Annotated in this window: 54 protein-coding genes, 1 tRNA gene and 1 pseudogene (1 of these 56 cut by a window edge); 19 read left to right on the top strand and 37 right to left on the bottom strand. The window is 67.5% G+C overall.

Translation table 11 applies throughout. The features are described 5' to 3' along the window. Positions 1-2,486 carry the 3' portion of a TonB-dependent receptor gene (locus G524_RS0110540; RefSeq protein ID WP_245561352.1) on the top strand. It extends 73 nt beyond the left edge of the window, so 2,486 of the gene's 2,559 nt are visible here — the last part of the coding sequence; its start codon lies off the left edge, out of view; the stop codon is at positions 2,484-2,486. A gap of 224 nt (positions 2,487-2,710) precedes the next feature. On the opposite strand, the gene G524_RS0110535 is transcribed toward G524_RS0110540, so the two are convergent. Continuing rightward, positions 2,711-3,874: an acyl-CoA dehydrogenase family protein gene (locus tag G524_RS0110535; protein ID WP_027443688.1), complete on the bottom strand. Its 1,164-nt coding sequence runs from the start codon at positions 3,872-3,874 to the stop codon at positions 2,711-2,713. Between the two features lie 109 nt (positions 3,875-3,983). After that, the gene (locus G524_RS0110530; protein WP_027443687.1) at positions 3,984-4,757 is read right to left on the bottom strand and encodes a crotonase/enoyl-CoA hydratase family protein; all 774 of its coding nucleotides are present in this window, start codon (positions 4,755-4,757) and stop codon (positions 3,984-3,986) included. Between the two features lie 127 nt (positions 4,758-4,884). Between G524_RS0110530 and G524_RS0110525 the strand changes: the two genes are divergently transcribed. Together G524_RS0110525 and G524_RS0110520 are read left to right on the top strand one after the other, a co-directional pair. Beyond that, a complete protein-coding gene (locus G524_RS0110525; protein WP_027443686.1) occupies positions 4,885-6,153 on the top strand; it encodes an acetyl-CoA C-acetyltransferase in 1,269 nt (422 codons plus the stop codon). After that, on the top strand, positions 6,137-7,681 hold the full coding sequence (locus G524_RS0110520; protein ID WP_027443685.1) for an acetyl-CoA acetyltransferase: 1,545 nt from the start codon (positions 6,137-6,139) through the stop codon (positions 7,679-7,681). Before G524_RS0110525 ends, G524_RS0110520 begins: the two co-directional genes overlap by 17 nt. Before the next feature lie 35 nt (positions 7,682-7,716). Here the strand turns inward: G524_RS0110520 and G524_RS0110515 are convergent, their stop codons facing one another. Continuing rightward, the gene (locus tag G524_RS0110515) at positions 7,717-8,358 is read right to left on the bottom strand and encodes a carboxymuconolactone decarboxylase family protein (protein WP_027443684.1); all 642 of its coding nucleotides are present in this window, start codon (positions 8,356-8,358) and stop codon (positions 7,717-7,719) included. Beyond that, positions 8,358-8,900: a VOC family protein gene (locus G524_RS15645; RefSeq protein WP_036857772.1), complete on the bottom strand. Its 543-nt coding sequence runs from the start codon at positions 8,898-8,900 to the stop codon at positions 8,358-8,360. The genes G524_RS0110515 and G524_RS15645 overlap by 1 nt, the downstream gene beginning before the upstream one ends. A gap of 156 nt (positions 8,901-9,056) precedes the next feature. Between G524_RS15645 and hppD the strand changes: the two genes are divergently transcribed. The 5 genes from hppD (at position 9,057) to bchJ (ending at position 12,861) form a co-directional block, all read left to right on the top strand. After that, complete coding sequence (gene hppD, locus G524_RS0110505; RefSeq protein ID WP_027443683.1) at positions 9,057-10,187, top strand: 4-hydroxyphenylpyruvate dioxygenase; 1,131 nt, start codon at positions 9,057-9,059, stop codon at positions 10,185-10,187. Beyond that, positions 10,184-10,753, top strand: a complete 570-nt coding sequence (locus G524_RS0110500; RefSeq protein WP_027443682.1) for a VOC family protein — start codon at positions 10,184-10,186, stop codon at positions 10,751-10,753. The genes hppD and G524_RS0110500 overlap by 4 nt, the downstream gene beginning before the upstream one ends. Positions 10,754-11,097: 344 nt before the next feature. Then, entirely contained in the window at positions 11,098-11,808 is a 711-nt protein-coding gene (locus G524_RS17100; protein WP_211219322.1) for a radical SAM protein, read from the top strand. After that, on the top strand, positions 11,757-12,266 hold the full coding sequence (locus G524_RS17095) for a hypothetical protein (RefSeq protein WP_211219320.1): 510 nt from the start codon (positions 11,757-11,759) through the stop codon (positions 12,264-12,266). The genes G524_RS17100 and G524_RS17095 overlap by 52 nt, the downstream gene beginning before the upstream one ends. Continuing rightward, the gene (bchJ, locus tag G524_RS15635; protein WP_051221132.1) at positions 12,256-12,861 is read left to right on the top strand and encodes a bacteriochlorophyll 4-vinyl reductase; all 606 of its coding nucleotides are present in this window, start codon (positions 12,256-12,258) and stop codon (positions 12,859-12,861) included. The genes G524_RS17095 and bchJ overlap by 11 nt, the downstream gene beginning before the upstream one ends. Here bchJ and G524_RS0110485 read toward each other — a convergent pair. From G524_RS0110485 to aroC, 9 genes are all read right to left on the bottom strand, one after another. After that, a complete protein-coding gene (locus G524_RS0110485) occupies positions 12,858-13,829 on the bottom strand; it encodes a hypothetical protein (RefSeq protein WP_027443681.1) in 972 nt (323 codons plus the stop codon). The genes bchJ and G524_RS0110485 overlap by 4 nt on opposite strands. Positions 13,830-13,859: 30 nt before the next feature. Next, complete coding sequence (locus G524_RS0110480) at positions 13,860-14,198, bottom strand: hypothetical protein (RefSeq protein WP_156894073.1); 339 nt, start codon at positions 14,196-14,198, stop codon at positions 13,860-13,862. Positions 14,199-14,208: 10 nt separating this feature from the next. Further along, the gene (locus G524_RS0110475) at positions 14,209-14,406 is read right to left on the bottom strand and encodes a type II toxin-antitoxin system antitoxin (protein WP_027443679.1); all 198 of its coding nucleotides are present in this window, start codon (positions 14,404-14,406) and stop codon (positions 14,209-14,211) included. A gap of 10 nt (positions 14,407-14,416) precedes the next feature. Further along, positions 14,417-15,319, bottom strand: coding sequence for an SPFH domain-containing protein (locus G524_RS0110470; protein ID WP_027443678.1), 903 nt, complete (start codon positions 15,317-15,319; stop codon positions 14,417-14,419). A 93-nt stretch (positions 15,320-15,412) separates the two neighbouring features. Next, complete coding sequence (locus G524_RS0110465) at positions 15,413-16,249, bottom strand: hypothetical protein (protein ID WP_027443677.1); 837 nt, start codon at positions 16,247-16,249, stop codon at positions 15,413-15,415. A gap of 169 nt (positions 16,250-16,418) precedes the next feature. Further along, on the bottom strand, positions 16,419-18,623 hold the full coding sequence (gene katG / locus G524_RS0110460) for a catalase/peroxidase HPI (protein ID WP_027443676.1): 2,205 nt from the start codon (positions 18,621-18,623) through the stop codon (positions 16,419-16,421). Positions 18,624-18,835: 212 nt separating this feature from the next. Then, positions 18,836-20,428: an alkyl hydroperoxide reductase subunit F gene (gene ahpF / locus G524_RS0110455; protein WP_027443675.1), complete on the bottom strand. Its 1,593-nt coding sequence runs from the start codon at positions 20,426-20,428 to the stop codon at positions 18,836-18,838. A 218-nt stretch (positions 20,429-20,646) separates the two neighbouring features. Continuing rightward, positions 20,647-21,213 (bottom strand): alkyl hydroperoxide reductase subunit C, encoded by a 567-nt coding sequence (gene ahpC, locus G524_RS0110450; RefSeq protein WP_027443674.1) that lies wholly within the window; start codon positions 21,211-21,213, stop codon positions 20,647-20,649. Positions 21,214-21,392: 179 nt separating this feature from the next. Next, complete coding sequence (aroC, locus tag G524_RS0110445; RefSeq protein WP_027443673.1) at positions 21,393-22,463, bottom strand: chorismate synthase; 1,071 nt, start codon at positions 22,461-22,463, stop codon at positions 21,393-21,395. A gap of 137 nt (positions 22,464-22,600) precedes the next feature. Between aroC and ruvA the strand changes: the two genes are divergently transcribed. The 5 genes from ruvA to ruvB all read left to right on the top strand — a co-directional run bounded on the left by ruvA (position 22,601) and on the right by ruvB (position 26,689). Next, positions 22,601-23,218: a Holliday junction branch migration protein RuvA gene (gene ruvA, locus G524_RS0110440; protein ID WP_027443672.1), complete on the top strand. Its 618-nt coding sequence runs from the start codon at positions 22,601-22,603 to the stop codon at positions 23,216-23,218. After that, positions 23,215-23,982 carry a hypothetical protein gene (locus G524_RS16865; protein WP_156894072.1) on the top strand — a complete coding sequence of 256 codons (768 nt, stop codon included), beginning with the start codon at positions 23,215-23,217 and terminating at the stop codon, positions 23,980-23,982. Before ruvA ends, G524_RS16865 begins: the two co-directional genes overlap by 4 nt. After that, complete coding sequence (locus G524_RS17225) at positions 23,964-24,173, top strand: hypothetical protein (RefSeq protein ID WP_245561351.1); 210 nt, start codon at positions 23,964-23,966, stop codon at positions 24,171-24,173. The genes G524_RS16865 and G524_RS17225 overlap by 19 nt, the downstream gene beginning before the upstream one ends. A 143-nt stretch (positions 24,174-24,316) precedes the next feature. After that, positions 24,317-25,555 carry an endo-1,4-beta-xylanase gene (locus tag G524_RS0110425; protein ID WP_027443670.1) on the top strand — a complete coding sequence of 413 codons (1,239 nt, stop codon included), beginning with the start codon at positions 24,317-24,319 and terminating at the stop codon, positions 25,553-25,555. A gap of 84 nt (positions 25,556-25,639) precedes the next feature. After that, positions 25,640-26,689 (top strand): Holliday junction branch migration DNA helicase RuvB, encoded by a 1,050-nt coding sequence (gene ruvB / locus G524_RS0110420; protein ID WP_027443669.1) that lies wholly within the window; start codon positions 25,640-25,642, stop codon positions 26,687-26,689. Between the two features lie 584 nt (positions 26,690-27,273). Here ruvB and G524_RS0110410 read toward each other — a convergent pair. From G524_RS0110410 to G524_RS0110390, 5 genes are all read right to left on the bottom strand, one after another. Beyond that, positions 27,274-27,540 carry a hypothetical protein gene (locus G524_RS0110410; RefSeq protein WP_156894071.1) on the bottom strand — a complete coding sequence of 89 codons (267 nt, stop codon included), beginning with the start codon at positions 27,538-27,540 and terminating at the stop codon, positions 27,274-27,276. Positions 27,541-27,573: 33 nt separating this feature from the next. Next, positions 27,574-28,386, bottom strand: a complete 813-nt coding sequence (locus G524_RS17000) for a hypothetical protein (protein WP_051221130.1) — start codon at positions 28,384-28,386, stop codon at positions 27,574-27,576. A gap of 117 nt (positions 28,387-28,503) precedes the next feature. Further along, positions 28,504-28,995 carry a rhodanese-like domain-containing protein gene (locus G524_RS16340; RefSeq protein ID WP_027443666.1) on the bottom strand — a complete coding sequence of 164 codons (492 nt, stop codon included), beginning with the start codon at positions 28,993-28,995 and terminating at the stop codon, positions 28,504-28,506. A 10-nt stretch (positions 28,996-29,005) separates the two neighbouring features. Next, a complete protein-coding gene (gene acnA, locus G524_RS0110395; protein ID WP_027443665.1) occupies positions 29,006-31,678 on the bottom strand; it encodes an aconitate hydratase AcnA in 2,673 nt (890 codons plus the stop codon). 121 nt (positions 31,679-31,799) lie between these two features. Then, positions 31,800-32,690, bottom strand: a complete 891-nt coding sequence (locus G524_RS0110390; RefSeq protein WP_027443664.1) for a DMT family transporter — start codon at positions 32,688-32,690, stop codon at positions 31,800-31,802. 218 nt (positions 32,691-32,908) lie between these two features. Between G524_RS0110390 and G524_RS0110385 the strand changes: the two genes are divergently transcribed. Then, positions 32,909-34,282, top strand: coding sequence for a L,D-transpeptidase family protein (locus G524_RS0110385; RefSeq protein WP_036857771.1), 1,374 nt, complete (start codon positions 32,909-32,911; stop codon positions 34,280-34,282). 10 nt (positions 34,283-34,292) lie between these two features. On the opposite strand, the gene G524_RS0110380 is transcribed toward G524_RS0110385, so the two are convergent. Next, positions 34,293-34,994 (bottom strand): murein L,D-transpeptidase catalytic domain-containing protein, encoded by a 702-nt coding sequence (locus tag G524_RS0110380; RefSeq protein WP_027443662.1) that lies wholly within the window; start codon positions 34,992-34,994, stop codon positions 34,293-34,295. Positions 34,995-35,153: 159 nt separating this feature from the next. Between G524_RS0110380 and G524_RS15615 the strand changes: the two genes are divergently transcribed. After that, the gene (locus G524_RS15615; RefSeq protein ID WP_211219318.1) at positions 35,154-35,675 is read left to right on the top strand and encodes a hypothetical protein; all 522 of its coding nucleotides are present in this window, start codon (positions 35,154-35,156) and stop codon (positions 35,673-35,675) included. Here G524_RS15615 and G524_RS0110370 read toward each other — a convergent pair. The 4 genes from G524_RS0110370 to ispG are packed head-to-tail and all read right to left on the bottom strand — an operon-like array spanning position 35,666 to position 38,790. Next, on the bottom strand, positions 35,666-36,577 hold the full coding sequence (locus G524_RS0110370) for a histone deacetylase family protein (protein WP_027443661.1): 912 nt from the start codon (positions 36,575-36,577) through the stop codon (positions 35,666-35,668). The genes G524_RS15615 and G524_RS0110370 overlap by 10 nt on opposite strands. Before the next feature lie 9 nt (positions 36,578-36,586). Continuing rightward, a complete protein-coding gene (locus tag G524_RS0110365; RefSeq protein ID WP_027443660.1) occupies positions 36,587-37,138 on the bottom strand; it encodes a manganese efflux pump MntP in 552 nt (183 codons plus the stop codon). A 6-nt stretch (positions 37,139-37,144) separates the two neighbouring features. Then, positions 37,145-37,636, bottom strand: a complete 492-nt coding sequence (locus tag G524_RS0110360) for a thioredoxin family protein (protein ID WP_027443659.1) — start codon at positions 37,634-37,636, stop codon at positions 37,145-37,147. Then, on the bottom strand, positions 37,633-38,790 hold the full coding sequence (ispG, locus tag G524_RS0110355) for a flavodoxin-dependent (E)-4-hydroxy-3-methylbut-2-enyl-diphosphate synthase (protein WP_027443658.1): 1,158 nt from the start codon (positions 38,788-38,790) through the stop codon (positions 37,633-37,635). The genes G524_RS0110360 and ispG overlap by 4 nt, the downstream gene beginning before the upstream one ends. Positions 38,791-38,825: 35 nt before the next feature. On the opposite strand from ispG, the gene G524_RS0110350 reads away from it, so the two are divergent. Further along, positions 38,826-39,833 carry an alpha/beta hydrolase gene (locus G524_RS0110350; protein WP_245561350.1) on the top strand — a complete coding sequence of 336 codons (1,008 nt, stop codon included), beginning with the start codon at positions 38,826-38,828 and terminating at the stop codon, positions 39,831-39,833. Here G524_RS0110350 and G524_RS0110345 read toward each other — a convergent pair. Beyond that, the gene (locus G524_RS0110345; protein ID WP_027443656.1) at positions 39,821-40,771 is read right to left on the bottom strand and encodes an SDR family NAD(P)-dependent oxidoreductase; all 951 of its coding nucleotides are present in this window, start codon (positions 40,769-40,771) and stop codon (positions 39,821-39,823) included. The two genes, G524_RS0110350 and G524_RS0110345, sit on opposite strands and share 13 nt — an antisense overlap. 23 nt (positions 40,772-40,794) lie before the next feature. Further along, a complete protein-coding gene (locus G524_RS0110340; protein ID WP_027443655.1) occupies positions 40,795-41,307 on the bottom strand; it encodes a GNAT family N-acetyltransferase in 513 nt (170 codons plus the stop codon). Between the two features lie 75 nt (positions 41,308-41,382). On the opposite strand from G524_RS0110340, the gene G524_RS0110335 reads away from it, so the two are divergent. Next, a complete protein-coding gene (locus tag G524_RS0110335; protein WP_084625147.1) occupies positions 41,383-42,447 on the top strand; it encodes an isoaspartyl peptidase/L-asparaginase family protein in 1,065 nt (354 codons plus the stop codon). 99 nt (positions 42,448-42,546) lie between these two features. Here the strand turns inward: G524_RS0110335 and bla are convergent, their stop codons facing one another. The 8 genes from bla to G524_RS0110295 all read right to left on the bottom strand — a co-directional run bounded on the left by bla (position 42,547) and on the right by G524_RS0110295 (position 50,739). Next, on the bottom strand, positions 42,547-43,482 hold the full coding sequence (bla, locus tag G524_RS0110330; protein WP_027443653.1) for a class A beta-lactamase: 936 nt from the start codon (positions 43,480-43,482) through the stop codon (positions 42,547-42,549). Then, positions 43,479-44,402, bottom strand: coding sequence for an RDD family protein (locus G524_RS0110325; protein WP_027443652.1), 924 nt, complete (start codon positions 44,400-44,402; stop codon positions 43,479-43,481). The genes bla and G524_RS0110325 overlap by 4 nt, the downstream gene beginning before the upstream one ends. Then, positions 44,399-45,466, bottom strand: a complete 1,068-nt coding sequence (locus G524_RS0110320; protein WP_027443651.1) for a stage II sporulation protein M — start codon at positions 45,464-45,466, stop codon at positions 44,399-44,401. Before G524_RS0110320 ends, G524_RS0110325 begins: the two co-directional genes overlap by 4 nt. Then, positions 45,463-46,836 carry a DUF58 domain-containing protein gene (locus G524_RS0110315; RefSeq protein ID WP_051221128.1) on the bottom strand — a complete coding sequence of 458 codons (1,374 nt, stop codon included), beginning with the start codon at positions 46,834-46,836 and terminating at the stop codon, positions 45,463-45,465. The genes G524_RS0110320 and G524_RS0110315 overlap by 4 nt, the downstream gene beginning before the upstream one ends. 4 nt (positions 46,837-46,840) lie before the next feature. Beyond that, positions 46,841-47,797 carry an AAA family ATPase gene (locus G524_RS0110310; RefSeq protein WP_027443649.1) on the bottom strand — a complete coding sequence of 319 codons (957 nt, stop codon included), beginning with the start codon at positions 47,795-47,797 and terminating at the stop codon, positions 46,841-46,843. Between the two features lie 2 nt (positions 47,798-47,799). Further along, complete coding sequence (locus tag G524_RS0110305; protein ID WP_027443648.1) at positions 47,800-49,065, bottom strand: DUF4350 domain-containing protein; 1,266 nt, start codon at positions 49,063-49,065, stop codon at positions 47,800-47,802. Beyond that, positions 49,062-49,736 (bottom strand): hypothetical protein, encoded by a 675-nt coding sequence (locus G524_RS0110300; RefSeq protein WP_051221126.1) that lies wholly within the window; start codon positions 49,734-49,736, stop codon positions 49,062-49,064. Before G524_RS0110300 ends, G524_RS0110305 begins: the two co-directional genes overlap by 4 nt. Positions 49,737-49,839: 103 nt before the next feature. Beyond that, on the bottom strand, positions 49,840-50,739 hold the full coding sequence (locus tag G524_RS0110295) for a prephenate dehydratase (RefSeq protein WP_027443646.1): 900 nt from the start codon (positions 50,737-50,739) through the stop codon (positions 49,840-49,842). A gap of 119 nt (positions 50,740-50,858) precedes the next feature. Between G524_RS0110295 and G524_RS0110290 the strand changes: the two genes are divergently transcribed. Next, a complete protein-coding gene (locus tag G524_RS0110290) occupies positions 50,859-51,545 on the top strand; it encodes a c-type cytochrome (RefSeq protein WP_051221124.1) in 687 nt (228 codons plus the stop codon). A gap of 88 nt (positions 51,546-51,633) precedes the next feature. On the opposite strand, the gene G524_RS0110285 is transcribed toward G524_RS0110290, so the two are convergent. Both G524_RS0110285 and G524_RS0110280 read right to left on the bottom strand, forming a co-directional pair. Next, positions 51,634-52,296: an RlmE family RNA methyltransferase gene (locus G524_RS0110285; protein ID WP_027443644.1), complete on the bottom strand. Its 663-nt coding sequence runs from the start codon at positions 52,294-52,296 to the stop codon at positions 51,634-51,636. Further along, positions 52,293-53,534 carry a Ppx/GppA phosphatase family protein gene (locus G524_RS0110280; protein ID WP_027443643.1) on the bottom strand — a complete coding sequence of 414 codons (1,242 nt, stop codon included), beginning with the start codon at positions 53,532-53,534 and terminating at the stop codon, positions 52,293-52,295. Before G524_RS0110280 ends, G524_RS0110285 begins: the two co-directional genes overlap by 4 nt. A gap of 187 nt (positions 53,535-53,721) precedes the next feature. Between G524_RS0110280 and G524_RS0110275 the strand changes: the two genes are divergently transcribed. Next, positions 53,722-53,795: transfer RNA gene (locus tag G524_RS0110275), tRNA-Gln, on the top strand. A 109-nt stretch (positions 53,796-53,904) separates the two neighbouring features. On the opposite strand, the pseudogene G524_RS16630 reads toward G524_RS0110275, so the two are convergent. Next, positions 53,905-55,419 (bottom strand): annotated as a pseudogene (locus G524_RS16630) (AlwI family type II restriction endonuclease); the annotation flags it as partial. Positions 55,420-55,454: 35 nt separating this feature from the next. Next, positions 55,455-55,795, bottom strand: a 341-nt coding sequence (locus G524_RS0110260; RefSeq protein ID WP_027443640.1) for an IS5/IS1182 family transposase, incomplete at its 5' end; no start/stop codon positions are given.

The following is a 55,795-nucleotide window of genomic DNA, read 5'->3' as shown; positions in this document are numbered from 1 at the left end:
AGGGGCAGGCCGATGAGGCGCCCACCATGCGCGATGACAACGTGATCATTGTCACCGCCACCCGCCGCGCCCAGGACGTGCAGGACATTCCGCTGGCGGTTACCGCGATCGCGCCGCAGCAGCTCGAGGCGCAGCGCGTGGTCGATATCCGCCAGGTGGCAACGCTCGCGCCCTCTTTTACCGCCAGCCAGGCGCAGCTTGCCTCGGGTTCGGTGGTGCTGCGCGTGCGCGGTGTGGGGACGACTTCGAACAATATCGGCTTTGAGAGCGCAGTCGGCATCTTCGTCGATGGCGCCTACCAGTCGCGCCCCGGCGTGGCGCTGGCTGAATTCGTCGATGTCGAGCGGGTCGAGGTGCTGCGCGGCCCGCAGGGCACGCTGTTCGGCCGCAACACCTCAGCGGGCGCGCTCAACATCACCAATGTGCGCCCCGATGTCAGCGAGTTCGGCGGCTTCGTGAATGCCGAATACGGCAATTTCGATGAAAAGAGCCTGCAAGGCGCGATCAACGTGCCGCTGGTCAAGGATACGCTGGCGCTGCGCTTGACCGGGGCCTGGCGCGAGCGCGACGGTTTTCTTGACGTGGTCAACCGCAACGGGGTGAAGGTCGGCGAGACCAATGATGTCGATCAGTGGCTGGTGCGCGGCCAGATCGGCTGGGACACCGATAGCGGGCTGCGCGGGCGCATCATCGCCGACTATTCCAAGAGCAAGTCGAGCTGCTGCGGCGCGATCGAGCTTTACCAGTCGCCGCTGGTGACCGGCGGGGCCTATGCTGCGGTGGGGCTCGGGCTCAACGGCGGCAATGGCCAGCCGGTGGTGGCCACCACGCCGCGCGACCAGCGCACTTTCGAGCGGGCGATGGACAACCGCATCGTCTCGGCCAACTTCGCCCCGCGTGCCGATATCGACAACTACGGCATCACCGGCGAAATCGAGGTGCCGGTGGGCGAGAATGCCGATCTCATCTTCATCGGCTCGTGGCGCAAGTACGAGAGCTTCGAGGCCTACGATTCCGATTTCACCGGGCTCGATATCTTCAACGTTACCGGCCTCAACCTCGACCTCGAGACCTGGACTGCGGAACTGCGCCTGCAGGGCGAGACCTTGGGCGGCAGGCTCAATTACATGATCGGCGGGTTCTATTCCGACGAGACGATCGACCAGTCGGTCAGCTTCGCGCTGGGCCAGGATTACGGCGAAAACGTCGGCGCGCTGCTGTTCGTGCCGACCGGCGGGGCGCTCGGCCCCAACCCGCTCACCCTGTTCACCGGGCGCGACCCGGCGGGCACCACCAACACCAACCGCTTCCAGCAGGATGCCAAGAGCTACGCGATCTTCACCCATAATACCCTCGAGATCACCGATGGCCTCGAACTGACGCTGGGTGCGCGCTATTCGTGGGAAGAAAAGTCGGGCGGCTTCAGCCAGACCGCGGTCAACAACCAGATCTGCCCGGCGACGCTGGGTGCGCTGGGGGTGATTCCGGCGGCGCTGCGGCCTTCGTTCATCGGCCTCGGCTGCTTCGGCTTCACCGCGCCGGCCGATCTGCCGCAGGCGGCTGTGCTGCCGCTGGTGCGCACCTTCCAGACCGATTTCGACGACGAAGAGCTGATCTACACCGTCAAGCTGGGCTATGAATTCAGCTCCTCGGTGAATGCCTATGCCAGCTTCACCCACGGGTACAAGGCGGGCGGTATCAACCTCGATACCACCGCTGCGGTGAACGGCGCCGATCCGCGCTTCCTGTCGGAAGAGGTCGATGCCTATGAAATCGGCCTCAAGGCGAAGATGCTCGACGACAAGGTCACGCTCAACCTCGCGGGCTTCTACGAGGAGTTCACCAATTTCCAGGTGCTCGAGTTCACCGGGACCGCTTTCACCACCTTCAACGTCCCCGTGGCCGAGACCAAGGGCGTCGAAATCGAAGGCCTGATCCGTCCCAATGACGAGCTGACCTTCAACGTCGGTGCCACCATCCTCGAGGCCAGCTATCCCGATGATTGCGACAAGGGCCAGGAAACCGTGGTCACGGTCGCCTCGCTGTGCGGCAACGACCTGACCAACGCGCCGCAGCTCATCGCGCTGTTCGGCGGGATGTGGGAAAAGCCGATCACCGATTCGATGGAGTTCTTCCTCTCGGGCCAGGTCCGCATCGAGGGCGACCAGCGCACCTCGACCCAGGCGATCGTGCCGCCCACCGTGCCGGCCGGGGCAACAGCCGAACAGGTGCAGGCCGCGATTGATGCCGCGCCGCGGATCATTGCCGACATCCAGGACGGCAAGGCCTTCGTGAACCTGCGCGCGGGCCTGCGCTTCGGCGATGGCCGTTACGCGCTCGAAGGCTGGGTCAACAACCTGACCGACGAAGTGGTGCGCGGGGTGACCTTCAACACCACCCTGCGTGGTTCGGGCGCGGCCAATTCAATCTCGGCCTTCACCCTGCCGCCGCGGCAATACGGGGTGACGCTGCGCGCCAAGTTCTGACGGCCAAGCACGGCTTGTGCCGCCAGCCCATGTGGGAGAGGGGGGGCGGCCCGTGATCGGCGGGCCGCCCTTTTCGCTTGCGCAGCGTTGCGGCGCGGCAAAGGCAATCCGCGCCAGCGGCACGAACGTGCGACACGAAAAAGGCGGCCCGGGTTGCCCGAGCCGCCCTCCAATCTCGATCCTCGCGCTTGATCGGCCCCCCGGGGCCGCGAGCGCCGGGCCGCTTACATCGAGCGCGCGATCAGCATCTTCATGATCTCGTTCGAGCCGCCATAGATGCGGGCGATGCGGGTGTCGCGATACATCCGGGCGATGGCGTAATCATTGATATAGCCCGCCCCGCCGTGGAATTGCAGGCACTTGTCCACCACTTCCGATTGCAGTTCGGTCACCCAGTATTTCGCCATGCTGGCGGTGGCGACATCGAGCTTGCCCTCGAGCAGCTTGGCGATGCAGTCGTTGACGAACACCCGCGCCGCGGTGCCGCGGGCCTTGAGATCGGCGAGGGTGAACTGGGTGTTCTGGAAATCCCAGATGGTCTTGCCGAAGGCCTTGCGGTTCTTGACGTATTCGACCGTCACCTCGAGCGCCTTTTCGATCCCGATCATCGCTCCCATGGCGATCACCAGGCGCTCCTGCGGCAGCTCACCCATGAGCTGATAAAAGCCGCGCCCCTCGATCCCGCCGAGGAGGTTGTCGGCCGGCACGAAGACATTGTCGAAGAACAGCTCGGAGGTATCCTGCGCGTCAAGGCCGATCTTGTCGAGCTTGCGCCCGCGCTTGAAGCCTTCGGCCCCTTCCGTCTCGAGCAGCAGCAGCGAGATGCCCTTGGCCCCTTCGTTGGGATCGGTCTTGGCCACGACGATGATGAAATCGGCGAGCTGCCCGTTCGAGATCCAGGTCTTGGAGCCGTTGAGGCGGTAGCCGTTGCCGTCCTTGAGGGCGGTGGTCTTGATGTTCTGGAGGTCAGAGCCGGCATCCGGCTCGCTCATCGCGATGGCGCTGACGAGATCGCCGGTGACGAGGCGGGGGAGATATTTCTTCTTCTGCTCCTCGGTGCCGTGGCGCACCAGATAAGGCAGGATGATGGTGTTGTGGAGGCTCGCGGCAAAGCCATCCACGCCGTGCTTGGCCTGCTGGTCGATCACCACCATGTCGTGGCGGAAATCCCCGCCATGCCCGCCATATTCGCTCGGCACCGACACGCCCAGCAGCCCGGCCGCACCGGCCTCGCGCCAGAATTCGCGCTCCACCTGGCCATCCTCGCGCCACTTGCGGACGCGCTTTTCCGGGGCGTGCTGCTGAAAGAACTTGCCGACCGCATCGGCAAAGATGGCGATCTCCTCGTCCTGCATGAAGGCGGGTGGGGGCACGTCGATGACGGGCATTTCTCTCTCTCCTGAAGCTCGGCCCGGGCCGGGATGTTTCACGTGAAACATTGGCCCGGGGGATGAATGAAATTGACGGGGCAGGCCCGCGGGCGGCCCCGCGCTGTTGTTACTTGCCGGTCCAGTTGGGCTTGCGCTTCTCGGCGAAGGCGGCGGCGCCCTCGCGCGCGTCATGACTGGTGAACACCGGGGCGATCAGCCTGGCCTGGCGCTCGTAGCGTTCTTCCATGGGCCAGCCGCGCGATTCCTTCATCACCTGCTTCGATACCCGCACCGCCAGCGGCCCGTTGGCAGCGATGCGCTGGGCGAGCGCCTTGGCCGCCGCGAGCGCGGGGCCATCGGTCACCTGGTTGATGAGGCCGATCTGATAGGCGCGCTGCGCATCGATGAAATCGCCGGTCAGCGCCAGTTCCATGGCGATGCGCTGCGGGATCTGGTCGGGCAGCAGCATCACCCCGCCCGCCGCGGCAACAAGGCCGCGCTTGACTTCGGGGATGCCGAACTTGGCATCCTGGTGCGCCACCACCAGGTCGCAGGCGATCATCAGTTCAAGGCCCCCGGCCAGCGCATAGCCCTCGACCGCGGCGATCAGCGGCTTCTTGGGCGGGGCCTGCACCACCCCGCCAAAGCCGCGCCCCTCCACGGTGGGCGATTCGCCGCGCAGGAAGCCCTTGAGGTCCATCCCTGAGCAGAAGGTGCCCCCCGCCCCGGTGAGAATGCCGACCCTCAAGTCATCCTCGGCATCGAGCCGATCCATCGCCGCGGCGATACCCTCGGCGGCGGCCTTGGTCATGGCGTTCTTGGCTTCGGGGCGGTTGATGGTGACGATCAGGATGCCATCCTCAACCTCGGTCAGCACTTCGGGGGCGGTGGTCTCGCTCACGGCTCAGGTTCCTCTCTAGCGGCCTATCGAAAATGTGATTGCGATTTGAAACGCAATTCTTGTGCCTCTCGTGCAGTCGGTTTACGGACGCGTCAACCGCAATTTCGCTGATTGAGGAGAGGATCAGATGGCCGAGGCTTACATCATCGATGCCGTTCGCACCCCGCGTGGGATCGGCAAACAGGGCAAGGGGGCGCTGGCCGGCTGCCACCCGCAGCATCTTGCCGCCACGGTGCTCAAGGCGATCAAGGAGCGCAATCACCTCGACACCAGCACGGTTGACGACGTGATCTGGTCGGTCAGCACCCAGGACGGGCTTCAGGCGGGCGACATGGGGCGCATGGCCGCGCTCGATGCCGGCTATGACATCACCTCGTCGGGCACCACGCTCGATCGCTTCTGCGGCGGCGGGATCACCAGCGTCGCGCTTGCCGCGGCGCAGGTGATGAGCGGGATGGAAGATTGCCTGGTTGCCGGCGGCACCGAGATGATGAGCCTCACCGCGGCGATGGCGCAGGAGAAGATGCGCGCCGGGATCAAACCGCCGATGATGGGCAGCTACAACGAGCGGCTGCGCAAGGTGCACCCGCAATCGCACCAGGGCGTGTGCGGCGATGCGATTGCCAGCATGGAGGGCTTCACCCGCGAGGAGCTGGACGAGGTTGGCTACCGTTCGCAGCAGCGCGCGGCCGAAGCGATCGCCGAGGGACGCTTTGCCAAGTCGGTGGTGCCGGTGGTGGATGACGAGGGCAATGTGATCCTCGACCGCGAGGAATATCCGCGCCCGCAGACCACCATGGAAGACCTCGCCAAGCTCGAACCTGCCTTCCCCAAGATCGCCGATGTGCCGCTTGACGAGCACGGCACCACCTTCCGCAAGCTCATCAACCAGAAATATCCCGATCTCGAGATCAAGCACTTCCACCATGCCGGCAATTCAAGCGGCGTGGTTGATGGCGCTGCGGCGGTGCTGGTGACCAGCAAGGCCTATGCCCAGAAGCATGGATTGAAGCCGCGCGCGCGGATCGTCGCCACCGCCAACATGGGCGATTGCCCGACGCTGATGCTCAACGCCCCCGTCCCGGCGGCGAAGAAGGTGCTGGCCAAGGCGGGTCTCACCCTCGATGACATCGACCTGTTCGAGATCAACGAGGCCTTTGCGGTGGTGGCGGCCAAGTTCGTGCGCGACCTCGGGCTCAGCTGGGACAAGGTCAATGTTAACGGCGGGTCGATCGCGCTCGGCCACCCGATCGGGGCGACGGGATCGATCCTGATCGGCACCATCATCGACGAGCTTGAGCGCCGCGGTGGTCGCTATGGCCTCGTCACCATGTGCGCGGCGGGCGGCATGGCCCCGGCGATCATCGTCGAGCGCGTCGATGACTTCGGCGACTGACGCGGTGCCCGATAACACCCCGGTGATCATCGGGGTGGGGCAATATTCCGAGCGGGTGGGAGAGCCGGGTTACCAAGCGCTCTCCTACATGGACCTGGGCGGACGGGCGCTTGCCGCGGCAATTGCCGACAGCGCGGCGCGGGGCGATCTTGCGGGTGCGATCGACACGCTCGCGGCGATCCGTGCCTTCGAGATGAGCCGGCCCGGGCGTGAGCCGCCCTTCGGCGCCCCCGACAATGTGCCCGGCGCGCTGGCCCGGCGCGTGGGCGCGCGCCCTTCACGGCTGATCCTTTCCACCACCGGCGGGCAGACCAACCAGCAAATGGTGGGCGAATTTGCTCAGGCGATCGCGGCGGGAGAGATCGCCTGTGCAGCGATCGTCGGGGCCGAGGCGATCTCGACCGTGCTGGCGCTCACGGCGAAGGGCCAGAAGCCCGATTGGTCCGAGGCCATCGGCGGCAGCTTTGAGGACCAGGGCTATGGGGTTGAGGAGTTGATGGAGCCGGCGCTGTTTGCCCACGGGGCAAGCGGCGCGATCCCGCTCTATGCCCTCGCCGAAAACGCCCGGCGGCACCGGCTGGGGCTGGGCCTGGAGGCCTACCGGCGCGAGATCGGCAGGCTCTTTGCCCCCTTCACCCGCGTCGCGGCGGCCAACCCCCACGCCGCAGCGCCGGTGGTGCGCAGCGCCGAGGAACTGGCCAAGGTGACGGAGCGCAACCGCATCGTTGCCGAGCCCTATACGCGCATGACGGTGGCGCGCGATCAGGTCAATCAGGCCGCGGCGATCATCCTTGCGAGCGCGGGCCTTGCGCGCGCGCTGGGCGTGCCGGAAGACCGGTGGGTGCATATCCACGCGGTGTCTGCCGCGACCGAGGTCAAGCTGGCCGAGCGGCCCGATCTTGCCGCTGCGCCGGCCAGCATCGCCAGCGTCGAGGCGGCGCTGGCGCGGGCGGGCAAGGCGATGGGCGATATGGCCTATCTCGATTTCTATTCCTGCTTTGCCATTCCGGTCTTCAACCAGTGCGACCATTTCGGCCTTGCCTATGACGATCCGCGCGGGCTGACGCTCACCGGGGGCCTGCCGTTCTTCGGCGGGGCGGGGAACAATTATTCGGCCCATGCCATCGCCGAGGCGGTGGCCCGCGTGCGCGCGGATCGGGGCGCCTTTGCGCTGGTCGGGGCTAATGGCGGGTGGATGAGCAAATATGCCACCGGCATCTATGCGACCACGCCCGCCGACTGGCGCGCCAATGATCGTTTCTTGCGCCTGCCCAAATTGACCGACAAGGTGCCGCTCGCCGCGGGGCCGGTGCAGGGCGCGGTGGTTGAGACCTATACCATCAACCACGGGCCGAAGGGGCCGGAGGCGATCTTCATCGGCCGCGCGGAAAATGGCGCGCGGGTAGTGGGCAATGCCGATCTTTCCGATCCCGCCACGGCCGCAGCTTTCGAGAACGGCGAGCCTTTCGGCAAGCGGCTGACCTTGAAGCAGGATGATCGCGGGCGGACGGTGGGGCGGCTCGTCTGATACCCCCGCCCAACCCCTTCCGTTGCGGGAAGGGGCTATTCGCGCCGCTTGCCGCCAAGAAAATCGAGCGCGTCGAAGCCTTCGGGTGCGGGCACCTCGACGATCGGATCGTCGCGGTCGTCAAACTCGGTGCGCAGCGCCCGGCTCATCACCGCGTGCATGAGGTAAAGGCAGGTGATGTAGGTAAGCTCGAGGATCTCCTCGTCGCTGAAGGCCGCCTTGAGCTCGGCAAAAAGCGCATCGGGCACGCGGCCCTGATGGCACACCAGCCGATCGGCATAGGCAAGGACAAGGCGCTCCTTCGCATCGAAGGCACTTGCGGTCTGCCAGGTGGGCAGGGCGGCGATCTTTTCCTCGCTCACGCCCAGCCCGCGCAGCGATTTGCAGTGCTGGGAAAAGACGAACTGGCTGCCGGTGGCCCATCCCGCCCAGGTCTGGCCCAGCTCGCGCAAGACCGGATCGAGCTTGCGCTTGGGCGAGCGGTAATAGGAAAAGCCCTGCGCGGCGTGGCGCAGCGTATCGGGGGAGAGGGCGAAGACCGTCCACCAATCGCCGGGCGTGCCGGTGGCGGTGCCGGGCTCGGCCACCGGATCGCGGGCGCCGAACAGGAGGTTATAGAGTGGCAGCGCAACCTCGGCATCGGCCTCGCCACGCGGCACCTGGCGCAGGCGCGGCATCAGGCCGGCTCCACCAGGCTTGCCGGGGCGTGGCGCACGTCATCGGGGGTGAAGCTGCGGGTCGTCGCGGCAAATTCGAGCAGGATGCCGTTGGGATCGGAGAAATAGACCGAGCGGATGAACACCCCTTCATGCATCTCGCGGGCATAGCCCGAGGGGCTGTCATCATGGTTGAAGACCATGTGGGTGTGGGGCACGCCCGCCGCCTCGAGCCGCGCGAGCGCGGCTTCCAGCTCGGCCTCCTCCATGTGGAAGGCGAGGTGGTTCATCGAGCCGACCGCGGTCTTGGCCTCGAACGGGAACTTCTTGACCGAGGCGATTCCTGGCGCGGCCGGCGGGGCATCCTTCCACCAGAAGAACGCCACCGCATTGCCCCCGCCGCAATCGAAGAAGAAATGCTGCCCGCCGTCGGGCAACTGAACCGTCTTGAACAGCGGCATGTTGAGGATTTCGGTGTAGAAGCGCACCGTCTCGGCCATGTCGCGGCACACCAGCGCGACATGGTTGATGCCCTTGGTCTTGAGTTGCGTGCCCTCGGCCATCGCTGCTCTCCTTTCGCTTGGCCAGAGTGCCGCGCGGCGCGCGCTTTGGCAATTGCCCGCCGCCTTGCCTGGCGTGCTTGCGCGACTCGGCGCCATGGCTTACATGGTTTCAATTGAAACTATCATGCCCTTGCGAAGGGTACGAAGGGATCGCCGATGACCGCCCAAGCCATTGATCGCCACGCCAAGGACCTGTTCGACAACCCCGCGGGCCTCGATGGCTTCGAGTTTGTCGAGTTCTGCGCGCCGGAAAAGGGCGTGCTCGAGCCGGTGTTTGAAGCCATGGGCTTTGCGCTGGTGGCGCAGCACCGTTCCAAGGACGTGCAGCTCTGGCGGCAGGGCGGCATCAACTTCATCGCCAATTACGAGCCGCGGAGTGCGGCCTGGTATTTCGCCCGCGAACACGGGCCTTCGGCCTGCGGCATGGCCTTCAGGGTGCGCGATGCAGCGCGCGCCTATGCCCATCTCGTTGAACGCGGCGCCGAGCCGGTGGCCAATGATCCTGGCCCGATGGAGCTGCGCATCCCGGCGATCCGCGGGATCGGCGGGGCGATCCTCTACCTTGTCGATCGCTACGAAGGGGCCGAGAAGGGCAATGGCCTGACGATCTATGACATTGATTTTGAATATCTGCCCGGGGTGGAGCGGCGCCCCGTGGGGGCGGGCTTCCACACCATCGATCACCTCACCCACAATGTCTATGGCGGGCGGATGAAGTATTGGGCCGATTACTACGAGACCCTCTTCAACTTCCGCGAGATCCGCTATTTCGACATCAAGGGCGAATATACCGGCCTGACCAGCAAGGCCCTGACCGCGCCCGATGGCAAGATCCGTATCCCGCTGAACGAGGAAGGCGAGGGCGGCAAGGGCCAGATCGAGGAGTTCCTGCGCGCCTTCAACGGCGAGGGCATCCAGCACATCGCGCTCATCTGCGATGATCTGGTTGCCTGCTGGGATCGGCTCAAGGCGCTTGGCGTGCCCTTCATGACCCCGCCGCCCGCGACCTACTACGACATGCTCGACGAGCGCCTTCCCGGCCATGGCGAGGATGTCGCGGCGCTCAAGGCCCGCGGGATCCTGCTCGATGGCAGCACCGAGGGCGGCCAGCCGCGCCTGCTCCTGCAGATCTTCGCCCAGGCGCAGATTGGCCCGGTGTTCTTCGAGTTCATCCAGCGCAAGGGCGACGAGGGCTTTGGCGAGGGCAATTTCAAGGCCCTGTTTGAAAGCATGGAGCGCGATCAGATCATTCGCGGGGTGCTCAAGGTCGAGGAGCCGGCCCAATGAGCGCGCATCCGGTAAAGCTCGCCGGCATCCACCATGCGGCCTATCGCTGCAAGGACGCAAAAGAGACGGTGGAATGGTATGGCCGGGTGCTCGGCATGGCCTACACCACCGCCTTTGCCGAGGATCACGTGCCATCCACCGGCGAATATGATCCCTACATGCACGTCTTCCTCGATGCGGGGGGTGGCAATATCCTTGCCTTCTTCGAGCTGCCGAACCAGCCCGAGATGGGCAAGGATCCCAACACCCCGGCCTGGGTGCAGCACCTCGCCTTCAAGGTGCCTTCGGAAGAAGCGCTGCTTGCCGCCAAGGCGCATATCGAGGCGCAAGGAGTTGAGGTGCTGGGGCCGACCCATCACGGCATCTTCAAGTCGATCTATTTCTTCGATCCCAATGGCCACCGGGTGGAACTTGCCGCTGACATCGGCACCCCTGAGCAATATGACGAGCTTGCCCGCGTCGCCCCGCTGATGCTGGAGGAATGGAGCCAGACCAAAAAGGCCCCGCGCCATGCCGATTGGCTCCACGCCATCGCCCGGGCCGAGCACGCGGCGAAAGCGGAATAAGGCATTCCCTCACATTGCTTCCTTCTCCTTGGGGAAGGGCCGGGGCTGGGGGGCAATCGCTGGCCGGGAGCAACTGCGCGCCCAATCCGCTCTGCTCAGGGATCGGGCCTTTCGCATTTGATCCAGCGCAAGGCCCCGGCACCCCGTGTCCCTCACCTTGGGCCATCCAAGAGGGGGAGCAAAGGCCATGCGCATCCTGTTCGTTCATCCCAATTACCGCTCGGGCGGGGCCGAGATCGCCGGCACCTGGCCCCCGGCTTGGGTCGCCTACCTCGCCGGCCCGTTGAAGCGCGCCGGCTTTACCGACATCACCTTCATCGACGCCATGACCGAGGGGCTGGACGATGACGAGCTCGCCCGGCGCATGGCCGCGCTCCGCCCCGACGATCAAGGACATGGGCCTGATCAGCCCCGATTGGGACGTGCTCGACTGGAAGCAATACACCTATATCCCGCTTGGCACCCGGGTCGCCATTCCCAATCTGGCGCGCGGCTGCCCCTTCACCTGTTCCTTCTGCTCGCAATGGAAGTTCTGGCGCGATTATCGCCTGCGCGATCCCAAGGCCGTGGTCGATGAGATCGAGGAGCTGCACGAGCGGCATGGCGTTGGCTTCTTCATCCTTGCCGACGAGGAGCCGACGATCAATCGCAAGGCCTTCATCCGCTTCTGCCAGGAGCTGATCGATCGCGGCCTGCCCGACAAGGTGAAGTGGGGGATCAACACGCGGGTCACCGACATCTATCGGGATCGCGAATTGCTGCCCTTCTACCGGCGCGCGGGCCTCGTCCATGTCAGCCTCGGCACCGAGGCGGCAGCGCAGATGAAGCTCGACCGTTTCCACAAGGAAACCAAGGTCGAGGAGAACCGCACCGCGATCCGCCTGCTGCGCGAGGCCGATATCTTCGTCGAGGCCCAGTTCATCGTCGGGCTCGACAATGAAACCCCCGAAACCCTCGAGGAAACCTATTGCATGGCCTGGGACTGGCAGCCCGATCTTGCCAATTGGGCGATGTACACCCCCTGGCCCTACACCCCCCGCTGTTCGAGGAGCTGAAGGACCAGGTTGAGGTTCACGATTTTTCCAAATACAAATTCGTCACGCCGATCATGAAGCCGGCGGCGATGGAGCGGGGCGAGCTGCTCGATGGGGTGATGAAGAACTACCGCCGTTTCTACATGCGCAAGGCGCTGTTCCACTATCCCTGGCGCGGCAGCGGGTTTCGCCGGCGCTATCTCCTCGGCTGCCTGTGGGCCTTCCTGCGCACGGGCTTTCGCCGCAGCTTCTATGATCTGGGCAAGGCAGGCTATTGGGGCCCGCAGACGAAGAAGGCGCTCGACTGGCATTTCGATGAGAGTCGCACAGCCGCGCTGCCCGCGGCTGTTGACTGGCAGACCAGCGCCGACCGTGCGGCCCAGGCAGAGGCCCGCCGCGCTGCACTGCGCGCGCAGATGAAGGCCCGGGCGAAGGAACGCAGCGCCGCGCGCGTGGGGGCTGGAGTTGATGTCGGCTGAAGCCCGCCGCCGCGCCCAGCCCCGCACCCCGGCGCTGATCGGGCCGCACGCGGTGCTTCATGCCGTGGCGGTGATGGAGGAGCGGCTGGGCGCCGCGGAGACCCGGGCGATCCTCGAGGATGCGCAGATCGCGGTGCTGCCCACTGGCGAGGCGATGATCCCCGAATTCGAGGCGCTGCGGCTGCACCGCTGGCTGGCGCTGCACGATCCGGCAGGAGCCTACGAGATCGCCGAGGAGGCGGGGCGGCGCACCGCCGATTACCTCATCGCTCGGCGCATTCCGCGCGTCGCGGTGTGCTTGCTGCGCCGCCTGCCGCCGTTGCTTGCTGCCCCGCTGCTGATGCGCGCTATCGACCGCCACGCCTGGACCTTCGCCGGCGCCGGGCGCTTCTTCGCCCAGGGCGGTTGGGCCTTCACCATTGACCGCACCGTCGCCGACGACCCGGTGATCCCGCCCGACAGCCTGTTTGACTGGTATGCCGCGGTGATCACCCGGCTCTATCGCGAGTTGGTCTCCGCCGATTGCCGCTGCCGCGTCCTTGGCGATCTGCCGGGCCGACCGCTCGCCCGGCGCTTTGCCATTGCGCGGGGCTAGGCGGCGCCATCGGCGCAGGTCAGGCGGATTTCTGCCAGCGCGAAATCATAGGTGATCGCCGCGCAGGCCCCCAGCTGATCGCGCCCGATACGGGTGAGCAGATCGGGCCGGCCCCGGCCCTTGCGGCGGCTGACGAGGATCTGGGAGGGATCGAGCCGCGGATCGTCGGCCGCAAGTTCGCCCACCCGGCGCGTCGTGCCGTAATCAGCGATGCGCACGGCAAATTGGGTGATGGCAAAGGGGCCGATTTCGAGCGGGCGCGCGGTGCGCATCATCCGCATCGGGCGCGTGATGCCGAAAGGCATTGCCACCACGCCCGGCGCGCCCGGCTCGAACCCGCCGTCGAGATGGGTGGCGAGGAAATTGGCGGTGGGGGCGGTCACCAGGGTGTGGGCGCGATCGGGCACGAAGATCGCCAGCAGGCGCTCCTTGCCGAGCAGCACCTCGGTGCCGATCCGGGTGTTGCGGGCGCCGCCCGCGCGCACCAGGGCGAAACGATAGGTCTGCGCGCCCTCCGCGCGCGCGCCGAGGCGGAAGGTGACGCGGGTATAGGGCAGGTGATGCACCCCGATCACGCCATCGGCCCGGGACGAGACCGGTCGCGCGCTCCAGGTGAGGAGCAGCGGCACCGGTCCGGCCCCGAAATCGACCGCCTGCACCGCGCCATGCCCCTCGAGAGCGACCGGGCCGAAGCGCCAGCCGCGCCGGGCCTCGGGCAGCCAATTGCCGGCGGCGGCCACCTCGGGATTGACCACCGGCGCGCCGAAGGCCTCGGCACTGACCTCAAAGCGCAGCGCCGTGCCATTGACGATGAGGGTGATGATGTTGTCGCCTTCGAGCACCAAGCTATCAGGCGATGGTGCTTGCGGCGCGGTCGGCGGCGTGATCGCGGCCGCCTGTCCCGCAGCGAGGGCCGGGGCGGGCAAGAGGCCAAGCAGCAATGCGGGCAGGAAGGGCCGGATCACCATGGGCAAACGGCGCCGCCGCGGGCGCGTTCCTCAACCCCGGCCCTGGCCGCGGCCGCGCCCGCCGCGCCGGTTCTTTTCGCGCCCGGGCGCGTCGATCGTGCGCAAGTCGATCACTTCGGCACGGGCCTTCATCCACCTTGTCATGGCGATCGCCCAGACCAGTGTTGCGGCGAGGAACAGCGCGAGGCCGACGAAGAACTCGCCCCTGCCCGCGTGCATCCCGGCATAGTGCTCAAACGCCGCCGCCGGGATCAGCAAGCCCGCCACCCACAGGCCGGTCAGCATCCAGCCGCGGCGTCCGCGCGGCACGATGTTGAAGTTCCACGGCCCGCGCCGGTAGAGCACGAAGGGCTTCTCGGACTCACGCATCATTGCCTCCCTAGCTCGCAGCGCTCGGCGGGCGCCCGCGCCTTGGCGCTGCACTGCGGCCCACCTTTACGCCCCGCCGCGCCAGGGCCTCGCGCAGCAGCACCTCGATCTCGGCATTGACGCTGCGCAATTCGGCATCGGCGAGCCGCTGCACCGCCTCATAGAGCGCCGGATCGAGACGCAGGGGAAAGGCTTTCTTGGCGCTCATTGCATCATCGTCAATAAAGCGATCCTGCGTTGACCACGGGCTGGGTGTCGCGCTCGCCGCACAGCACCACCATCAGGTTCGAAACCATCGTGGCACGGCGTTCATCATCAAGGTGGACGACCTCCTTTTCGGAAAGCTGGGTCAGCGCCATCTCGACCATCGTCACCGCCCCCTCGACCAGCTTGGTGCGCGCCGCGATCACCGCCTCGGCCTGCTGGCGGCGCAGCATGGCGCCGGCGATCTCGGGGGCATAGGCAAGATGCGTGAGGCCGCATTCATCGACCGTGATGCCCGCCACCGACAGGCGCTCGATCAGCGCCATGCGCAACTCGGCGCTCACCTCCTCGTGGTTCCCGCGCAAGGTCACCTCGGCATGTTCGAGATCGTCATAGGGATAGCGCGAGGCGATCTTGCGCACCGCCGCCTCGATCTGGGCGGTGACGAATTCGCGGTAATCATCGACATCGAACAGCGCCTGCGCGGTGTCGGTCACCCGCCACACCACCTGGGCGGCCATCTCGATCGGGTTGCCGCGCGCGTCGTTGACCTTGATCTTGTCCGAAATGATGTTGTTGGCGCGCACCGCAATCTTCTTGCGGGTGAGCCAGGGCAGAACCCAGCGCAGGCCTTCCTTGCGATCGGTGCCCTTGTATTCACCGAAAAGCTGGATCGCCGCGGCCTCGTTGGGATTGATCATGTAAAAGCCGGTGAGGATGAGGATGCCGACAAGGCCGGTGATGAGCGCGAGGATGAGCCTCAGCCCGTCGGCCTGCTCGGACGCAACCGCGCCGAGAAACAGCCAGGCGGCAAGGCCGATCAGCACGAGGCTGACCAGCAGCATCGCATAGCCGCTCTGGGTGGTGGCGGGCACCTCGCGGCTGCGGTTGAGCGCGGGGGCATCTGACTGGGCCATGACGAATCTCCATATCGATATAAATATGATATCATTCTTATACGAAATGGAGTGCCCGTCAAGCGTTGGTGTGGGAAATCGGCCCGGGGAGGGTCAGACGAGGCCGAGGCGCTGGCCGGCCCGGCTCGCGGCGGCGCGCAGCCAGGGTGCGGCGCGCCGTACCGCCGGATCGTAGGGGGGCAGGCCTACCTTGCGCAGCAGCGGGTTGAGCGCCAACGCATCGGCCTCGGCCCGGGTGCGGCGGCATTGCCAGCTCAGCGCCAGCGCGATCGACAGGCCCTCGCCGCTGTGCACCCAGTGCGGCGCGGCATGGGGCAGGCACAGGCCATCGCCGGGTGCGAGCACGTGCTGGTGGCCCACCGCGGCCAGCTCCGGACGCCACTCGAGCCGCTTGGTGCCTTCGCGCAGATGGGCCTCGCGCCGGGCGAGATCGAGAAAGGGCGGGGCGGCGGGATAGGCGGCGAGCACGCGGTCACCCCGGATCTGCAGCAGCAGCATGTAGGCGGGATTGAAGTGGAACGGGGTGCGCAGGTTGGTCCAGGAGATGAAGGCGCGCGCGCGCAGCGCCTGCATCGGGCCGGTGGCGCGCGCGATCACCGGCTCAAGTTCGCGCACCAGTCGCAGCACCAGCGCGCGATAGCCGGGCAGGCGCATCAGATCGCGCAGCACCACGCCGCGCCGTCCCGGCCCCCCTGATTGCAGCAGCGCGAGCGGATCTGCCGGCGCTTGCGGCACGGCTCGTGGCAGGCCTGCCACCTCGCAAGGCTCGCCCCATTCGCCGACCTCGGATCGTGGCAGCACCCGCGCCGCGTCGGCGAGCGCGGGCAGGCTGAGCAGCGGCTCCTCGGCCAGATAATGGCGCAGCCGCGCGGGCGCACAGGGATAGGCTTCGGCAAGCGGCGGCACCGAGACGGGATCGAGCAGCGACATCCTTGCTTGCGGCCCTGCAGAGATTGCGTGACAGACCTCGGGGCAATTACCGAGGTGCGGTGAAGAGCCTGTTAACGTCCTGCAGTAACGCAAAAATTTTGCCGAGATGGGAAAGGGCCCCCGGCATTGCTGCCGGAGGCCCCATGGCGTGCAAGCCGACGATTGCGGCTCAGGCGTGGTACTTGGCCCAGGTCACATCGAAGCGATCGGCGTTCATCACCTTGGTCCAGGCCGAGATGAAATCGCACACGAACTTGGCCTCGTTGCCGGCCTCGGCATAGACCTCGGCCTGGGCGCGCAGCACCGAGTTCGAGCCGAACACCAGATCGGCGCGGGTGGCGCGGTACCTGGGCGTGCCGGTGGCGCGGTCGGCCCCGATATATTCCTCATCACCCGTGCCTTCGACCGGGGTCCACTTGGTGCCCATGTCGAGCAAGTTGCGGAAGAAATCGGGGGTGAGCACGCCGACACGGTCGGTGAAGACCCCGTGCGGACGGTTGCCCGAATTGGCGCCGAGCACCCGCATCCCGCCGACCAGCACGGTCATCTCGGGAATCGACAGGCCGAGCAGATGGGCCTTGTCGATCAGCAGCTCCTCGGTGCGCACCACCGACTTGGTCTTGAGGTAGTTGCGGAAGCCATCGGCGAAGGGCTCGAGCGGGGCGAAGCTTGCGGCATCGGTGTGCTCCTCCCCGGCATCGCCGCGCCCGCCGAGGAAGGGCACGGTGACATCGAAACCCGCATCCCGTGCCGCCTTCTCGACCGCGGCCGAGCCGGCCAGCACGATCGCATCGGCGATCGAAAGCGCGCCGCGGTGCTGCTCGATCACGCCGAGCACCTTGGCCAGTTCTTCGGGATCATTGGCCGCCCAGTCCTTCTGCGGGGCAAGCCGCACCCGCGCCCCGTTGGCGCCGCCGCGGTGGTCGGAATTGCGGTAGGTCGAGGCCGAGGCCCAGGCCGCCTTGACCATCTCGGAAATGGTAAGGCCCGAGTTCAGGATCGCCTGCTTGAAGCGCGCCACCTCGGCATCGGAAGGCATGGTGCCCTTGGGCACGGGATCCTGCCAGATCAGATCCTCGGCCGGAACTTCCGGCCCGAGATAGCGGATCTTCGGCCCCATGTCGCGGTGGCACAGCTTGAACCAGGCGCGGGCAAAGGCATCGTCGAGCGCGGCCTGATCATCCCGGAACCGCTCGGCAATCTTGCGATATTCCGGATCCCACTTGAGCGCCATGTCGGCGGTGGTCATGATCGTCGGCACGCGCTTGGCGGGGTCGCGCGCGTCGGGGGCCAGATCCTCGGGATCGGGATTGATCGGGGTCCACTGCCAGGCGCCCGCCGGGGACTTCACCAGCTCGTAGTCATACTTGAACAGCAAGCGGAAGTAGTTGCCGCCCCACTGCGTCGGCGTGTTCGACCACGATCCCTCGATGCCCGAGGTGGTGATCGCCCCGCGGGCAATCAGCTCATCATCGAGCATCCAGCCAAAGCCCATGTGATGCAGCGCCTCGCCTTCGGGCGCATCGCCGAGCATTTCCGGCGGGACCGCACCATGGGCCTTGCCAAAGGCATGGCCGCCGGCGGTGAGCGCCACGGTTTCCTCATCGTTCATCGCCATGCGGGCAAAGGTCTCGCGCATGTCGCGGGCCATGCCTTCGGGGTCATGCGGGTTGCCGCCCGGCCCCTCGGGGTTGACGTAAATCAGGCCCATCTGGATCGCGGCGAGCGGGTTTTCGAGGTCAGCCCCATCCTGCGGGCGGATGCGGGTGGCAACGCCCTCGTTCACCCACTGCTCCTCGGTGCCCCAATAGACGCTTTCGGGCTCGAACACATCGGCCCGCCCGCCGCCGAAGCCGAACACCGGCCCGCCCATGCTCTCGATCGCGACATTGCCGGCCAGGATGAACAGGTCGGCCCAGCTGATGTTCTTGCCGTATTTCTGCTTGATCGGCCACAGCAGGCGGCGGGCCTTGTCGAGGTTGCCGTTGTCCGGCCAGGAATTGAGCGGGGCAAAGCGCTGCTGGCCGGAATTGGCCCCGCCGCGCCCGTCACCGGTGCGATAGGTGCCCGCCGCGTGCCAGGCCATGCGGATGAAGAAGGGACCATAGTGGCCATAATCCGCCGGCCACCAGGGCTGGCTGTCGGTCATCAGCGCCTTCAGATCTTCCTTGAGCGCAAAATAATCGAGCGCGTTGAAGGCTTCGGCATAGTCGAAGTCCTCGCCATAGGGATTGGCGCTGCGCCCACGCTCCTTGAGGATGTCGAGCTGCAGCGCCTCGGGCCACCAGTCGCGGTTGGTGCGGCCCAAGAGGCTGCGCGTCTGGGTGATGCCGTGGAACGGACAGCCGCTGATGTCTCCGGTCTTTGCGTCCATGATGCTTTGCTCCTCTCGCCTGTGAACGGATCAGACTCGCCCCCGCGGGGCATGTCTATGGGGAGAGGATGACGCTTTCAGGATGTTGCGTCCAATCGATTAATGCGAGGCCATTGATTAATGAGGGCGATCAAACCTCGCGGAGGCACGGATGCAAAAAGGGCTCCCGCGCGGGGAGCCCTTTGGGGGGTGCAGCGGTGGCCCGGCGCGTTTCAGGCTGCCTCGGCCACCGCGGCGCCCGCCGGCTCGGTGCGGATCAGGTAGTCGAAGGCGCCGAGGCCTGCCTTGGCGCCCTCGCCCATCGCCACCACGATCTGCTTGTGCGGCACGGTGGTGCAATCGCCCGCGGCATAGATGCCGGGGATGCTGGTGGCGCCATGGGCATCGGTGACGATCTCGCCGAAGCGGTTGAGCTCCAGCCCCGCGCCTTGCAGCCATTCGGTGTTGGGCACGAGGCCGATCTGCACGAACACGCCTTCGAGCGCGATGCGGCGTTCCTCACCCGTGGCGCGGTCCTTGACGATCAGCCCGGAAACCTTGCCGTTCTGTCCCAGGATCTCGGTGGTCTGGCCATTGGTGATGATCTCGACATTGGACAGCGAGCGCAGCTTGCGCTGGAGTACCTCGTCGGCCCGCAGCTTCACGTCAAACTCGATCAGGGTCACATGGGCAACGATGCCGGCAAGGTCGATCGCCGCCTCGACACCCGAATTGCCGCCGCCGATCACCGCCACGCGCTTGCCCTTGAACAGCGGGCCATCGCAATGCGGGCAATAGGCCACGCCCTTGTTGCGATATTCGGCCTCGCCCGGCACGCCAAGGTTGCGCCAGCGTGCCCCCAAGGCAAGGATGAGCGCGCGCGCCTTGAGGCGGGCGCCATTGGCCAGCAGGACTTCGTGACAGCCGCCCGGCTGCTGGGCGGGTCTGAGTTCGACTGCGCGGGTCTGGTCGTTGACGTCAACATCATAGTCGCCGACGTGACGCCTGAGATTTTCGGTCAGCTTCGGCCCTTCGGTATAGGGCGTGCCCGGCAGGTTCTCGATCCCGAGCGTGTCCATCAGCTGCCCGCCGAAGCGTTCGGCGGCAATGCCGGTGCGAAAGCCCTTGCGCGCGGTATAGACCGCCGCCGCCGTCCCGGCCGGGCCGCCGCCCAGCACCAGCACGTCGAAGGGCGCCTTGGCGCTGAGCTTTTCGGCCTGCTTGGCGCCCGCGTTCTTGTCGAGCTTTGCCAGAATTTCGGCCAGCCCCATCTTGCCGTTGTAGAACGGCTCGCCGTTAAGGAAGGTCGCCGGCACGGCCATGATGTCGCGGCGCTCGACCTCTTCCTTGAAGGTGCCGCCTTCGATCAGCGTGGCGGTGATGCGCGGGTTTTCGAGCGCCATCAGGGTCAGCGCCTGCACCACATCGGGGCAATTATGGCAGGAGAGCGAGAAGTACATCTCGAAGTGGAAATCGCCCTCGAGCGCGCGCACCTGCTCGATGAGGTCGGCATCGACCTTGGGCGGGTGCCCGCCCGCCCACAGCAGCGCCAGCACCAGCGAGGTAAACTCGTGGCCCAGCGGCAAGCCGGCAAAGCGCACCCACTTGTTGGCGTCATTCGCGCGGCGGATGATGAAGCTGGGCTTCCTCGCGTCGGTCCCATCGAAGCGCGCGCTGACCAGATCGTGCAATGAGGCGATCTGTTCGAGCAAGGCGCGCGTCTGGCGCGACTTCTCGCTGTCATCGAGCGAGGCGATCAGCTCCACGCCCTCGCGCAGATGGCCGAGATAGGTCTTGAGCTGGGCCTGCATGGCAGCATCGAGCATGGCAATTCTCCGGGAGCGGCCAAGCGCCGCTGAGGCTGATCACGGATTCTTTTGTAGGGGAACGCGGAACCGGATGCCCTGCCCGGCAAAGGGGGGGAAGGGCGCGGGCATCCGGTTCCGGCTAAGACCCGAGGGCGCACAAAAGCCTTCGGGTTCTTGCGGCCGGCGCGGGGCCGAGGGGGAGGGGAGAAAACCCCGCGCGGCCTAAGGTATCAGGCTCAGATCTTGCCGACCAGATCGAGCGAGGGGGCGAGGGTTTCCGCACCTTCTTCCCACGCCGCCGGGCACACCTGGCCCGGGTTGGCGCGCACATACTGCGCGGCCTTGATCTTGCGGGTCAGCTCGTTGGCGTTGCGGCCCACACCCTCGCAGGTGATTTCCATGATCTGGATCACGCCATCCGGATCGACCACGAAGGTCGCCCGGTCAGCCAGGCCCACGCCTTCACGCAGCACGCCGAAATTGTTGGCGAGCACGTGGTTCTGGTCGCCAAGGAAGGGGAACTTGAGCTTGCCGATCTTCTCCGAAGTGTCGGCCCAGGCCTTGTGGCTGAAGTGGGTGTCGGTCGAGACGGCATAGACCTCGACCCCCATCGACTGGAGCAGATCATACTTCTCGCCCATGTCCTCAAGCTCGGTCGGGCAGACGAAGGTGAAGTCGGCCGGGTAGAAGAAGAACACCGCCCACTTGCCGGCAAGATCGGCCTCGGTGACGGTGAAGAAGTCCTTGCCCTTCTGGTAAGCGGTGGCGGTGAAGGCTTTGATGGTCGAACCGATGATACCCATGCGATGTGTCCTTGTCTTGGGTGGTTGAGAGGGTTGAAACTGACCCTGCCGAGATAGGAGATTTCGCGCCGCAAAAAAGATGATTTGTGCGATTGCGAAAATCGAAATTTTCCATCTTTTGCGCGGGAACCGCTTGGCTCCGGGCTCGTCGGGCTGGCCTGTGCGTGTGGCCTTGGCGCCTAGCCAACCTGAGCGCGGTGCAGCAGCTTGTGATCGGCCAGCACCAGCGCCATCATCGCCTCCACCACCGGCGTGCCGCGAATGCCGACGCAGGGATCGTGGCGGCCCTTGGTGACCACCTCCACCGCCTCTCCGGCAGAATTGATCGATTCGACGGGCGTGAGGATCGAGGATGTGGGCTTGAACGCCACCCGGCACACCACCGGCTGGCCAGTGGAAATGCCGCCCGCGGTCCCGCCGGCGTGGTTGGAAAGGAACAGCGGCTTGCCATCCGGGCCGGGGCGCATCCGGTCGGCGTTTTGCTCTCCGGTCAGGCGTGCGGCTTCGAACCCGTCACCGATCTCGACCCCTTTGACCGCGTTGATGCTCATCATCGCGCTCGCCAGATCGCTGTCGAGCTTGGCATAGATCGGCGCACCCCAGCCTGCCGGAACCCCCGTTGCCACGCATTCGACGATCGCGCCGAGCGAGGAACCGGCCAGCCTCGCCGCATCGACCTTTCCTTCCCAGCGCTTCGCGGCGGCAGGATCGGGGCAGAAAAACGGGTTGTTGGCGATTTCGGCCACGTCGAAGTTCGCCATGTCGATCCGGTCGCCGCCCAGCTCGCAGACATAGGCGGTGATGGTGACCTCGGGGATGATGAGCCGCGCCACCGCGCCCGCCGCCACCCGCGCGGCGGTCTCACGCGCGCTCGAACGCCCGCCGCCGCGATAGTCGCGGATGCCATACTTGGCATCATAGGCATAATCGGCATGGCCCGGGCGGTATTGCTGGGCGATCGCGCTGTAGTCTTTCGAGCGCTGGTCGGTGTTCTCGATCATCAGCGAAATCGGCGTGCCGGTGGTCTTGCCCTCGAAGGTGCCGGAGAGGATGCGCACCCGATCATCCTCGCGCCGCTGGGTGGTGAAGCGGCTGGTGCCGGGCTTGCGCGCATCAAGGTAGGGCTGGATCGCCTCCTCGCTCAGCGGCAAGCCCGGCGGGCAGCCATCCACCACCGTGCCCAATGCCGGCCCGTGGCTTTCTCCCCAGGTGGTAAAGCGCAGCACGCGCCCGAAGGTGTTCCAGCTCATGGGCGGTGCCTTTACCCGAACTGCGGTGCGTGTCGAGCATGCGGCGCGCATTGGCGCGCGAAGTCGCCTTGCATCCTGCTGCGGACAAGGCGGCAGGGCGTCTGGTCAAGCCGCCCCGCGTGAGGCACGAACAGGCCATGATTGCAAAGCTCTCAGGCAGGCTCGATGCAACCGGCGAGGACTGGGCGATCGTCGATTGTCACGGGGTGGGCTATCTCGTCCACTGTTCAAGCCGCACGCTGGCCGCACTTGGGCCGGTGGGGGAGGCCTGCACCATCCACACCCAGTTGCAGGTGAGCGAGAACGACATGCGCCTCCTCGGTTTTGCCGAGAGTGCGGAACGGGACTGGTTCCGCCTGCTCACCGGCGTCCAGGGGGTGGGCAGCAAGGTGGCGCTTGCGATCCTTTCGGCGCTCTCCCCGCAGGAACTGCGCGAGGCCTGCGGGCGCGGCGATGCGGCGATGGTGGCCCGCTCGCAGGGCGTGGGGCCGAAACTGGCCGGGCGGATCGTCAACGAACTCAAGGACAAGACGGGTGCGATGCCCGGCGGCACGGGCGGCGCTGGCGGATTTGCGCCAGGCGCGGCGGTGGCCGCGGCGGGCGGCAAGGGCGCCGATGCGGCCAGCGCACTGGAAAACCTCGGTTTCAAGCCGGCAGTGGCCGCCGCAGCCGTGGCGCGTGCCCTTGAAGAACTGGGCGAGGGCGCAAGCGAGAGCGACCTTATCCGCCTGGCGCTGCGCAAGGCGGCGGGGTGATGGGGAATATCCAACCCGCATACATCGTGTCTGCCTGCCTCACTCTGATTGCGCTGACCGTATTTGGGTCAGCTTCGCATTCGCCGTTATTGGGCAATTGGCTCCATAACTGGCAGACGTTGATTGGGTCTGTTTTGGCGCTCATCGGAGCATATTGGACGGTTCGAAAAATCTCGCAGCAAATAGAGCATAGTGAGAGAGTCGAAGAGCGCCGCGTGCGTCGTGCTTATGAAGCTCGGCTGGCTACGCTTCCTTTGGTGCTTTCAGAAACGACCGACTATGCGGAAAATGCGGTGAGGGCATTGTCCGAAGCCCGGCGCATCTTGAAAGGCGGCGGAGCGAGGAGTTTGACTGGCCAATGGTCTCCCCCTTTGTTCCCGAACGACGTGCCTCGCGAACTGGGTGCCTTCATCGAGGTCTGCGATAATGAAGATGCCAATGCACTCGTGGCAGAATTGTTGCGCCAAATTCAAATTTTGGATGCGAGAATGCGATCTCTGTTCGATGAAGAAGAAATTATAGTTAGCGTTCTTGTAAATCTTACGGAATATCAGCTGCAGGCATCAAAGGTGCTGCAGCTGTGTGGCGCGCTCTTTCCGTTTGCGCGTGGCGAGAGTGCCGAGATACCCAAGAGTCTGTCGCGGCTGCCCGTGATCGAAGCAATAACCTTTATCGATGACGATGCCGAGGAAGACCCGGATTTTTGCGCAAGGCGAAACAACTTCCTGGCGGTCGAGCGCCCGTGGTGGCCGTCCCGCCAGTGATTGGATTCTCTTCACAACTGCCCGAAGCCCGCACGGCTTTCCGTCTGCACGACTTGGCCGATTTCGTCGTGCTGCAAGGGGCAATCAAGAACCCTGCCATCGCCAGAGCCGCGCGTGCCCTTGAAGAACTGGGCGAGGGCGCAAGCGAGAGCGAACTTATCCGCCTGGCGCTGCGCAAGGCGGCGGGATAGCCTCTCACGGAGACTGGAAAGGCTTCGAACCGCTCGACATTTCTCACGAGAAAGCAGACGCGCAATTCTTGCAGCCATAAATGGTAGCGCTATCATGCCTGCATCGAATCGGGCTGAACCGATCGCACCTGAAGGGAGGCAGGATGATGGCAGGCATGGATCGCCGCGCGGTGATGGCGATGGGGCTGGGCATGATCGTGGTGGGCTGCGGCGGCGGGGGATCATCCTCCTCCGGCCCGATCGCGGGCGGCACGCCCACGCCCAGTCCGACGCCGAGCCCCACGCCGACCCCCACCCCCACGCCGACGCCTTCGCCTACCGGATCGCTTGCCGCAGCGGCTGCGGCCAAGGGCCTGCGCTTCGGCAGCACCTTTGCCTGGGCCAGCCCCGGCGCCGATGCCGGCTCGTTCAACAACCCCAACTATGCCGCGTTGCTCGAGACCGATTGCAACCTGCTGGTGCCCGAGAACGAGCTCAAATGGGAGGCGCTGCGCCCTTCGGCGAGCACCTTCAATTTCGCCCGCGCCGACGAGATGGTCGCCTATGCCGAGGCCAGGCGCATGAAGATCCGCGGCCACACCCTGCTGTGGTATGTCGGCGAGCGCTTCCCGGGGTGGCTGCGCACCTATGACTTCGGGCCCAATCCCCGGCTCGAGGCCGAACGCCTGGTGCGCACCCATATCGAGACGGTGATCCGCCACTATGGCAGTCGCATCAATGACTGGGACGTGGTCAACGAGGCGGTCAACCCTTCGACCGGCACGATCCGCACCGACAACAGCCTTGCCCAGGCGGTGGGTGGGGATACCTCGCTGCTCGATCTTGCCTTCCGCACCGCGCGCACCGAACTGCCCACCGCCGAGCTGCTCTATAATGACTACATGGACTGGGGCTCGACCACCCATCGCAATGGGGTGCTGAACCTGCTGCGCGGCTTTCGTGATCGCAACGTGCCCGTCGATACGCTCGGGATCCAGTCACATATCGGCTTCTATTCGAGCGGCAGCGCCCAGAGCATCGTCGATGCCCAGGTGCCGGCGATGCGCGCCTTTCTCGATGAAGTGGTGGCGTTGGGTTACAAGCTCAAGATCACCGAATTCGATGTCAATGACCGCCAGCGCGCCGGCAGCATCGCCCAGCGCGATGCCGATGCCGCGGTGCTGACCCGCGGGTGGATGGACCTGCTGCTGTCCTATCGCCAGCTCAACGAGGTGCTGGTGTGGGGGATGAGCGATCGCTATTCGTGGCTGCAATCCTTCGCCGGGCCGCGCGCCGATGGCACGCCCCTGCGGCCCTGCCCCTATGATGCGAACTTCGCGGCCAAGCCGATGCGCCAGGCGATCCTGGAGAGCCTTGAGGCCGCACCGGCCCGCGGCGGTTGACAGCGCGCACGCGCCGGCGCTGGCAGGCCCCGCGTGCCCGCGCTCTTGCTGGCAGCGGGCGGCTGGCCTAGGCTGGTTGCCCCGATGAGCGCCGCCGATACCCCCTTCGACACGCCGATCCATTCAGGCACCCGCCAGCCCGGCGATCCCGATGCGGCGCTGCGGCCGCGGCGCCTTGCCGAGTTCATCGGGCAGGAGGCGGCGAAGGACAATCTTGCGGTCTTCATCACCGCTGCGCGCGCGCGCGGGGAGGCGATGGACCACACGCTGTTCTTCGGCCCGCCCGGCCTCGGCAAGACCACGCTTGCGCAGATCATCGCCGCCGAGCTTGGCGTGGGCTTTCGCGCCACGTCCGGCCCCGTGATCGCCAAGGCGGGGGACTTGGCCGCGCTGCTCACCAATCTCGAGCCGCATGACGTGCTGTTCATCGACGAGATCCACCGCCTCTCGCCGGTGGTCGAGGAGGTGCTCTACCCGGCGATGGAGGACCGCGCGCTCGATCTCATCATCGGCGAGGGGCCTTCGGCGCGCTCGGTGCGCATCGACCTGCCGCCCTTCACCCTGATCGGGGCGACCACGCGGCAGGGGCTGCTCACCACCCCCTTGCGCGACCGCTTCGGCATTCCGGTGCGGCTCAATTTCTACACCCATGCCGAACTCGAACAGGTCGTCACCCGCGCCGCGGGCCTGCTCGGCCTTGCCATCGCACCGGATGGCGCGCACGAGATCGCCCGGCGCAGCCGCGGCACCCCGCGGGTTGCCGGGCGGCTGCTGCGCCGGGTGCGCGACTTTGCCGATGTTGCGGGGAGCGCCGCGATCACCCGCGAGATCGCCGATGCGGCGCTCAACCGGCTCGAGATCGACCGGCTCGGCCTCGATGCCATGGACCGGCGCTATCTTGCCATGATCGCCACCACCTACAAGGGCGGGCCGGTGGGGATCGAGACCCTGGCGGCGGGCCTGGCCGAGCCGCGCGACACCATCGAGGACGTGATCGAGCCGTATCTCATTCAGCTTGGCCTGGTTGCCCGCACCGCCCGCGGCCGGGTGCTCAACGATGCGGGCTGGACCCATCTCGAGCTGGCTCCGCCCGGAGATTCGCCCCCGGCGCAGGGCGGACTGTTCGCCGACTGAGCGTGGCCGCTCAAGCCTAACCCTCGTGCTAACCGCGGCGCCTTTTTTGGTGCCACTTCGGGACAGCGTCCGCGAAAGGCCCGGATTTGCGTCCATTTCTGGCACAGCGGGCGCGGCGCGCTTGGTTAAGCGGCTTGCCCCTGCGCATCTTATCCCATCAATAGAAGGCTCGACGAGGGGCAGGTGCGCGCCAGGCGGCACCCAATCCTCCCAGGCAAGCAGGGTAACCAGATCATGTCGCTCAAACTGGCCATCGCGAAGCTTTCCGCCGCAGCGGCGGGCGTGGCGCTGCTGCAGGGCGGCGCGGTGCGCATGGCCGAGCCGATGAACACCGATAGCCCCGAGTTCAGCAGCAAGATCGACGGCAAGATGATCGCGGTCGATCCGATCACCGGCGCGCGCTACATCAAGACCCGCCAGCGCGAGCTGCCGATGCCTGAGGAGCGCCGCCGCCGCATCGTCGAGCGCACCATTGCTTGCGAACCGATCGGCCCGGCGGGCCGCGCTGGCGCGGCGAGCCTGCCGGCCGGGGCGGTGCAGGCCTATGTCGATCCCAATGAGTGCCCGCCGCTGGCGCAGGTCGCCTATGTGCCCGCGCCGCTGCCGCCGCTGCCGCCGATCTCGGGCGGGGGCGGCCCGGGCGGCGGCTGGGGTGGCTGGGGCGGCGGCTTTGGCGGCGGCCTCGGCTTTGGCGGCGGCTTCTTCGGCGGTTTCTTCGGCGGGGGCGGCTCGTCCTCGGGTGATGTCTCGGTTTCGACCACCACCTCGACCTCGGGCGGCTCGACCTCGAGTTCGGGCGGGACCAGCGGCACCACAGGGGGCAGCAGCGGGATCGTGATCGATATCGACATCGACAATTCGACCACGACCACCAGCTCCTCCGGTCAGATCAGTTCCTCGACCGGGCAGGTGTCAACCTCGACCTCGACCGGCGCAGTCTCCAGTTCTGGCAATGTCTCGAGCAGCACGGGGGCGGTGTCGAGTTCGGGCAATGTCAGTTCCTCGACCGGGGCGGTTTCAAGCTCGGGCAATGTCAGCTCGTCCACCGGCTCGGTCTCGAGCAGCACCGGAGGCGTGTCGAGTTCGACCGGGGCGGTCTCGAGCAGCACCGGCGGGGTCTCAAGTTCCTCGGGCAACGTCTCGAGTTCTTCGGGCAACGTCTCCAGTTCGTCCGGGAACGTCTCGAGCTCCTCGGGCAATGTCAGTTCCTCGACCGGGGCAGTGACTAGCTCGGGATCTTCCTCCTCATCTTCGAGCTCGTCTTCCTCCTCATCTTCGAGCTCGTCGTCCTCGTCCTCGTCGGGCGGCGGGGCGTCCTCGGGTGGCTCGGGCGGTAGCGGCTCGTCGAGCTCCTCGTCCTCGAGCAGCAGCTCGTCTTCGGGGTCCTCGGGCGGTGCCACCTCGACGTCGTCCTCGTCTTCCTCAAGCTCGAGCAGCTCCTCCTCGTCCTCGGGCGGTGCGACCAGCGGCGGCACGACGTCGGGCGACATGACCAGCAGCACCAGCTCCTCGTCTTCATCGTCGAGTTCGAGCAGCTCGTCCTCGAGCTCGGGCAGCAGCACCTCCTCCTCGAGTTCGTCCTCGAGCAGCAGCTCCTCCTCCTCGAGCAGCAGCACCAGCGGCAGCTCGGGCGGGAACGAGGTGCCCGCCCCGCCGATGACGATCCTCTTCGGCCTTGCGGCCGCGGCGATCCTCACCCGGCGCCGCAAGCGCGCCGCCTGAACCGCCGGGCCTTACCGCGGCCCAGGCATGCGCCAAACGACCAGGGGCGGCCCGGCAAGGGGCCGCCCTTCCTGTTCCAAGCCCTTCGCGTTTCAGCGTTTCGTGATCGGCTGCCCGGCCGCTTCCCAGGCGAGAATGCCGCCCTCGAGATGTTCGATCGGCTGGCCCAGCGCTGCCGCCAGCTTCTCGCCGGCGATCTGCGAACGCCGGCCGCTGCGGCAATAGAGCACCACCGCGCGCCCGTCTGACAGATCGAGCGCGCCGGGATCGAAGCGCTCGAGCGGGATGTGTTCGGCGCCGGGGATGGTGCCTTGCGCCACCTCCTCGTCGGTGCGCACGTCGATCAGGCGCACCGCGCCCTCGGCCAGGCGCGCGGCGAGCGCTTCGGGCGCCAGAGCGATCACCTGCCCGGATGCGCTCTCATCCCCTTCCGCGGCGTCATCTGCCTGCGCGCCATCGGCAAGGCCCGCCATTGCCAGTTCAAACCCGAGCGGGGCAGCACTGGCGCCGCTGCGCTCCTCTGAGGCGCAGGCCGCCATGGCCAGCACGGTTGAGAGCAGCAGCGGAAGCCGGGCGCGGCGCATGAACCGATGCCTATGCCGCCAGCTTGCGCAGCACGTAGTGGAGGATGCCGCCGTGGCGGTAATACTCCATCTCGTTGGCGGTATCGATGCGGCACAGCGCGGTGAAGGTGAAGCGCGTGCCGTCCTCGCGCGTCACCTCGACCGTCACGTCCTGTCCGGGCTTGAGGTCGGCAAGCCCGCGGATGGTGAAGCTGTCGGTGGCGCAAAGGCCAAGGCTGTGGCGCGAAACGCCGTCCTTGAACTGGAGCGGCAGCACGCCCATGCCGACGAGGTTGGAGCGGTGGATGCGTTCGAAGCTCTCGACAATAACCGCTCGCACACCGAGCAGCGCCGTGCCCTTGGCCGCCCAGTCGCGGCTCGAGCCGGTACCATATTCCTTGCCGCCAATCACCACCAGCGGGGTGCCATCGGCCTTGTGCCGCATCGCCGCGTCATAGATCGGCATGGTCTCGCCCTTGTAGGTGGTAAAGCCACCCTCGACCCCGGGCACCATCTCGTTCCTGATGCGGATATTGGCAAAGGTGCCGCGCATCATCACCTCGTGATGCCCGCGGCGCGAGCCGTAGGAGTTGAAATCCTTCTTGGCCACCTGGTTGGAAAGGAGGAACTTGCCCGCCGGGCTGTCTTCCTTGATCGATCCGGCCGGGCTGATGTGGTCGGTGGTGACCGAATCGCCGAGGATCGCCAGGGGCCTCGCATCGATGATGTCGGTCACCGGCGCCGGGGTCATGGTCATCCCCTCGAAATAGGGCGGATTGGCGATATAGGTGCTGCCTGCGCGCCACTGATAGGTATCCGAAGGTTCAACCGTGATCGCCTGCCAGTGGGCATCGCCATCATAGACGTTGGCATAGCGCTTCACGAACATCTCGCGGTCGATATTGGCAGCCCGGTGCGCGGCCACCTCGGCATTGCTCGGCCACAGATCGGCGAGCATCACGTCGTTCCCGTCCTTGTCCTTGCCGATGGGGGTGGTGGTGATGTCCTCGGTGACGGTGCCCTTCAAGGCATAGGCCACCACCAGCGGCGGCGAGGCGAGGAAGTTGGCGCGCACATCGGGGCTGACGCGACCCTCGAAGTTGCGGTTGCCCGAAAGCACCGAGGCGGCGACGATGTCGTTGCCGTTGATCGCCTGGCTGATCGGGGCTGCGAGCGGGCCGGAATTGCCGATACAGGTGGTGCAGCCATAGCCGACAAGGTTAAAGCCGATCGCATCGAGATGCTCCTGCAGGCCCGACTTGACGAGATAGTCGGTCACCACCTGCGAGCCGGGGGCCAGCGAAGTCTTGACCCAGGGCTTGGGCTTGAGCCCGCGCTCGTGGGCCTTCTTGGCCACCAGACCCGCGGCAATCATCACATCGGGGTTGGAGGTGTTGGTGCAGCTGGTGATCGCCGCGATCACCACGTCGCCATCGCCGATGTCATGATCCTTGCCTTCCACCGGCACCCGCACCGGGGCGGCCTTCCCATAGACCTTGGCAAGATCGGCATTGAACAGGTCGTCCACCTCGCCGAGCACCACCTTGTCCTGCGGGCGCTTGGGCCCGGCAAGGCTGGGGACCACTGCGGCCATGTCGAGGCTCAAGGTCTTGGTGAATACCGGCTCGGCCGCCGGATCGAACCACATGCCTTGCGCCTTGGCATAGGCTTCGACAAGCGCGATGGTCTCCTCGCTCCGGCCAGTCAGGCGCAGGTAATCGATGGTCTTGTCGTCGATGCCGAAGAAGCCGCAGGTGGCGCCATATTCGGGCGCCATGTTGGCGATGGTGGCGCGGTCAGCAAGGGTCAGGTTGGCAACCCCGGGGCCGTAGAACTCGACGAAGCGCCCGACCACGCCCACCTGGCGCAGCATCTGCACACAGGTGAGCACCAGATCGGTCGCGGTCACGCCCTCGGCGAGCCGGCCTTCGAGGTAGAAGCCCACCACTTCGGGGATCAGCATCGAGACCGGCTGGCCGAGCATCGCCGCCTCGGCCTCGATCCCGCCGACGCCCCAGCCGAGCACGCCAAGGCCGTTGATCATGGTGGTGTGGCTGTCGGTGCCGACACAGGTGTCGGGGTAGGCGACCATGACTCCATCCGGCCCTGCGGACGACCACACGCCGCGGGCGAGATATTCAAGGTTCACCTGGTGGCAGATGCCGGTGCCCGGCGGCACCGCGGTGAAGTTCTTGAAGCTCTTGGAGCCCCATTTGAGGAAGTCGTAGCGCTCGGCATTGCGCTCGTATTCCAGCGCCATGTTGGCTTCCATTGCGCGTGGGTGGCCGAACTCGTCGACCATCACCGAGTGGTCGATGACCAGGTTGACCGGCACCTGCGGGTTGATCTTGGCCGTATCCCCGCCGAGCTTCTTGATCGCATCGCGCATGGCGGCCAGATCGACCACGCAGGGCACGCCGGTGAAGTCCTGAAGCAGCACGCGGGCCGGGCGATACTGGATCTCCGCGCCGGTGACGGGGTTCTTCTGCCAATCGACCAGCGCCTGGATATGCTCGCGCGCCACGGTGAAGCCGCCATCCTCGAAGCGCAGCAGGTTTTCGAGCAGCACCTTCATCGAGATCGGCAGGCGCGAGATATCGCCCAGCTGCTCGGCCGCCTTGGCGAGCGAATAATAGGCATAGGTCTTGCCGCCCACCTCGAGCATCTGGCGGGTGCCGAGCGAATCCTGGCCGATTGCGGTCATGGGAGAGGTCCGTCCTTTCGAGCTTGTCCCGCCCCCGATCCACCAAGGGCGTAGGGTTGTGCGCGCGCACCTGCGCCTTCGCGCGCGCAAGGTCAAGGGGGTGTGCCGCTGCGCGCCGGTCTCAGCCCGCTGCCGCCGGCGCAGGGCGGGGCGCGCGGGCGGCAAGCCAGCAGCCGGCAACGATCAGCGCCGTGCCAGCGAGGGTCGGCAGTGTCACCGGCTCGCGGAAGAACAGCCAGCCCAACGCCGCGGCCCAGACAAAGCCCGAATATTCGCTCGGCACCAGCACGCTCGCCGGCGCGCGGGCATAGGCCCAGGCGATTGCCAGCGAGCCGGAAACAGTGAGGGCGGCGGCGATGGCAATGGGCAGCAGCGCTTGGCCCTGGGGCGGCTGCCACAGCCACGGCGCCAGCACCAGCAGCACCACCCCGCCGATGGCGCTGTGGAAGGTGGCGATCTCGAGCGGCCCGGCCAGCTGGGCCTGGCGCCGGATGAGGATGAAGCTGTAGGCATAGAGCAGCGCCGAGATCATCAGCGCTGCGATCCCCAAGGCAGCCTCGCCATCGAGGCGCCCCTCACCGATCCGCCCGCCGATGATCACCAGGGTGCCGGCAAAGCCCAGCAGGCTCGCAAGGATCGCCGCCGGGCTGATCTGTTCGCCCAGCAGCACCCGGGCAAGATAGAGCGCCACCAGCGGCGCGATGAAGGACAGCGCGATCGCTTCAGCCAGCGGCAGCCTGGTGATGGCATAGAAGAAGCTGAGCGCCATGAAGGCCGAAACCACCCCGCGCTGGCAATGCAGCCGCCACACCGCGCCGCTGGGCATGGCCGGGCGGCGCGCCAGCCAGATCGGCGCCACCAGGCCAGCACCGATCAAGGCGCGCAGCACCGTGGCGCTGTAGGCGCCGATCATCAGCGCCGCCTCCTTCATGAAGGCGTCCATCAGCGACAGGCATCCCACCCCGACGAGCGCAACGGCAAAGGGCACGAGCGGGGACGGGCGAGGCACCATGGCCAAGCCCCATAGGCGCCGCGGCGGGCAAGGTCACGCCCGCTCTCGCCGCAAGGGCGCCAGGCACGCTGGGTGTGGCCTGCGGGGATCACGGCGCAGCACGTTCATGCCCGCGCAAGCCAAGGTGGTTGATTGCCGGTGCGCGCAGGGTTTAGGAGCGCCACACGGATGGTGCGCGCGGCTTGGCCCGGCGCGGCACGGGGGAAGAAGGCAAGGCTATGAGCAATGTTTCGGGCAGGCTTGTGGGCGGGATCGCCGCCGCCGCGCTGGTGGCGAGCGCCGCGCTGGCGCAGGAGCGCCCGGCGCCGGTGACAAGCGCAAGCCGGAGCGGGCCCGAGCCGCTGGCGCGCAGTGCCTTCGATCAGGCCTTTCCCGGCCCGCAGCCGGGTGACGCTGCGCCGGCCCCCGCCCTGCCGCTTGTGCAGAACTGGTCAGTGGCAGCAGCGGCCAGGCTGGTCGCGGTGATCGAGGGGATCGGGGCCGAGGGGCTCGATCCTGCCGATTATGATCCGGGGCCGCTCAAGCTGGCGCTCGCCGGTGGGCCATCGCCGGAACTCGATCGGATCGCCTCGCAGGCCTTCGCCTGGCTGGTCGAGGACCTGCGCGACGGGCGCACGCCGATGGACGCGCGGGTGCAGTGGTTCGTGATCGATCCCGATCGCGATCGCTATCCCACCGCGCAGGTGATGGCCGAGGCGCTGGCCTCGGGCGATATCGCCGGGACTTTGGCCAAGCTCCACCCCACCCACCCCGATTATGCGCGGCTGCGCGACGAACTTGCCCGCACCCCCGCCAGCGATACGGCGCGGCGCAAGCTCATCCGCGCCAATATGGACCGCTGGCGCTGGCTGCCGCGCGAGCTCGGCACGCAATACCTCATCACCAACGTGCCCGAGTTCCAGCTGCGCCTCACCGTCAGGGACAAGATCATCAGCACCTATCGCACCATCGTCGGCAAGCCGGGGCGCACCGCCACCCCGCAACTGGCCGAGATGGTCGAAGGCGTGGTGTTCAACCCGACCTGGACGGTGCCGCAATCGATCGTCAAGGGCGAGGGGCTCGGGGCAAAGGTGCTGGCCAACCCCGCCTGGGCCAAGCGCAACGGCTATGTCGGCACCCGCAGCGCCAATGGCACGATCACCGTGGTGCAGCAGCCCGGGCCGGGCAATTCGCTCGGGTTGATGAAGCTCGAGATGCCCAATGAGCACGCGATCTTCTTCCACGACACGCCCTCGCGCCACCTGTTTGCCAATGATTATCGCGCGCTCTCGCACGGCTGCGTGCGCACCGAGCGCGCGCTCGAGCTGGCGATGACCATGGCGATCCTCGGCAAGGGCGCGACCAAGGAGGAAGCCATCGCCATCGCCAAATCGGGCAAATATACCAAGGTGATGCTGGAAAAGCAGTGGCCCGCCTACATCACCTATTTCACCATGGCATCCGACATCAATGGCGAGCTGGCCACCTTTGCCGACATCTACGGGCGCGATGCCAAGGTGCTGGCCAGCCTCGACAAGCCGCGGGTGCGCGAGCGCAGCTATGTGCCGAGCGATGAGGTGATCGTGATCGAGGACGACCTGCGCGACAGCTAGGCGCGCGGGCCTAGAAGGCGCTGCCGAGGGGCCGGGCCCCAAGTTCGAGCGGGTGGCGCTCATAATGGGCAAGTTCGGGGACGGGCAGGATCGACCCATCCTCCTCGAGCCCGAGCGAATCGGCGATCAGCAGCCGCCCGCCCGAAAGATTGAGCAGCGCCTCGCGGAAGGCATCGGTGCCCATGGCAAAGCAGCCGTTCGAGCGCCCGAGCCGACCCCAGCGTTCAAGATGCGCGGGCTCGGCATAATCGGCCCGGTGCATCACGATATAGCGCCGCAGCGCTGCCTCGTTGCTGGGATCAAGCCCGCCGAGGCGCACCGAGGTGCCATAGCGGCCCTTGTACCATTCCCAGGTGACATAGGCCCCGCGGCTGGTGGCGTTCGAGCCTTCGGCATTGCTGAACTGCTTGAGCCAGCCATCGTGCTGCGGATCGGAACCCATGCCGTGGCTGACATGGAACGAGCGCACCTCGCCGCGCTCGAGGTTGACGAAGTGGAACCGCGGCCGGGCTGAATGCAGGCCGAAATCGGCAATGCCCACGATGTCGCGCTTCCAGATCGCTTCGCCTGCGCGGGCAAGCTCGCGCTGGGCGATCTGGAACAGGATGCGGTCGCGGGCGGTGCCGCTCGCCACGCTGGCAAAGGCGCGCGTGGGCATGGCAAGCGCCGCGCCTGCCACGAGGGTGCCCTTGAGGAGGTCACGCCGGTTCATGGAGCAAGAACGTAACCCGCGGCGCGCCGGTTCCCAAGCGGGGCTGCCAACGCTTCATCGCAGCTGCGCCTCGGCTCATGGGCTGACGCGGCGCTCTGGCACGATCCTGCCATCTGCGGCATGAAGGATGGGGCGAGGGCGAACAGGGGAGCGGCGCGGATGGGCAGGATCGGGCAGGCAGGGATGGCGGGGCTGGCGCTGGCGTTGGCGCTCGCCCAAACGGTGGGGGCAGGAGCGGGCGCGCACACCGGCGATCCCGAGGTCGCGGCGGCAGAGGCCGAGGCAGGGGCCGAAGCCCCGCTCGCCCCGCCGCGGGTGCTGAGCCAGCGCGATGCCGCAAGGCTGCGCGGGCTTCAAGGCATCACGTTGCAATGGATCAGCTGGGACAAGCGCGGCGAGGCCAGCGTCACCATCGACGAGGCCGGGCTGTGGCGGCTCCATGGCAGCCAGAGCGGCGCGGACGGGGCGGTGCTGGTGGTCGATGGCACCATCACCGAGATCGGGCCGGACTATTTCATCCTCGAAGGCGCGATCACCATTGCCAACACCCCGGATGCGGGGCCAAGCTGCGAGGGGCAAGGCACCTGGCGCTTCGCGGTGACGCAGAACCGCCAGTATTACCGCCTGCGCACGTTTGAATGGTGCGACCACCTCACCGACTATATCGACCTTTATTTCTGATCCCAGCGCGCGTTCTCGTCGGCCATCGTCAGCATCGAGGCGGCATGGCGTGCCGCCACCGGCCTTGGATCGCTGCCATAGCCGCCGCCCAGCGCCGAGGCGATCGGCACGCCGCGGCGGCGCGCCTCGGCAACGACGAAGCGGTCGCGCGCGGCAAGGCCGGCATCAGTAAGCGCAAGGCGGCCGAGCTTGTCTTCGGCATGGGGATCAACGCCTGCCTGATAGAGCACCAGATCGGGGGCGAAGGCCTCGATCACCTGCGGCAGGTGGCGGGTGAGCACCTCCATGTAGCCATCATCATCCATGCCGTCGGGAAGGCCGATATCGAGGCTCGAGCGGGCCTTGCGCACCGGGAAATTCTTCTCGGCGTGGAGCGAGAGGGTGAAGATGTCCGCGCGCCCGGCGGTGAGGCTGGCGGTGCCATCGCCCTGGTGCACATCCAGATCGACGATCAGCACCCGCGATGCATCGCCCTCGGCGATCAGGCGGTGGGCGGCGACGGCCAGATCGTTGAACACGCAGTAGCCCGCGCCGCTGTCGTGCAGCGCATGGTGGCTGCCGGCGGCGGAGTTGGCGGCATAGCCGTGGCGGCAGGCAAGCTGCGCGGCAAGCCAGGTGCCACCATTGGTGTGCTGCACCCGCCGGGCAATCGCCGGGGTGACGGGAAAGCCGATCCGCCGCTCCTTGTGGCGCGGCACCGCGGCGCGCAGCACCTCATCGACATAGGTGGGGCAATGCACCGCCTCGAGCCACTTGCGCGGCATGGGCGCGGGCGCGTGTTCGGTGATCGCCGCGCCCGAGGCGCGCAGCTCCTCCATCACCAGCCAGTACTTGTCGAAGCGGAAGCTCCCTTGCGCGGGGCGCGGGGCGATATAGTCGGCGTGGTGGACGACGTGGAGCACGCCCCTCCCTCACAGGTATCCGGTGTGCTCGGCAAGGATCTTGCAGCCGAGGCCGACGAGGATCACGCCCCCGGCGCGCTCGGCCCACGCGCCCCAGCGATCCCCAGCGATCCGCCCCAGCCACACGCCTGCCCAACTCAGGGCAAAGGTGACCAGCCCGATCAGCCCCGCAACGGCGAGCGGCTGCACCTCCAGCGCCGGCAGGGTGAACCCGGCGGCCAGCGCATCGATGCTGGTGGCAAGGCCGGCGAGCAGCAACGCCTGGCCGGAAAGGGCGCGGGCGCTTTCTCCAACTTCGTGATCTTCGCTCGCAGAGAGCATGCGAAGTCCGAGGAAGGTGAGGAGGCCGAAGGCGATCCAGTGATCGAGCGCGGCGATGTAGGAAAAGGCCGCCGCCCCTATCCCCCAGCCGGCCAGCGGCATCGCCGCCTGGAAGCCGCCGAAGGTGAGCGCGATTGCCAGCCCGGCGCCAAGCGCGGGCCGGAACCGCGCGCCCTGGGTGAGGGCTACGGCAAAGGCGTCCATCGCCAGGGCAAGGGCAAGGAGCAGCGCTGCGAGCATCGCCGATCAGGGCCTTGCCAGCGTCGCCAGCGCGGCGTGGATCGCGGCCTCGCTGCGGCTTGCCGCATCGCGCCAGCTGGCGGCGGTATCGAGATTGACCGGCGCGCCATCGGGGGTGAGCACGATGAGGGCGGGCGTGCCTGCCAATTCCGCGAGGCCAAAGCGCTGCGCGATATCGAGGTTGCGGCCCGCGCCCGTCTGCGGCTGTCCCACATCGACGAAGACCAGCTCGTAATGCGCGGCCACCAGCGCGGCAAGGCGCGGGGTTTCAAGCCAGCCGGCGAGCGCGCGGCTGTCGTGGCACCAGTTGGCGCCCAGCACCAGCAGCACGCGCTTGCCTGAGGCGGCAGCGCGGGCGAGCGCGGCCTCGACCTCGGCCCTGGCATCGGCGCTGGCAGAAAATGCGCGCGCTTCGGGAGGGGCCGGCGCGGCAGCGCCCGGCGCCACACAGCCAGCCAGCGCCAGCGCCAGCATTCCCGCCATCGCCGCGCGGATCACTCGGCGGCTTCTTGGGCTTGCTGCGCCGCGGCGTGGGGATCGAAGGCGGTGGCCTCGCCCCGCTCGATCTCGGCGGCCTTTTCTTCCACCAGGCGCACGATGTGATCGAGCATGTCCTCGCTCTGGACGGTGTGATCGGTCACCCCGCGCAAGTAAACCATGTGCTTGCCCGCGCCCCCGCCGGTAAGGCCAATATCGGTCTCGCGCGCCTCGCCCGGGCCGTTCACCACGCAGCCGAGGATCGAGAGGCTCATCGGCGTCTTGATGTGCTCGAGCCGCTTTTCCAGCGCCTCCACGGTGCGGATCACGTCAAAGCCCTGGCGCGAGCACGAGGGGCACGAGACGATCCGCACCCCGCGGGTGCGCAGCCCGAGCGCCTTCAGCATTTCAAACCCGACGCGGATTTCCTGCTCCGGTTCGGCCGAGAGCGAGACGCGGATCGTATCGCCGATCCCCGCCCACAGCAACGAGCCGATGCCGATGCTCGATTTGACCGTGCCGCCGATCAGCCCGCCCGCCTCGGTGATGCCGAGGTGCAGCGGGCAATCCACCGCCTCGGCAAGGCCCATATAGGCCGCCACGGCGAGGAACACGTCGGAGGCCTTCACCGCCACCTTGAACTCGTGAAAATCGTGATCCTGCAACAGCTTGATATGATCGAGCGCGCTTTCGATCAGCGCCTCGGGGCAGGGCTCGCCATATTTTTCAAGCAGGTCCTTCTCGAGGCTGCCGGCATTGACGCCGATGCGGATCGCGCAGCCATTGGCCTTGGCCGCGCGCACCACCTCGGCCACGCGCTCGGCCGAGCCGATATTGCCGGGATTGATCCTCAGGCACGCCGCGCCCGCATCAGCCGCCTCGAGCGCGCGCTTGTAGTGGAAGTGGATATCGGCCACCACCGGGATGCGCGCGGCGCGGGTGATCTGGCGGAAGGCGCGGGTCGATTCTTCGGTCGGGCAGGAGACGCGGATGATGTCTGCCCCCACATCCTCGCAGCGGCGGATCTGATCGATCGTCGCCTTCACGTCCTCGGTGGGGGTGTTGGTCATGGTCTGCACCGTGATCGGCGCATCGCCCCCCACGGGCACATTGCCCACCATGATCTGGCGGCATTTGCGCCGTTCAATATGGCGCCACGGACGGATGCTGGACATGGCCGCGCATATAGCCCCGCGGCGATGACGGGGCAATGACCGCGCTTGACATGGTCGCCCCGCGCGCCACTCTGCCGCCGCCAAGGGGAGAGCAGATGCTGAGCGAGACCGGGATCGAACTGCGCAGCCACAGGCCAAGCCTGGTCATGCGCGTCGCCAACTGGCTGCTGGCGCGGCGCAAGCCGGTGTTCCCGCGCGATGCGGCGGCGTTTGCCGCGGCCATGGCGGGCCGCAAACGCCCTGAGGATGCGCCGATGCCGCGCAGCTTTCATCGCCGCTTCATCGTCGAGGAGCGCGCCCTGCTCGGCCACAGGGTGGTGACGCTGCACCCGAAAACGGGGCCTGCCGCCTGGCACATGCTCTATTTCCACGGCGGCGGCTTTGTCCAGCCGATGTTCGCGGTGCACTGGCCGCTGGTTGCCGCCATGGTCAAGCGCTGCGCCATCAGTGTCACCGTGCCGCTCTATCCGGTGGTGCCCGAGGCCAGCCACGAAAGCCAGGAGGCGCTCGCCGATGCCGCCTGGGACGATCTTGCCGCGCGCCACGATCCGGCGCGCATCGTGCTCAATGGCGACAGCGCCGGTGGGCAAATGGCGCTCGCCCTGGCCCTGCGTCTCGCCGCGCGCGGCGGGCCCATGCCCGGGCGCCTCGCGCTGTTTGCCCCCTGGCTCGATCTCGGCCTTGCCGATCCGGCGATCACAAAGGTCGAGCCGCATGACCTGATGCTCAAGATCGGCACGCTGCGCGCCTGCGCGGGGCTGGTGGCGGCGGGCCGGGCGCTCGATGATCCTTCGCTCAGCCCGCTCTATGCCCCTTCAGCGGCGCTCGCCGCGCTCCCGCCGACGCGGATCTGGACCGGGCGGCACGACCTGTTCATCATCGATTCGCGCACGTTTGTTGGCCGCCTGCGCGCCGCCGGGGTGGACGCGCGGCTCTATGAATACGCGGCCGCCCCGCATGTCTTCATGGCGATCTTGCCGACCCGCGAGGCGCGCGACGTGATCGGCCTCTTGAGCGCCTTCCTTGCCGATCAGGAGGGATAGCGCACGCCCGTGGCCGCCTCGCTCAGCGCCCACAGCCGCTCGGCATAGGAGGTGTTGAGCGCATAGCTGCGCACCCCCCTGTCGCGCGCCGCATCATCGACCTCGGCGACCTGGCAATCCTCGCAATAGACCCCGCCCCGGCCTTCAAGCTCGGGAGCGGTGGCGGCCCAGCAGGTGGTCGCCGCGCCCTGGGGGATGGTCTTCCAGCGGAAGGTACTGTCGCTCGCCTTCACCCGCTTCATCAGCGCTTCGGCCATCTCGGGGGTGAGGTGGCGGCCGAGATTGGTGTCGATCCCGCCGGGGTGGACGGCATAGGCGTGGATGCCGAGCACGGCAAAGCGCGCCTCGAGGCCGACGGTGAAGAGCACATTGGCGGTCTTCGACTGGCCATAGGCGATCCAGGGATCATAGGCGCGGCGGGCAAAGTGGGGATCGTCGAAATCGACCGGGGCGATGTGGTGGCCGCGGCTTGAAAGGTTGATGATGCGCTTCAAATGCCCTTTCTCGATCAGCGGGAAAAGCTCGCCGGTGAGCGCGAAATGGCCAAGATGGTTGGTGCCGAATTGCAGCTCGAAGCCATCGCGGGTGTGGAGGAAGGGGCAGGCCATCACCCCGGCATTGTTGATGAGGAGGTCGATTTTCTTGAGCTTCTGCCGCGCGCGCGAGGTGGCGGCGCGGATGCTCTCGAGCGAGGCAAGATCGACGGTGAGGCTGTCGAGCTTGGCCTTGGGGTGCGCCGCGCGGATCGCCGCGGCGGCCGCATCGAGCTTGGCCTGTTCGCGCCCGGCCAGCACCACCTCGGCCCCGCGCGCGGCCATGGCCCGGGCGGTTTCCTGCCCGAGGCCCGAATTGGCCCCGGTGATGAGCACCGTGCGCCCGGATAGATCAATGCCGGCAAGCACCTCGTCGGTGGTGCTTTCGCGCCCGAAATCGCCCATCTGCCCCTCCCTCGTGCTCTTCCCTACAGCGACAATTCGTAAAGATATTCCGGATCGTGGTGATCGCCCACCTTGAAGGTGATGTCGGCGATCTTGTCAAAGCCATAGCGCTGGTAGAAGCGCTGGGCGCCGAAATTCTCGGCATAGACGCTGAGCAGCACCGCATCATGCCCGCCCGTGCGGGCGCTGGCGAGCGCCCAGTCCATCAGCGCCGCGCCGATGCCCTTCCCGGTGCAGTGGGGCAGGGCATAGAGCTGGGCAAGTTCGATCGGATCGCGCGCGCGGCTCAGGGAAGCAAACTTGCTGGGATGGCGCAGCTTGCAGAAGGCAACGAGGCGGCCCGCATCCTCGGCGAGGCGGTGGGTGCATTCTTCCCCCGCGATCTCGGCGGCGACCGCCTCTGGGCTGTGCACCTCGGCAAGGAAGGCGGCAAGGTCCTTCGGCGCATAGAGGTGGCCGAAGGCGGCGGTGAAGGTTTCGGCCCCGAGCGCGGCGAGGGCCTCGGCATCATCCAGGGTGGCAGCACGATAGATCATGCCCGCGACCCTAGCCTGCACGGCGCGCGCTGTTAAGCTGGCGAAATCGGCGGCGGCGGGGTAGAGATGGCCGCCATGAAGAACCTCCTCGCTCTGGCGGCGCTCGTCCTCATGTCCCAACCCGCTGTTGCCGAAGATGCTGCGAAGTGGTCGCTCGCCATCCACGGCGGGGCCGGCACGCTCGATCCCGCGCAGATGACGCCCGAGAAGCGCGCGGCCTATGAGGCGGACTTGCAAGCCGCGCTCGATGCGGGGGCGCAGATCCTCGCCGCGGGCGGCAGCGCGGTGGATGCGGTCAAGGCGGCGATCGTGATCCTTGAAGATTCGCCGCTGTTCAACGCCGGCAGGGGTGCGGTGTTCACCTGGGACGGGACGAACGAGCTTGATGCCGCGATCATGGACGGGCGCGACCGCAGCGCCGGGGCCGTGGCCGGGGTGAAGACGGTGAAAAACCCGATCCTGCTGGCAGACACGGTGCGCACGCAGTCCGAGCACGTGTTCCTCATCGGCACGGGCGCGGAGGAATTTGCGGTGAGCAAGGGCTTTGCCGTCACCCCGCCCGAATATTTCGCCACGCCGGCGCGGCGCGAGGCGCTCGAGCGGCTGAAGGCGAAGCAGCTCTCTGCGCTCGATGTCGATCACAAGTTCGGCACGGTGGGGGCGGTGGCGCTGGATACGAAGGGCAATCTGGCCGCGGGCACCTCGACCGGGGGTATGACCGGCAAGCGCTGGGGCCGGGTGGGCGATGCCCCGGTGATCGGCGCGGGCACCTATGCCGACAACCGCGCCTGCGCGGTCTCGGCGACGGGGTGGGGCGAATATTTCATCCGCGTGGGCGTCGCGCACGAGATCTGCGCGCGGCTGCGCGCCGCAGCCGAGGCCAAGCTCGCGCTCGCCGATGAGCGCACCCCCAGCACCGGCGTGGCCGCGGCGGAGGTGCAATATGTCGCCGATGCGGTGATGGCCGAGGTCGCCAGCCTCGGCGGGGATGGCGGGGTGATCGTGGTCACCCCGGCGGGCGATGCGCTTTTCAGCTTCAACACCACCGGCATGTATCGCGGCCGCGCGACCAGCACGGGCCTGCGCGAGGTGGCGATCTTCGGCGGCGAGGCGAAGGCGTCGCACACGCCGGATCACTAATGCCCCGTCCCCGCGGGGAAGGGGTTGGGGATGGGGGTTCTTTGCGCTCAGGCGTCGAACCCCCACCCCCTGACCCCCTCCCCCAAATGGGAGGCGGGCTTAGTAGAGCTTGCCCACCAGCGGCAATCCGCGCTCGGGCTCGGCGAATTCCTTGATGATGCGGCCCACCCGGGCGAGCACCTGCTCGCCGCGGGGGAGCATCTCGTCCGTGCTCTGGCGGGCGCGGAAATAGCAGGCGAAGGTGATCGGCCCCTCGCCCTTGGGCCCTTCGGCAAAGCCGATATCGACATAGCAATATTCGCGCCCGGCGATGAGCCCGCTGGTGCCGGTCTTGTCGCCCGCCACCCAGCCCTTGGGCAGCCCCGCGCGCACGCGCCGCATCCCGGTCTGGGTTTCCACCATCCAGCCTTTAAGCTCGGCGCGTTCGGCCTCGGGGAGCACCTCGCCATAGACGATCCGCGCCAGCGTGCACGCCATCGCCGCCGGGGTGGTGGTGTCACGAAACTCGCTCGCCGGCACGAGATTCAATTCCGGCTCGTAGCGATCGAGCCGGCTCACGCTGTCGCCGAGACTGCGCCAGAATGCGGTGAGCGCCGCCGGGCCGCCGAGCGCGCGCAGCAGGATATTGGCCGCGCCATTGTCGGAGGTGACCTGCGCCGCGCGCGCCAGTTCGCGCAAGCTGGCCCCCCTTGGCAACCGCTCCAGGGTGAAGGGCGAATGGCCGACAAGGTCAGCCTTGCCCCACGTCACCCGTCGGTCGGCATCGATCGCGCCTGCGGCGTGGCGCTGGAGCAGCAGCGCGGCAAGGCTCAGCTTGAACGAGGAGGCATGGCCGAAGCGCTGCTGCTGGTTGAGCCCCACCGCCACCCCGCTCACCGGGTTGAACAGCTCCACCCCCAGCGTGCCATCGCCCGCCGCCTCGATGATCCGCAGCTCGGCGGCCAGCCGCCCCAGCGGGCTCTGGTCGGGCGGGATGCAGCCGCTCGCCCCCAGCGCCAGCGCGCCGCCCATGAACATCCTTCGATCCAGCTTCATGAGAACTTGTCCGCCTTGCGTTTGCCGAAGCGCAGATCGGCCTCGAGCCGCCCGCGCAATTGCGCATAGAAGGCCTCGAGAAAGGCCCGTTCATCGCCCGCCCCCGGCTCCCAGCCGATCTTGCGGCAGATCGTGGCATGAACCGCGACCAGCGCCTGCGGCTCGCCCTCGCGCAGCAGCCGCTCGAGGGTCTGCAATTCCTTCTCGCCATAGACCGAAAGCTCGGCCTCGCCGAACTGGTAGCGCGCGCCGGTGAGCGCGCTCGCGCCGCTTGCCGCGGCGGGGGCGGCAGACAGCACCGGGGCAAGGCGCGCGCGCGGGCGCTCGACCACCCAGGTGCCGGCGACGATATCACCCGCGCGCAGGCCATCGCGGTTGAAGAAGGGAAAGAGCAAGAACAGCGCAAACCACGCGGTTGCCGCCCAGCCCAGCGCGCCCACCTCCTCCTCACCCGATCCCGCCACCGCCAGCACCAGCAGGAAGATGAGCGGATAGAAGATCTCGATATCGCGCAGGAGATTGCGCGCGATCACCGCCTCGGCGGTGAGCCGCCCGCCGCCGCGCGCGGCAATGCGGATGCCGACAAGGCGCTTGCCCAGCGTCGCCCCGCGCGGCCCCAGCTCCTGCACCAGGAAATAGCCATACCAGAAGGCAAAGACGATGAGCGCCAGCAGCACCGCGAGGAACTCCTGCGCCCCGCGCGTGGCGCGATCGGGATCGAAGGCCGTGCCGCTCAAAAGCCCGGCGGCAAGGAACAGCAGCAGCAATTGCACCGCAACGAGGATCGCCACGATGATCGCCAGGTCGATCACCAGCGCCCCCGCGCGCGCCCCGCGCGAGGCGAGGGTGAGCGGCAGGGCCAGGCCTTCGGGCGTGATCAGGCTGCGCGCGCGCCCCGCGCTCGGCGCCGCCGCGCTCATGCGCCCCCCTCGCCGCGCGCGGGCGGGCGGTAGAGAAAGAAGTAGGAAAGCCAGAAGGCCAGCATCGTCCCGCCGATGGCCAGGCGCTCGGTGGTGCCGCCCACCAACTGGCGGGCGAAGGCTTCGAGCAGCGCGGCGATGATCATCATCAGCACCACGCCCACCATCACCAGCGCGCTGCGCCGCCCGGCGGCTGACGCCGCCTCGAGCACGCCAAGCTCGCCGGGAAAGGCCATCGCGCGCCCGATATGCAGGCCCGCCGCGCCCGAAAGCAGGATGCCGAAAAGCTCGGTGGTGCCGTGGACGCTGAGCCAGGCGACAAGTTCCAGCCCCAGCCCCTCACCGGCAAACAGCCACACAAGCGCGCCCAGCATCGCCATGTTGTGCACCAGCAGCATCAGCGAGGGGATGCCGAAGGCAAAGCCGAGGGCAAAGGCAAGGATGCACACCGCCGAGTTGTTGCTGAACAATTGCGCCGCAAAGGCCGATAGCCCGCCCGCGCTCTTTTCGGTCCCGAGCGTTGCCAGCAGCGCCTCGCGGCTGGCGCCGGGCACGCGGGTATCGGCAAGCCCGCTCGGCACCAGGCGGAAATACCAGGCCTCATCGCCCGCCACCAGCAGCCAGCCGACCAGCACCCCGGCCAGCATCACCCCGAGCGCGATGGCCATATCCAGCCCCACGGCGCGCACCGTCCGGCTCCAGCCGCCAAAGAGGAAGCCGCGCAGCCAGCGCACCAGCCCCTGGCGCGGGCCATAGACCTGGAACCAGGCGCGCTGCACCAGCGCCTCGAGATAGGCGAGCGTGGCGGCATCGAGGCTGGTCTCGCGCGCCACCGCAAGGCTCGAGGCGGCGGTGCGGTAGAGCGCGGGCAGGGCGATGAGATCGGCATCGGCGATACGCCGCAGTTGCCCGCGCTCCATGCGCGTGACGATCTCCTCGAGCCGGCGCCACTCGCCCTCGCGCGCGAGGCGAAAGCGGTCGGAGCGCAGCGCCGCGCTGGCGATATCGGGGGGCGGCGCGACTTCTGCGCGCCCGAGCCAGGCGGCCAGGATCGGCGGTCTCATCCGATCGCCTCCCGCGCGCGCAGCGCCAGATAGCGGTCGATGAGGCGCGGGCCGATGGCGCTGAACGGCGCCTCGATCACCTCGATCCCGAGCGCGCGCAGCCGCTGGAGCACCAGCCGGCGCTGCTGGGCGAGGGTATCGGCGGCGACCGCGCGGGCGAGCGTGGCCAGATCGCCCGGGGGCGCGGCAACCATCGCCTCGAGCGCCGGATCGGCGAGCGTGACGAACAGCACGAGGTGGCGGCTCACCAGCCGCCCGAGACTTTCGATCATCAGTTCGGCGCCGGTGGGATCGGCAAAGTCGGAGAACACCACCACCAGCGAGCGGCGCCTCAGCCGGGCGGTGAGCGTGGCCAGCGCAAGGGTGAAATTGGGCTCTACGGATTCGTAATCGAGCGCTGCGGCGGCGCTCTGGAGCCGCGGGAAGGCGCGGGTCTCGGCGATGAAGGGGGTGAGCACCTGCACCCTTCGGGCAAAGCCGAACAGCGCCACCTTGTCCCCGCCCTTGAGCATCACATAGGCCGCGGTCAGCCCCGCGCTCACCGCCCGGTCGATGCGCGGCAGGCCGCCGATCGGCTCGCACATCGCCTGTCCGCAATCGAAGGCGAGCACGATCTGGTTGTTGCGCTCGGCCTCGTTCTCGCGGGCATAAAGGCGGGTGTGGCGCGCGCTCGCCTTCCAGTCGATGCGGCGCCGGTCCATGCCCGGCTCATATTCGCTGAGCGCCTCGAACTGGCTGCCTTCGCCGCGCATCCGCCGGGCGATGAGGCCGACCTCGGCATTGCGCAGGAAGGTTTGCAATTCGCTGGCGCGCACAGGCGTCAGATCGGGCCAGATGCGCACCTCCTGATCGAGCGCGCACGCCGCCTGGCGCGCGCCGAGGCCGAGCGGGCCGTGCCAGCGCAGCCAGGCCCGGCTGATCGGCGCGGTGCCGCGGCGGCTGGGTGCGGGCTGCGCTGCGCCGCGCCAGAGCGTTTGCGCCCCGTCGCTCTGGACCGGGGCCAGCGCCAGGCTCACCCGGCCGCCTTCGGCAAGGCGGGGATCGCAGGCGAGCGCGGCGGCCATGCGGCGCGCGCGGCCGCCGGCAAGCGTGGCGGTGACGGTAAGCGCGAGCGGCTGGCCGACCTCGGCATCGCCGGGCGCGCGCACCTGCGAGGCGGAGAGCCTGCCGGCGCGCCAGGCATCGACCAGCACCAGGGCGACAAGCGCGCCCGCGGCGAGCGGGGCGATCAGCCAGGCGGCGGGCGCCGCCGCGGCGATCACCACCGCCACCGGGGCAAGGGCGGCGGCGATCCACGCCGCGCGCGCGCTCGGCACCACCGGCAGGGCAAGGCGCGCCAGCGCGTCCGCCAAGGCGAGGCGGCGGGCCATGGGCCTAACGCGGCGCCTCGGTCGCTTCGACCAATTCGCCCACCAGCGCCTCGATGTCGCGCCCCTCGATCTCGGCAGCGGGCGAGAGGGTGAGGCGGTGGCGCAGCACCGGCACCGCGAGCGCCTTGACATCATCGGGGATCACATAGTCGCGCCCGGCCAGCGCCGCGCGCGCCCGCGCCGCCCCGGCGAGCAGCACCGCGGCGCGGGGCGAGGCGCCGAGGCTGAGTTCGGCATGTTCGCGGGTGGCGCGCACCAGCCGCACCACATAGGCGATGATCTCCTCGGCCATGGTGACCGCGCCAAGCGCCGCGCTCGCCGCGGCCAGGCCGGCGGCATCGGTGACCGGCGCAATCCCGAGTTCGGCCGGGCGCGGCGGGCCGTTCAGCTGGCCGAAGGTGGCCACGATCCGCGCTTCCTCCGCGGCGGCGGGATAGGGCACCAGCAGCTTGAACAGGAAGCGATCGAGCTGGGCCTCGGGCAGGGGATAGACCCCCTGGCTCTCGATCGGGTTCTGGGTGGCGATCACCATGAAGCGCGCGGGCAGGGGGTGGGTCTCGCCATCGAGCGTAACCTTGCGCTCCTGCATCGCCTCGAGCAGCGCCGCCTGGGTCTTGGGCGGGGTGCGGTTGATCTCGTCGGCAAGCAGCAGCTCGCAGAAGATTGGCCCGCGGGTGAGGGTGAACTGGCTGGTCTGGAAGTTGAACAGGTTGGAGCCGAGGATATCGCCCGGAAGCAGATCGGGGGTGAACTGGATGCGCCCGAAATCAAGCCCCAGCGCGCGGGCAAAGGCATTGGCGAGCAAGGTCTTGGCGGTGCCGGGCGGGCCTTCCATCAGCACGTGGCCCTGCGCCAGCAGCGCCACCAGCAGCATCTCGACCAGGCTTTCCTGCCCGACGATCGCCTTGGCGATCTCGGCGCGGATGGCATCGGCGAGCGCGCGCACATCGGCAAGGTTCATGGTCATGGATGTGGATGTCCCTGTTCGCATTGGGTGACAAGCTGGTCGAGCGCCTGGGCGGCGGCGAGGATCTCGGCCGGGCGGCGGGCCGCGGCAAGGCGCGCGGCACGGGTGGTGAAGGCATCGCCTGCGCCAGCGCGGGCGGCCCAGCGGCGGGCGAGCGCGGCGTCGATCATCGCCGGCTCTGCCCGGGCAAGGCCGAGCCTTTCGGCGAGCCGCCGCGCCACCAGCGCGCCATAGGGCGCAGCGAGCAGGCCAAAGCGGCGCGCGCGCAGGATCAGCCCGGCGCTGTTGGCGATGAGCTGCTGCTTGCCGAAGGCGATTGGCGGCCCCGCGGGCGCGGCGGGCGGGCCAAAGCGCAGGAAGGCGCGCCAGCCGACGAGCACGAGGGCAAGGAGCAGGCACAGCGTGGCAGCCAGAAAGGGCGGGCGCAGCGCCAGGGTGAGGAGGTTCTCCTCGCCGCCAAAGCCGTTGAAGGTGAGATCGAAGATCACCGGCCCATTGCCCGCGCCTGCGGCCAGCCGCTCGACCAGCGCCACCGCCAGCGCCGCGCGCGCCCTATCGGCAAGGCCGTAATTGTTGAGGAGATCAGGATCGGCCACGAACACCACCCGCTCCCCCGGCCATTCCACCGCCAGCGCGCGCCCGGCGCCATCGCGGATCAGCACCTTGGCCGAAGGCTTGTCGAAATGGAGCACCTCGCGGGTCGGCAGCCGCCCGGCAAGGCCCAGGCCTTCCCAGCGCGGCGCCTCCCCCAGCGGCACCTCGGCGCGGGCGTGGGTGAGGGTGAAGGGGGCGGGCAGATCGGCGGGCCAGGTGAGCGCGCGGGCGCCTTCGAGCACCACCCAGCCACGCTTGAACTTCGCCCGGGCGGCAGGGGGCAGATCGGGCGGCGGGGGCGCTGCGGCCCACTTGGGCAGGATCACCAGCGTCGGCTGGCGCGCCGCCGCGCGCTGCGCCAGCACCCGGGCCAGCCGCGTGCTGTCGGGAAAGCTCGGCGGGGTGAGCACGAGGAGGCCGTAATTGTCGAGCGCGGCCTCGCTGCGCGCGCGCATCACCTTGCGCCCCTGCGCCTCGACCAGCCGCACCAGGCCGGCATAGCCGTTGAGGCCGCGCGCCGCGGCATGGCCCTCGCCGGCGCGCCCCTCGTTGACCACGCTGCTGCCCGAACCGATCAGCCAGGCCATCAGCAGGAACAGCGCGGCCCCGCCTGCCACCAGCGCCAGCGCCCCGGCGCGCGAGAAGGCGGGGGGCGGGTCGGCGCTCACCGCGCGGCCTCGCCTGCGCTCTCGAGCCGGGCGAGGGCAAAGCGGGCATAGGCCGCGCGCGCCGCCTCCCAATCCTCGCGCCCCAGCGCGCGCAGGGCAAAGAGCGAGCGTTCGACCCGTTCGGCGATCACGCCGAAGGCGGCGCGCGCAGTTTCGGGCAGGGCGGCAAGCGCGGCCAGCTCGCGCGCGGTGCTCGAGGGGGCGACCCATTCGGGCCGGGCGGCGGCGATCTGGCCGATGCTGCGCTGGAGCAGAAGGTGCGTGGCCTCGTCAAAGCGGCCCTCGCGCGCCAGCCGGTCGGCATCTTCGAGAAGGGCAAGGCTGGCGGCCTCATCCGGGCGCCATTCCTCCTCGGGCGCCGCGCCGCGCGCGCGCCGGGCGCGCAGGGCCGGGCCGATCACCCGCACGAGCAGCACCAGCACGAACAGGGCGAGCGCCCCCAGCACCACCCATTGCAGCCACCACCAGGCCGCGCCCAGCGCCTCGCCCAGCGGGGCGAGGAGATCGGCGAGCCATTCGATCAGCGCGCGCAGCGCCTGTTCAAAGGCGGTGGGCTGGGGCGGGGGCACATCGGGCAGGGCAACGGGGGCAAATTGCAGATCGCCATCGCTGCGCAGTTCGGCCCAGCCTGGAGGCGCGCCGCCGCCCGGAGGGGCGGGGCGCGCGCCCATCGGGGCAGGAGGCAAAGCAGGCGCGGCGGTCATCCCGGCGCGAGTGGTGACACGCCGCCGCCGCCCATGCAACCGGGAAAGGCGCGCGCGCGGCTTGCCCGGCCTATCCGCGCGGCCGCGCCTGGGGATAGCTGCCGAGCAGACGCAGGTGCCGTGAATGAAAGGCACATTCCTCGAGCGCGCGGTCGACCGCCGGATCGCCGGGGGCGCCGATGATATCGGCATAGAACATGCTTGCGGCAAAGCTTGCCCCCTGCTGGTAGCTTTCGAGCTTGGTCATGTTGACCCCGTTGGTGGCAAAGCCGCCGAGCGCCTTGTAGAGCGCGGCCGGAATGTTCTTCACCGCGAAGATGAAGGTGGTCATCAGCGGCGCGCCCGCTGCGGCGAGCGCCTCCGGCCCAAGCGGCGCGCGCGCGAGGATGACAAAGCGGGTGGTGTTGTCGGGCGCATCCTCGACATGGTCGGCGATGATCTTGAGGCCATAAAGCTCGGCCGCGATCGCCGGGGCGATCGCCGCGATCGCAGGATCGCCGCGCTCGGCCACATAGGCCGCCGCGCCCGCGGTGTCGGCGTGGCTCAGGGGCACGATCCCGCGTTCGCGCAGGAAGCGGCGCGACTGGCCGAGCGCCTGGGGGTGCGAATAGGCCGCCTCGAACGGCCCGTCGCCCAGCGCCATCAGCGCATGGTGGATCGGCATGAAATATTCGCCGACGATGTAAAGCCCGCTTTCGGGCAGGAGAAAATGGATATCGGCCACCCGCCCGTGCTGCGAGTTCTCGATCGGGATGATCGCGCAGCCGGCGCGCCCGTCCTTGACCGCATCGAGCGCGTCCTCGAAGCTGAAGCAGGGCAGCGGCAGCATCTCGGGCCGGGCCTCGCTCGCCGCGCGGTGCGAATTGGCCCCGGGCGAGCCCTGGAAGGCGATCGCGCGGGCCGGATCGGCCGCCGCAGCGGCGCGCATCTGCTCGACCATGGCGAGCGCGGGGGCGGGGAAGGAGTGCATCACGGCGGCGCGCCTAAAGCCTTGCGGCACACCGGGCAAGCCTGCTTGCAAAAGCCGCAAGGATTGATGCCACGATCGGTCTTGCGCGCCTGCGCGCCCGCCACTATGGGCCTCGCGGGATGAATCAGGACACTTCTTCGCAAGCCGATGCTGCCGGCCAGAAGGGCGGCGGCGATCTGTTCAACACCGCCGCCGGCTGGGTGCTGTTCGCGGCCGGGCTGGGGCTTGGGCTCTCGATCCTCTCGGGCAAGTATTTCCACGGGGACAAGCCCGAGCGGCCGGAAAAGCTCGGCTACGTGATCGAGGGCGCGGTCGAGGAAAGCGCCGGGCCGGCCGAGATGAGCATGGCCGAGGCGCTTAACAAGATGCCCGCGGCCGAGCTGATCGCGGCGGGCGAGAAGGCCTTCTCCAAGTGCCAGAGCTGCCACACCGTGGATCAGGGCGGCGCCAACGGGGTTGGCCCCAACCTCTATGGCACCATGGGCAAGGCGGTCGCCAGCCACCCGGGCTTTGCCTACAGCGCTGAACTGAAGGCGCTGGGCGGCACCTGGGACTGGGAGAAGATGAACCTCTGGCTCAAGAACCCCAAGGGGCTGGTGCCGGGCACCAAGATGAGCTTTGCCGGCCTTTCCAAGATCGAGGACCGCGCCGCGATCGCCATGTATCTCAATTCCAAGGGGTCGAACCTGCCGGTGCCGGCCTTTGAGGGCGCGGCTGCGGCGGGCGGGGAAGCAGCGACCGAGGGCGAGGCCGCGGCCACCGGCGCGGCCGAGGCGGGCGCCGAAGCGGCAGCGGCGGGCCAGTAAGGCAGCAGTTCATCAAGGGCGGCGGGCCAGCAGGGGCGGCAGGTTCAGCCTCCGCCCGGCCTCGGCGCTGCGTGAAACCGTTGCGGCGCTAACGCCCCTTGAACCCCTGCGCCACCACATACCATTCCGATGAATCCTTGCGGCTCGCCGGGGGCTTGGCGTGGCGCACCTGCCCAAAATGCTGCTTGAGCAGCGCGAGCAGCGCGCTGTCGGTGCCGCCGGCCAGCACCTTGGCGACAAAGGCGCCGCCGGGGGCGAGCGTCTCGATCGCAAACCACGCTGCCGCCTCAACCAGCGCCATGGTGCGCAGGTGATCGGTCTGCTTGTGGCCGACGGTGTTGGCGGCCATGTCGGACAGCACCAGATCGGGCGGCCCGCCGAGCGCCGCGGTGAGCGCGGCGGGGGCCTCGTCAGCCATGAAATCCATCTGCAGGATGGTAACCCCTGCGATCGGGGCGACCTCGAGCAGATCGATCCCCACCACCTCGGCGCGCGGGGCCTTTTGCCGCACCACCTGTGCCCAGCCGCCCGGGGCGATGCCGAGATCGACCACCCGGCGCGCGCCCTTGAGGAGGCCGAAGCGCTGGTCAAGCTCGATCAGCTTGTAGGCCGCGCGGCTGCGATAGCCCTCGGCCTTGGCGCGCTGGACATAGGGATCGTTGAGCTGGCGGGTGAGCCAGCGCACCTGCGCGGCGCTGCGCCCGCGCGCGCTCTTGAGCCGCTTGCCCTGCGGCCTGGCGCCCCGGCTCATGCGCGGCTGTGCCGGGCCGGGGGCGCGGCGCCGCGCTGGCGCTGGAGCGCCTTGAGGCTGCGCTCGGAGCGGCGCTCGGCGGCCATGATGCTGCGCAAGATGCCCTCGCGGATGCCGCGATCGGCCACCCCCAGCCGCCGCGCCGGCCACAGATCGAGGATCGCCTCGAGAATGGCGCAGCCCGCCACCACCAGATCGGCCCGATCGGCGCCGATGCAGGGCAGGCTGGCGCGCTCGTAAGGGGTCATCAGCGAAAGCCGCGCGCTGATCTCGCGCATCGCCGCGGCCGGGACGATCAGCCCGTCAACCGCGCTGCGATCATAGCTCGGCAGTTCGAGATAGAGGCTCGCAAGCGTGGTCACCGTGCCGCTGGTGCCGAGCAGGCGAATATCGCCGTGGCGCGCGGCGGCGGCGATGCGCGCGGCAAAGGGGGCAAAGCTCTCGGCCACCATCGCCTTCATGCGGGCATAGCGCGCCGCGCGCGCGGCCTCGCTGTCCTCGCCGCGCCCGATGGTGTCGGTGAGCGAGACCACGCCCCAGGGCACGCTCTGCCAATCGAGGATGCGCGGCACCCTTGCCGGGCTCGCGGCATCGGGTTCGACCAGCACCAGCTCGGTCGATCCGCCGCCGATGTCGAAGATCACCGCCGGCCCGTCCCCGGCCTCGAGCAGGATGTGGCAGCCCAGCACCGCGAGGCGCGCCTCCTCCTCGGCGCTGATGATGTCGAGAACGATGCCGGTCTCGCGCCGCACCCGCTCGATGAAGTCCGCCCCGTTGGCGGCGCGGCGGCAGGCCTCGGTCGCCACCGAACGGGCGAGGCGGACATTGCGGCGTTGCAGCTTGTCGGCGCAGATCGCCAGCGCAGCAAGCGTGCGCTCCATCGCCGCGTCGGACAGGCGCCCGGTGGTGGCCAGCCCCTCGCCCAGCTTCACCACCCGGCTGAAGGCATCGATCACGGTGAAATCGCGGCCCGAGGGGCGGGCGATGAGCAGGCGGCAATTGTTGGTGCCAAGGTCAAGCGCGGCATAGGCCTCGCCGTGGCTCGGCGCCCTCATCGCGCCGATTGCGGCAAGATCGGGCGCGCGGCGGGCGGCAGGCTTGCCGCAGCCGGGCGCATCGTGCCGCCGGGGATCGGGCTGAGGGGGGCGCTTGTAGCGGAAATCGGCTACCTTGCCGGACGTGCCGCCCCGTTTCTTCCCAGCACTGGTCTTTCTGTCCGGCGGGTGTGTGTCCGCCATGATCGCATCACTTCCATAACACTGGCCCGGCGCGCTCCGGCACGGGGCAGCACTTGGGGCAAAGGGTATCGCAAGCCCCGCCCGTGCGCAAGCAGCGCCCGCATCGCCGGCCTTGACCTTCGCCGCTGAGGAAACTAGGGAGCGCGCGCTGCGCCTCAAGGCGCTGCCGCCTGCCGCGGCTGGCCGATGCCCCGTCCTCTAATGGTAAGAGAGCGGACTCTGACTCCGTCAATCAAGGTTCGAATCCTTGCGGGGCATCCAGCCGTCCGGCATTATGGCGCAGAGGAATTAATTTTCCTCTAGCGCCCTGATTTATATGCCATTTCCTACAAGAAATCTGCTGGACGAGTGTTTGCGGTCAATGACCCAACTACCGGCAAGCCTTCTCGACTTCCAAGGCAATGCGCCTTTTCCATTCTGGAGCTTCTTGCGTTGCCCATGATCGGCATTCCTTGAGAATCGCGACTAGCTTCTCAGGCATTGCGTCTAGATCTGCCTGCCCGGCTCTCAGAAAGTCCTGGAAATGTCCGAGCCGCATTGGGACGATATCTAGCACGATTTTGCTATCATCGGCACGATACCACTCCCCATAACGGAACGTATGAGCCGTATTGCTGTCGATATCGATTGCAATGAAAAGGCCGAAAACTCTCTTGTCTGGATTGTCGACGAACTGCTCAGCGTATTCAGCGACGTGCCTTCTGACAGGTTCACCCTCAGCGGCTTCCTGTCTCGATGAGCGAGTTAGCGTAACTTCGACCACGATCACGGCGTTCTCAAACTCGAAGACCATATCCGGTCGGCCAGCTGCGGCACAATGAACAGGAAGGAAGTCCTGGTCGATATCGAAATTGCGACATTCCCAAGGAGGACGAACCAGAGAATTCATGGCGAGGAATGCTCGCCAGATTACCCATTCGAGATAAGCAGGATATTCTCCCTTAGGAATTGAAAGGACGGTTCCATCAGGCAGGCTTACGCTGCGTCGTGTAGAGACCACATCCATCCATGCGAGGATTTCTCCAACCTTAGATGCTTGCTCCTTTGCAAATGTTTCCTCGTCCAGCTTCTGAAGGCGTTCTTCGAGCTTGTGGCGCTCGATCTCAAGATCAGCGGTTGGCAAGTCTTCCGCGACCTCGCCCACTTCCTCTCCCGCTGCCTCAAGCCTGTTGGTAAGGTCTCGAAGCACCGTGATGGCATTTTCTCGGTCGTCGGTCGGCAGTGATGCGCCATTCCACAGAGATTGAAGGTAGCCCGGCTCATCTTTGGAAAAGTCTTTTACATTGGCGAGGATAAGATTTGCCAGTTCCTGCTTTAAAGGAGAAATGACCAGCCCCCGGCCAGATGAACGGAAAAGACCAGACGCCTTTAGATAGCGGAAATTGACATCCGCATAATCGTTGAAGGTCCCGATTTTCGTTCCGATGTTCTTGGCTGCCATTTGGTATTGTCCGCGGTCGAATTCCCTCACGCGTCCGGCTGCAGCTATGCGGGCGTGGCGATACTGCAGCAGCTCGTTAACAACGGTATCAATGCCGTCGTCTGGGGTCTTCGTCTGGACGTATAGGGCAAATTCTTCGAAGGAGATGCGCCCATCTTCGCCGCCAGCAGCCAAACGCTCAAATATCGTTAGGACAAATGCCAACGGTGAGAACTGATTTGCCTGATAACGTGTCTCGAGCACTGACGGAATTCTATAGGTTACAAGAGAGCGGAGGAAGCATTCTTGTTGTTGCGCCACCGATCCGGCATTTGCCAAGCGCAGTCCATTTGGTGTTATCTCGAATGGCCTTCCAGTTAGACCCTCAACTCCCTTTGTCGACTTGACCAAATCGGGGTCTATGGCTCCACTCGCTACCCCTCTGGTCAGCTGGGGCGTCACGAAACCAAGCTGTGATAGAGCTGAGCGCCACTTTCTTCCTAAGCCGTGGACTCATTAGCTGCGATCCATAGGCGAGTTGAGAAGAGTTTGGCAGCGGCGAGGAAGTTGTCGGCGCGTTTGTCGTATCGCGTGGCCAAGCCTCTGGCGTGCTTGAGTTTTCCGAAGAAGCGCTCGATCAGGTTGCGATAGCGGTAGAGGAAGGAGCTGAAGGCGAAGCCCTTCTTGCGGTTGGCCTTTGGCGGGATGTTGGCGAAGCTGCCGCGCGCCTCGACCTTGTCGCGGATGGCGTCGCTGTCATAGGCCTTGTCGGCGAGGAAGATGCTGCCTTCCGGCACGGCCTCGAGCAGCGGATCGGCCTGTTGGCAATCGCTCGCCTGTC

This window comes from Erythrobacter cryptus DSM 12079, from assembly GCF_000422985.1.
In the GTDB taxonomy this organism is placed as follows: Bacteria; Pseudomonadota; Alphaproteobacteria; order Sphingomonadales; family Sphingomonadaceae; genus Erythrobacter; species Erythrobacter cryptus.
Note: the sequence above shows the minus strand (reverse complement) of the source record. Positions and strands in the feature narration are given on the sequence as shown.

Bases quoted from the DNA above. Each gene is read 5' to 3' on its own strand.
- G524_RS0110535 (WP_027443688.1), bottom strand. From the start codon at position 3,874: ATGCCCGTCATCGACGTGCCCCCACCCGCCTTCATGCAGGACGAGGAG.
- G524_RS0110525 (WP_027443686.1), top strand. From the start codon at position 4,885: ATGGCCGAGGCTTACATCATCGATGCCGTTCGCACCCCGCGTGGGATC.
- G524_RS0110520 (WP_027443685.1), top strand. From the start codon at position 6,137: ATGACTTCGGCGACTGACGCGGTGCCCGATAACACCCCGGTGATCATC.
- G524_RS0110515 (WP_027443684.1), bottom strand. From the start codon at position 8,358: ATGCCGCGCCTGCGCCAGGTGCCGCGTGGCGAGGCCGATGCCGAGGTT.
- G524_RS15645 (WP_036857772.1), bottom strand. From the start codon at position 8,900: ATGGCCGAGGGCACGCAACTCAAGACCAAGGGCATCAACCATGTCGCG.
- hppD (WP_027443683.1), top strand. From the start codon at position 9,057: ATGACCGCCCAAGCCATTGATCGCCACGCCAAGGACCTGTTCGACAAC.
- G524_RS0110500 (WP_027443682.1), top strand. From the start codon at position 10,184: ATGAGCGCGCATCCGGTAAAGCTCGCCGGCATCCACCATGCGGCCTAT.
- G524_RS17100 (WP_211219322.1), top strand. From the start codon at position 11,098: ATGACGAGCTCGCCCGGCGCATGGCCGCGCTCCGCCCCGACGATCAAG.
- bchJ (WP_051221132.1), top strand. From the start codon at position 12,256: ATGTCGGCTGAAGCCCGCCGCCGCGCCCAGCCCCGCACCCCGGCGCTG.
- G524_RS0110485 (WP_027443681.1), bottom strand. From the start codon at position 13,829: ATGGTGATCCGGCCCTTCCTGCCCGCATTGCTGCTTGGCCTCTTGCCC.
- G524_RS0110480 (WP_156894073.1), bottom strand. From the start codon at position 14,198: ATGCGTGAGTCCGAGAAGCCCTTCGTGCTCTACCGGCGCGGGCCGTGG.
- G524_RS0110475 (WP_027443679.1), bottom strand. From the start codon at position 14,406: ATGAGCGCCAAGAAAGCCTTTCCCCTGCGTCTCGATCCGGCGCTCTAT.
- G524_RS0110470 (WP_027443678.1), bottom strand. From the start codon at position 15,319: ATGGCCCAGTCAGATGCCCCCGCGCTCAACCGCAGCCGCGAGGTGCCC.
- G524_RS0110465 (WP_027443677.1), bottom strand. From the start codon at position 16,249: ATGTCGCTGCTCGATCCCGTCTCGGTGCCGCCGCTTGCCGAAGCCTAT.
- katG (WP_027443676.1), bottom strand. From the start codon at position 18,623: ATGGACGCAAAGACCGGAGACATCAGCGGCTGTCCGTTCCACGGCATC.
- ahpF (WP_027443675.1), bottom strand. From the start codon at position 20,428: ATGCTCGATGCTGCCATGCAGGCCCAGCTCAAGACCTATCTCGGCCAT.
- ahpC (WP_027443674.1), bottom strand. From the start codon at position 21,213: ATGGGTATCATCGGTTCGACCATCAAAGCCTTCACCGCCACCGCTTAC.
- aroC (WP_027443673.1), bottom strand. From the start codon at position 22,463: ATGAGCTGGAACACCTTCGGGCGCGTGCTGCGCTTTACCACCTGGGGA.
- ruvA (WP_027443672.1), top strand. From the start codon at position 22,601: ATGATTGCAAAGCTCTCAGGCAGGCTCGATGCAACCGGCGAGGACTGG.
- G524_RS0110425 (WP_027443670.1), top strand. From the start codon at position 24,317: ATGATGGCAGGCATGGATCGCCGCGCGGTGATGGCGATGGGGCTGGGC.
- ruvB (WP_027443669.1), top strand. From the start codon at position 25,640: ATGAGCGCCGCCGATACCCCCTTCGACACGCCGATCCATTCAGGCACC.
- G524_RS0110410 (WP_156894071.1), bottom strand. From the start codon at position 27,540: ATGTCGATATCGATCACGATCCCGCTGCTGCCCCCTGTGGTGCCGCTG.
- G524_RS16340 (WP_027443666.1), bottom strand. From the start codon at position 28,995: ATGCGCCGCGCCCGGCTTCCGCTGCTGCTCTCAACCGTGCTGGCCATG.
- acnA (WP_027443665.1), bottom strand. From the start codon at position 31,678: ATGACCGCAATCGGCCAGGATTCGCTCGGCACCCGCCAGATGCTCGAG.
- G524_RS0110390 (WP_027443664.1), bottom strand. From the start codon at position 32,690: ATGGTGCCTCGCCCGTCCCCGCTCGTGCCCTTTGCCGTTGCGCTCGTC.
- G524_RS0110385 (WP_036857771.1), top strand. From the start codon at position 32,909: ATGAGCAATGTTTCGGGCAGGCTTGTGGGCGGGATCGCCGCCGCCGCG.
- G524_RS0110380 (WP_027443662.1), bottom strand. From the start codon at position 34,994: ATGAACCGGCGTGACCTCCTCAAGGGCACCCTCGTGGCAGGCGCGGCG.
- G524_RS15615 (WP_211219318.1), top strand. From the start codon at position 35,154: ATGGGCAGGATCGGGCAGGCAGGGATGGCGGGGCTGGCGCTGGCGTTG.
- G524_RS0110365 (WP_027443660.1), bottom strand. From the start codon at position 37,138: ATGCTCGCAGCGCTGCTCCTTGCCCTTGCCCTGGCGATGGACGCCTTT.
- ispG (WP_027443658.1), bottom strand. From the start codon at position 38,790: ATGTCCAGCATCCGTCCGTGGCGCCATATTGAACGGCGCAAATGCCGC.
- G524_RS0110350 (WP_245561350.1), top strand. From the start codon at position 38,826: ATGACCGCGCTTGACATGGTCGCCCCGCGCGCCACTCTGCCGCCGCCA.
- G524_RS0110345 (WP_027443656.1), bottom strand. From the start codon at position 40,771: ATGGGCGATTTCGGGCGCGAAAGCACCACCGACGAGGTGCTTGCCGGC.
- G524_RS0110340 (WP_027443655.1), bottom strand. From the start codon at position 41,307: ATGATCTATCGTGCTGCCACCCTGGATGATGCCGAGGCCCTCGCCGCG.
- G524_RS0110335 (WP_084625147.1), top strand. From the start codon at position 41,383: ATGAAGAACCTCCTCGCTCTGGCGGCGCTCGTCCTCATGTCCCAACCC.
- bla (WP_027443653.1), bottom strand. From the start codon at position 43,482: ATGAAGCTGGATCGAAGGATGTTCATGGGCGGCGCGCTGGCGCTGGGG.
- G524_RS0110325 (WP_027443652.1), bottom strand. From the start codon at position 44,402: ATGAGCGCGGCGGCGCCGAGCGCGGGGCGCGCGCGCAGCCTGATCACG.
- G524_RS0110320 (WP_027443651.1), bottom strand. From the start codon at position 45,466: ATGAGACCGCCGATCCTGGCCGCCTGGCTCGGGCGCGCAGAAGTCGCG.
- G524_RS0110315 (WP_051221128.1), bottom strand. From the start codon at position 46,836: ATGGCCCGCCGCCTCGCCTTGGCGGACGCGCTGGCGCGCCTTGCCCTG.
- G524_RS0110310 (WP_027443649.1), bottom strand. From the start codon at position 47,797: ATGAACCTTGCCGATGTGCGCGCGCTCGCCGATGCCATCCGCGCCGAG.
- G524_RS0110300 (WP_051221126.1), bottom strand. From the start codon at position 49,736: ATGGGCGCGCGCCCCGCCCCTCCGGGCGGCGGCGCGCCTCCAGGCTGG.
- G524_RS0110295 (WP_027443646.1), bottom strand. From the start codon at position 50,739: ATGCACTCCTTCCCCGCCCCCGCGCTCGCCATGGTCGAGCAGATGCGC.
- G524_RS0110290 (WP_051221124.1), top strand. From the start codon at position 50,859: ATGAATCAGGACACTTCTTCGCAAGCCGATGCTGCCGGCCAGAAGGGC.
- G524_RS0110285 (WP_027443644.1), bottom strand. From the start codon at position 52,296: ATGAGCCGGGGCGCCAGGCCGCAGGGCAAGCGGCTCAAGAGCGCGCGC.
- G524_RS0110280 (WP_027443643.1), bottom strand. From the start codon at position 53,534: ATGGCGGACACACACCCGCCGGACAGAAAGACCAGTGCTGGGAAGAAA.